Here is a 56,172-nt window from a genome sequence, read left to right as displayed (position 1 = left end):
CCTGAAGCCGATTCCGTCGGTGGAGCGCCATGACCTGATCTCCGCGTTCCATCGCCGGCTGACCAGCGAAGATGAAGCAACCCGGCTGGATGCGGCCAAGGCCTGGGCGGTGTGGGAAGGTGCGACCAGCTTCCTGCATGTGGACGACGACTTCATCAACAGCCACGAAGACCCGCACTTCGCGCTGGCCTTCGCGCGCATCGAGAACCATTACTTCGTCAACGGCGGCTTCTTCGAGGTGGAAGACCAGCTGCTGCGCGACGCACACCGCATCGCCGATATCCCGGGCGTGATCGTGCACGGCCGCTACGACGTGGTCTGCCCGCTGGCCAACGCCTGGGACCTGACCAAGGTGTGGCCGAAGGCCAAGCTGGAAATCACGCCGGCCTCGGGGCATTCGGCGTTCGAAGCCGAGAACGTGGACGCGCTGGTGCGCGCGACGGATAGCTTCGCCTGATCGTTGATTGCCCAGGGGTCGGATCCCTTTCCTGCGGAAAGGGCTCTGACCCCGAGCGGCAACCCCATCCACGCACGGCGTGGATCTACCGCAGCCCGGTAGTGCCGGCCGCTGGCCGGCAACCCGGAAACGATTGCATCCACGCAGGCGCCGGCCAGCGGCCGGCGCTACCAATCCCCGGCCAGCAACGCGTCGGCCAGCACCTGCAGCTTCGGCGAATGCTGGCGCGAAGGCGGATAGATCAACGACAGCGCGCGGCTGCGGCCTTCGAATGGCTGCAGCACGCGTTGCAGGCGGCCATCGGCCAGCGCGTCGGCCACCGCGAAATCCATCACCTGCACGATGCCGATGCCAGAAATTGCTGCCTCCACCAGCGGGTCCCCGCAGTCAAACACCATCCGCGCCGGTGGCGTGACCTCCCGCAGTTGCCCGTCCTGCAGGAACTGCCAGTCCACCAGCCGGCCACTGCGCAGGTTGCGCACCGCCAGGCAGGCATGATCCTGCAGCGCGGCCACATCGTCCGGTGTGCCACAGCGGTCCAGATATTCCGGGCTGGCCACCGTCACCCAGCGTAGTGGCTTCAACGGGCGCGCCACCATGCGCTGGTCAGCGATGGTGCCGGTGCGCAGCGCGGCATCGAAGCCTTCCTCGACCAGATCGACCAGGCGATCGCTGAGCACCGCTTCTACCTGCAGCTGTGGATGCTGCTGCAGCAACGGCCCAAGCAAAGGCACCAGCACCCTGCGCCCGAACATCGACGGCGCGCTGATCTTCAGCGTGCCTGAGGGCGTGCACGGACGGTCGGCTAACTGCCGCTCGGCATCGTCGAGGCCGGCCAGCAGCGGCGACACCTGTTCGACGAATTGGCGGCCGTCCGTCGTCAGCGCCACGTTGCGGGTGTTCCGCTGCAGCAGCTTTACACCGAGGGTGGCCTCCAGCCGTCCGATCGCGCGCGACAGGCCGGATTGGCTCAGGCCGAGCTGGCCGGCGGCCACGGTGAAGCTGCGGGCTTCGGCCACCTGCACCAGCATGCGCACTGCATTGAGGTCCATCGAGGCTGCATTCATGCCGAAAATCATGACAGATATGGTCGGGGAGGGGTTTATTGATTGGCTCGCATCAATGAGACTGCGCTCCCCCACCGCGCCAGACCGCCGATGCCTCCCCTCAAATACCCGCGCTGGGCGCTGACCCTGCTGGCCACCGCCCAGCTGATCATCGCCCTGGATGCCACCATCATCTTCGTTGCCCTGCATGACATGGGCCGCGCGCTGCAGATCAACGCGCAGCAGCTGCAATGGGTGGTCAGTGCCTACACCGTGGCCTTTGGCGGCAGCCTGCTGCTGGGTGGCCGTGCCGCCGACCTGATCGGCCGCCGCCGCTTCTACCGGCTGGGCATGCTGCTGTTCGCGCTGGCCTCGCTGCTCGGTGCGCTGGCGCCGAATGCCACGCTGTTGATCATCGCGCGTGCGGCACAGGGCATCGGCGCGGCGTTGCTGTTCCCGGCCACGCTGGCACTGATCAACACGCTGTATGCGGAAGGTCCGGTGCGAAACCGCGCGCTGGCAATCTGGAGCATGGCCAGCGCGGTCGGCCTGGCGTTGGGCACGCTGCTCGGCGGCGTGCTGACCCAGGCATTCGGCTGGCCGGCGGTGCTGGCGGTGATCGTGCCGCTGGCCACCGCCTGCGCGGTCGCGGCCGGTGTGTGGTTGCCGGCCGATGGTCCACGCGTGCAGGGCCGTTCATTCGATCTGGCCGGTTGTCTCACCGTCACCGCCGGCGGCAGCCTGCTGGTCACCACCCTGGTGCAAGGGCCGGAGTGGGGCTGGACGGCGCCGGCCACGCTCATCTGCCTGCTGCTTTCCGCCGTACTGTTGACGGTGTTCGTACAGATCGAAAAGCGCAGCCGCGACCCGCTGATGCAGTTTTCGCTGTTGCGCCTGCCCGGCCTGCGCGCCGCGCTGGGTTTGACCTTCGCTTTCATGAGCAGCTATGGCGTGCAGTACTACTTCCTGGCGCTCTACTTCCAGGATGGCTATGGCTGGAGCCCGCTGCAGGCGGGCATGGCCTTCCTGCTGCCGACATTGGTGTGTACCTTCGGCATCCGTATTGCCGAACGCATGCTGCGGCACCGTTCGCCACGGCAGGTACTGGCCTGGGGCTTCGCCGCCGGTGCCGTCGGCATTGCCGCGGTGGCGCTGGCGATGCCGCATGGCGCAGGTTACTGGCCGCTGCTGCCGGGCGTCGTGGTGCTCAGCCTCGGCCAGGGCATGAGCTGGACGGCGATGTGGATCGTGGCCGGGCAGGGCGTGCCGGGTCCGCAGCAAGGCGTCGCGTCCGGCATGGCGGCCACCGCCCAGCAGATCGGCGGCGCCTTGGGATTGGCGGTACTGGTGATGGTCGCCAACGCCGCGCGCGGCACGCAGGCGGCAACCAGCCCTGATGCGCTGCAGGGCATGGTCAATGCACAGTACGGCGCCGCGCTGTTCGCCGCGCTCGGCGTGGTGATCGCGCTGGGCCTGCGCCGGGCGCCGGTAGACTCGGCAGCGACTGCCTGCCTGAGCACCGACGCATGATCGAACTGCTGGACCTGCAACAGACCCTGCATGCCTTCGCCGCCTGCAACGATGAGGATGCGGTGTATGCCTCCTTCGGTTGGGTGCACGCCACCGATGGCGATCTGCTGCAGGCGGGTTTCTGGTTGCCGGCCGATGAAGAAGCAGCGTTCGACGACGACAGCGATGTTCCTGCCCGCGCGCGCGCGCTGGGCCTGTCCAGCTATCTTGAACCGGCGACCTTCGCCGACGTGCTCGACGTGCAGAAGCGGCAACGCCCACTGTCCACACTGGCCGATTATGCGCAGGCGCTGGCGTACTACGCCGAGTACGACGCGTTCCAGCAGGTCGATGGCATCGACGAGGCCCTGGGCGAAGCGGGTGCTGAGGAACAGGCGGCTGCGCGCGAGGCAGGGGTGGGCGAAGGCATCTTCGCTTCGTTCGACCTGTGCATGGTGGCGTGCCCGGTAGACCAGCTGAAGGCCGCTGCGCAGCGCGTGGCGCACGTGCTGGAAATCCCGGTAGGCGAAGCATTGGCGCGCTGCCGCTCGTTGCCGTTGGCGCTCGGTGAAGGACTGGATCGCAACCGTGCGCAGGCGATCAAGGATGACTTCGACGCCATCGGTGCGACCTTGCAGGTGCACGGGTTCAAGTCGTTCCCGTGGATGGATGCGCCCGTATTGCGGTAGTGCCGGCCGCTGGCCGGCAACCCCAAGGTCCGTTGGATCATTGCAGTTGCCGGCCAGCGGCCGGCACTACCAAGCCTGGGTAAATCACCCGGCGGCCAGCAACTGCGGCTGCAGCGCGCTGAAAATCCGCGCCAGCCGCTCCGCCCATGCCTGCTGCCCGGCGGCATCGGCGATCAGGTCCTGGCGGATTTCCAGTTCCACGTGCACCAGGCCGCGGCCTTCGCCGTGCACCGGCACCGCGTAGTCGCTGGTACTGCTGACCGAATACGGTTCGTTGTCGCCCACCACCAGGTCGCCTTCGTCGCGCAGTGCCTGCAGCAGTGCATGCGCAAAGCGCGTGTCCTGGTGGTACAGCACGCCGGCATGCCACGGCCGCTGCGCGCCGTTCATCGCCGGGGTGAAGCTGTGCATCATCACCAGCAGGGTGGGGCGACGGGCATCGCGGCGTGCGTCCAGTTCGGCGTCGATGCGTGCGTGGTACGGCGCATGGATCGCATCAATGCGCTGTTGCCGCTGCGCCGCCGACAGACCTGCATTGCCCGGCACCACGGTGTGGTCGCTCACTTCCGGAATCAGTGTGGGCGAGGCCAGCGGGCGGTTGCAGTCGATCAGCAGCCGCGAATAGGTCTGTTCGATTGCCCAGGCATCCAGCCGTTCGGCCAGTGCGCGGGTGGTGCCGGCAATGCCGATGTCCCAGCCGATGTGGCGGTCCAGTTCGGCCTGTGGCAAGCCCAGGCCGGCGAGGGCACGCGGCACGTGCTGGCCGGCGTGGTCGGCCAGCAGCAGGTACGGTGACGCGCCTTGAGCCCGGTGGATCGCGTAGATTGCCGGATCATCGGCGCAAAGCAGCGCCGGCAGTGCGTGCAGGTCGGCGTCAGCCACGCGGGCGCCCGTCCAGGTGATGCTCGATCATCCACAGTCCGGCCCACAGCTTGGCATCCAGCTCGTAGCCTTCGCCCATCTTCTGCACCAGCCACGCCGCCGCTTGTGCGCGCGGAATTTCGTGCACGGTGATGTCCTCGCTGTCGTCGCCGCCACCTTCGCCGATCCGGCGCAGGCCGGTGGCACGGACGAAGGCGATCTTCTCGGCGCTCGCGCCGGAGGAGGTCGGGCCGATCATCAGCACTTCGGCGTGATCGGCGGTCCAGCCGGTCTCTTCTTCCAGTTCGCGCACGGCCGAGACTTCGATCGACTCGCCGGCATCGATGTCGCCAACCAGGCCGGCCGGCATTTCGATGGTGGGGGCCTGCAGCGGCACGCGGAACTGTTCGACGAACAGCACCTTGTCCTCGGGGGTGACGGCGATGATGATCGCCGCCAGGCCGCCAGCATGGGTGCGTTCGCTGTATTCCCAGGTGCCGCGCACCAGCATGCGCTGGTACTTGCCTTCGTAGACGACACGCGGGGCTTCGGTGTTGCGCTGGCTCATGCGGGCTCGCCGGAATTGGAAAAAGATGGAGTGGGAACGGGGTCGGCCACGCCTGCGGCATCGAACAGCCGGCGGCGGGTCATCGGACCAAAGCGCAGGGTCTGGCACAGGCCAGCGAGCAGCTCCGGGTCGGCCGACTGGCGCAGCAGGCCGGGTTGGCTGCCCTCCAGCGGCGCGTCCAGCGCGATGGTGGTCAGCTGGCGCCAGAGCAGGGCGTGCTCGCGCTGCTCGCGCAGGCGCACCGCCATCTGTGCGGCGCCGCGCAGGCGCAGGAACGGCACTTCGTCCAGACGTTCGTAGAGCACGTCCATGCTGCCGAAATGGGCCAGCAGCACCGCAGCGGACTTGCTGCCGACGCCGCTGACGCCGGGAATGTTGTCCACCGCATCGCCGCACAGCGCCAGGTAGTCGGCGATCTGGTGCGCGTGCACGCCGTGCCGTGCCTTCACGCCGGCCACGTCCCAGCGCTGGTTGCGGGCGTAGTCCCACTGTTCGTCGTGGTCGACCAGCAGCTGCGACAGGTCCTTGTCGGCGGAGATGATCACCCCGCGATGGCTGCCGCGGTGCACGTGCAGGGCGCTGCCGATCAGGTCGTCGGCCTCGTATTCGTGGTGGGCCAGCACGGCCAGGCCCAACGCCGCGCACAGCGCCTTGCAATGCACGAACTGGCGCTTCAGCGCTTCAGGAGCCGGATCACGGTTGGCCTTGTAGGCCGGATACAGCCGATGGCGGAAGCCGCTGTCGAGCGCTTCGTCGAAGGCGATGGCGATGTGCCGCGGGCGCTCGCGCTCCAGCAGATCGAGCAGGAAGCGGGCGAAGCCGTGCACGGCATTGGTCGGCCAGCCCTGGCTGTCCTGGAACTCGTCCGGCAGCGAATGCCAGGCGCGGAACACATAGATGCTGGCATCGACCAGGTACAGCGACGGCGGCGGAGCCGGCAGGGTCATGCCGGCGGCGTCCAGTCGCGCAGCAGGGCCGCCGGGTCGGGGCGCTCGCGCTCGGGAACATCGGCCTTGGGCGTACCAATGTGGATGAAACCGGCGATGCCCTCGCCCTCGACCAGGCCCAGATGGGCCTGCACGACCGGATCGAAGGCCATCCAGGCGGTCAGCCACTGCGCGCCGAAGCCCAGCGCCTGCGCGGCCTGCAGCAGGGCGAAGCAGACGCAGCCGGCGGTCATCAGCTGTTCCTGTTCGGGCACCTTCGGGTCCGGGCGCGGGCTGGCCACCACCACGATCACCAGCGGGGCGTGGCTGAAACGCTGGCGGTCCTTCTCGAATACCGCCTCGCCGGCATGCGGGTCGCGCTGGCGGCTGCGCTCGGCCAGAAAGTCGCCCAGAGTGTGACGTGCATCGCCGGCGATCTTTAGGAAGCGGAACGGCACGCGCTTGCCGTGATCGGGCACGCGTACTGCTGAAGCCAGCATCCGCTGCAGGGTGGCCGGATCTGGTCCGGGCTCGCCCAGTTGCCGCGAAGGCACTGAGCGGCGGGCATCCAGGGCAAGCAGGGCAGCGGGGTCGGGCATGGAGTATTAACCGGTCGTCACGGGTGTTTGATTATAGTCGGGGCGGCCAATGGCACCGTCTGTGTCGCGTCCGGACCCTGAATATCAAACTGTGATGAACATCATGCCACTGGCGGGAAACGGACGACCGCTTCCCCTCGCCTCATGGGCCTTGCACCGCTTACGATATCTGTCTTGCCGGGCCGCCGGTCATGAGGTTTGAAGTGAGGACTGTTTCACTGTCCGTGACGGGCTGGCCGGCCTACCATCGACGTACCGGTACATGGGGTGTACCGGTCGTCGTGATGTCCATGTTGTCTGTCGTACCAGAGAAGGTGGGGAGCCTTCCCGAATGATGAGCGCGCCCACACCGATGGGATCGCCGGGCCGTGACCCGGCACAGCTCCAGCGTGCCCGGGAGGTGGTCCTGCCTGCCCTGTGCCAGGCCTTCGGGGCCGCACTGGCGCGTTTCGACGATGCCCTGTTCGACCGCGCCGGCAATGCTGGCTCGTCGCAGCTGCTGTTCCTGGATGCGATGCGCGAGCTGCGCCGCCGCCGTGAGGACATCGCCGCCGCCTTCGCCGGCCACCTGCAGCGGGCCTGGGATGCGCTGGCCAGCGGGGAGCCGTTGTCGGCCGAGGCGACCCTGTCGGGCCCGGCCGAGGATGGTCTCAGCCTGCTGGATGAGCATGTACTGGAGTCGCGGCTGGCGGTGCGCAATTTCGCGACCGTGCTGCTGCGCGACTTCAAGCCGGTGCTGGCGCGGCTGGACCGCCGCCTGGGCCGCTTGATCGGCGGCGCCGAGCTGGATGCCGACCACAACCCGGTCAGCCCCGAACACCTGGGCGTGGCCATCCATGAGGCCTTTGCCGGTTGCGAGCTGGCGCCGGAAGTGCACCTGGTGCTGATCAAGCTGTGCGAGCGCGACCTGCGCGCGCCGGTCGGCCGTATCTACGAGAAGCTGGACGAACAACTGGCTGCCGCCGGGGTGATGTCGCAGATGGGGGCGCCGCGACGTCCGCTGTCGGCTGCGCCCGAGCCGCGGATGCCTTCGGGCCTGGACGACCTGGTCGAGCAGCGTCAGGGCGGGGGTTTCGATACTGAATCCGGCGACGACGAACAGGCCGCACCGGCCTGGGCGCAGCGCTTTGCCGCACGCTGGTCCGAGCGCCGCGGCCACATGCAGCAGCACCTGGATGGCGAAGACGGCGGCACCGGCGAGGCCTACACGGGCCAGCAGGGCATGCTGCTGGAGGCGCTGCACGAACTGCTGCAGCAGACCCGCCACGTGCGCGAGGACGCGACGTCGGCTGCACAGGTCGCTGTTGGCCAGCATCGCCCCTTGAGCCAGCGCGAGATGATGTCGGTGCTGTCGCTGCTGCAGGCCACGCCCAGCGCAACCCTGCGCGCAGCCATTGGCGAGGACGGCGAATCGCTGGCGCAGCGGCTGAAGAGCGAAGTGCTGTCCAGCGCCACCCGGCTTGGCGTCGACCCCGGCCAGAGCCGGCTGGATCCGCAGGACGAAGATGCGATCGACCTGGTCGGCATGTTGTTCGACGTGATGCTGGACGAACGCGAACTGGAAGGCCGCTCGCGCGAACTGATCGGTCGCCTGGTAGTGCCCTTCGTCAAGGTCGCCATGCTCGATCGCCGCATGTTCGTGCAGAAGACCCACCCGGCGCGCAAGCTGCTCAACTCACTAGCCGAGGCCTGCGAAGGCAACACCGGCGAGAGCCAGGCCGAGCGCATGCTGATGGCCAAGGTCGAGGAGATCATCGAGCGCCTGGTGGCCGAGTTCAACGAGAACCTGGCGATCTTCCTGACCCTGGAAGAAGAATTCCGCGAATTCCTGGTGCAGCATCGTCGCCGTGTGGAAATTGCCGAGCGTCGCGCCGCCGAAACGCAGCGCGGCCAGGAAAAGCTGGAAATGGCCCGCAGCCGTGCCGGCGCCGAACTGGACCGCCGCATCGGCGATGCCACCCTGCCGTCGGCCATTGCCGAGTTCCTGCGCCAGCCATGGCAGCACCACCTGACCCTGGCGCTGCTGCGCGAGGGCGAGGACGGGGCATCGGTGGCCGAAGCGTTGAGCTTGGGCGATGGCCTGCTGGAAGAAGTAGCCGAAGCGCGCCGCCAGATCGTCGGCAAGCCGTGGCTGCAGGCCTGGCAGCCGGTACTGGCCAAAGTATTCGCCAGCGTCGGCGTGCATGGCGATGCGGCCACCGCCGCCATCGATGCGCTGCATGACACCCTGCAGGGCATTGCTGAATCGCGGCCGGAACTGCAGCGCGCGCTGCCGGAGCTGCCGCAGGTCGCGCTGCCGACGCCGCCGGTGGCCGAGTCGCCGGCGGTGGAGTTGAGTGGCCAGATCAATGCTGATGATTTCGACAACGTCGACGCCGATCGCTTCCGTCGCATGGAGATCGGCAACTGGCTGGACTTCGTCGACAAGGATGGCAAGGTCCAGGCCGGCAAGCTGTCCTGGATCAGCCCGATTTCCTCGCGCCTGCTGTTCGTCAACCGCCGTGGCGTGCGTTTCTGCGTGGCTTCGCCGGAGGAACTGGCGGTGATGGTGCGGTTGGGCCGCCTGCGCGCCCATGTTGACGATGGCGCCTTCGACAGCGCCATGCAGGGCGTGATCGATCGGCTGGACCCGGGCAGCGCCACCCTGCACTGAGCGGTGGCGGCCTGCTAGGATCGGGAAAACACACCGATCAGCGGGGACCTGCATGGCCGTGGCGTTGCTGGGGATCAAGGAGACCGCGCCGGGCGAGCGGCGCGTGGCACTGACGCCGGAAACCGCGCGCAAGCTCGGTGCGCTGGGCGTCAGCGTCTGGTACGAAGCCGGTGCCGGCCTTGCCGCAGGCTTCACCGATGCTGCCTATGACGATGCAGGCGCGCGGGTCTTCGACGCCAGCCGCTGGGGCGAGATCGACATCCTGCTGTGCGTGCAGGCGCCGCCGGCGGCGGTGCTGGAGCAGCTCAAGCCCGCTGCCAGCGTGGTCGGCCTGCTGGCCCCGGCCAGCGACCCGGCCCTGGCCGCGTTGGCCAGTGACGACCGTCTGTACCTGTTGCCCCTGCAGCAGCTGCCGCGCACCACCCGTGCACAGGCGATGGACGTGCTCAGCTCGCAGGCCGGCATGGCCGGTTACAAGGCCGCGCTGATCGCGGCCGAGCGCGCACCACGCTTCTTCCCGATGCTGACCACCGCCGCCGGTACCGTGCGTCCGGCCAAGGTGCTGGTGATCGGTGCCGGCGTGGCCGGCCTGCAGGCCATCGCCACCGCGCGCCGCCTTGGCGCGCAGGTGGAAGGTTTCGACGTGCGTCCGGAAACCCGCGAGCAGATCCAGTCGCTGGGCGCGCGCTTCCTCGACCTGGGCGTCAGCGCGGCCGGCGAAGGCGGCTATGCGCGTGCGTTGACCGATGAGGAACGCGCTGAGCAGCAGCGCCGGCTGGCCGACCACCTGCGCAGCGTGGACGTGGTGATCTGTACGGCGGCGGTACCGGGGCGCCCGGCACCGACGATCGTGACCGCGGCGATGGTGGAAGGCATGGCCACCGGCAGCGTGATCGTTGATCTGGCCGCCGAAAGTGGCGGCAACTGCGCGCTGACCCGGCCGGGCGAGTGCATCGAGCATCAGGGTGTGACCATCGATGGCCCGCTCGGCCTGGCCAGCCGCGGCGCGACCCAGGCCAGCGAGATGTATGCGCGCAACCTGCTCAACTTCGTCGCGCTGTTCGTGCGCGAGGGCCAGCTCGCCTTCGACTGGGACGACGAGCTGTTGGCGAAGACGCGCTGGCGGGCGTGAGCCGGTAGCGCCGGGCCATGCCCGGCGAGCGCAGCGGCAGGCATTGGATCCGCCGGGCATGGCCCGGCGCTACCGTGTTATCGCGGCTTTGCCGGCGGAGGGTTGTCGCGCACCCAGTCCTTGCGCTGTTCCGGCGTCATCTGTGACCAGCGCTCGCGCAGGGCGTCGCGCTGTGCGGGTGGCAAGTCACGCATCTGGCCGAACAGGGCACGCGCCTGCTCGCGCTGCTCCGGGCTCATGTGCTCGAAGCGGCGTAGCCCACGGCGGGCCTTGTCGCGTTCCTCCGGACTCATCGATTGCCAACGCTGGCCATGCGAGAGCATGCGTTGGCGCTGGCCGGCGTCGGCGCTGTTCCAGCGGTCGCGCAGCGGCGCCAGCAGGGATTCACGCTGGGCGTCGCTCAGTTGTTCCCATGCCGGCAGCGGTGCGGTCGGCATGGGACGCGTGGCAGGGGCGGGTGCGGCGCTCTGTGCCAGCGCTGGGATGGCTGGTAACAGCGACAGGGCCAGCAAGAGTGGCAGGGTATGCAGTCGGGACATGGGTTCACTCCATCGCCAGGTCGTTGTCGCCCAGCCACAGGTACAGATCGGGATTCTCGTCGTACAGCGCGCTGTTGTCTTCCACTGCCGCAAGCACCGGTGCCGGCGCAGGGCCCGTCAGCGTGCCATGGCCGGTGAACTGCAGGCCGATACCCAGTGCCACCACCAGCGAACAGGCGCTGGCCAGCCACCAGCGCCAGCGCCCGCGATGGGTCGCGCCGGCGCCATGGCGGGCCTGGCGCAGCCGTGACAGCGTCGTCGGCGACAACGCCTGCAGCGACTGCGCGTGCAGGCTGCGCAGGGTGTCATCGGAGGGCAGGGAGCGGTTCACGGGTGGGTCTCCAGGTAGTCCTGCAGCGCCTGCCGGGCGCGTGCCAGATGGGTTTTTACCGCGCCTTCGCTGCAGCCCATGGCGCGGGCGGTGGTGGCTCCGTCCAGGTCCTGCAGCACGCGCAGGGTGAACGCCTCGCGCTGGCGGGCGGGCAGGGAGCGCAGTGCCTGCACCAGCTGCTGGTACTGCTGGTGCTGCTCATGCGCCTGCGACGGGTCGGGGCCGGGGTCGGCCCAGTCGATCTCGCCGCCGTCGGCGTCCTGGTTGTCACGCCAGAACGGCAGGCGGAAGCGACGCCGGCGCTGCAGGTCGATCACCCGCCGGCGCAGGATGCTCCAGAACAGCGGTGCCCATTCGACGGCCGGCTTGTCGGCGTAGTCCAGCATGCGCAGCAGGGCATCCTGCACCGCGTCCAGCGCATCCTCGCGCTGGCGCAGGCCGGCCTCGGCGAAGCGGAACGCACGCGGGCCGACGCTGGCCAGGAACGCCTCCAGCGATGCCGGCAGGGCATCGGTCTCGGCGCTCGGGGGGAGGGGGCTGCTCACCAGCACAGGGTACGGTTCCTCGCTCGGGGTCACCATCGACAACGCGTGAGCGCGGCTTTGGTTGACGCCGGGCGCGCGCCGGGTTCAGCCCATGGTTATGATGGGGCGACGAAGACAGAGCGGGAGCGTTGCCAGTGAGTGACGGGTTCGTAGCGCTGTACATCTTCATGCTGGCGGCCATTGCCGGCCACGTGATCATTTCGCGGGTGCCGGTGATCCTGCATACCCCGCTGATGTCGGGTTCCAACTTCATCCACGGCATCGTGCTGATCGGCGCGATGGTGGTGCTGGGTCACGCGCAGACGCCGTTGGAAAAGGCGCTGGGCTTCCTCGCCGTGGTGCTCGGTGCCGGCAATGCCGCCGGTGGCTACGTGGTCACCGCGCGCATGCTGGAAATGTTCAAGCCGAGTGCGCCCAAGCGCGGCAAGGACGAACCGAAGGAGCCGCAGGCTTGAACATCAGCACCGTCGAACTGCTCGATTGGCTGGTCAAGGCCAGCTACCTGGTCGCCGCCACGCTGTTCCTGCTCGGCCTGCAACGCATGGCCTCGCCGCTGACCGCACGCAGCGGCATCCGCTGGGCCGGGCTGGGCATGCTGCTGGCCACGGCGGCCACCTTCTTCCTGCCCGAACTGCACAACGTGCCGTTGATCCTGGTGGCGCTGCTGCTGGGTGCGGGCCTGGCGTGGTGGTCGGCCGGCAAGGTCGCGGTCACCGACATGCCGCAGATGGTGGCGCTGTACAACGGCATGGGCGGCGGCTCGGCCGCAGCTATCGGTGCAGTGGAACTGCTGCGCTACGCCTTCCTGGCCAACCGCGATACCACACACTGGAGCGCGCAGGCGCTGGCCGACCTCGCTGCACGCCAACCCTCGGGCACGGTGCTGCTGCTGGCGGTGGTCGGTGCGGCCATTGGTGCGGTGTCGCTGTCCGGCTCGGTGATTGCCTGGGCCAAGCTCGATGGCCGCCTCGACAAGCGGGTGACCTGGCCGGGCCAGCAGGTGATGAACCTGCTGGTGGCACTGGCGGTGGTAGTGCTGGCGATCATCGCGGCCAGCACGCTCAACACCTGGGCGATCGTCGCCTTCTTCGTGCTGGCGCTGGCGCTGGGCGTGCTGATGACGCTGCCGATCGGTGGTGCCGACATGCCGGTGGTGATCTCGCTGTACAACGCGTTCACCGGCCTGGCGGTGTCCTTCGAGGGCTATGTGCTCGGCAACGAGGCACTCATCATCGCCGGCATGATGGTCGGCGCCGCGGGCATCCTGCTGACCCGGTTGATGGCCAAGGCGATGAACAGGCCGATCCGCAATGTGCTGTTCTCCAATTTCGGCGGCGCTGCGGCGGGCGAGGCGCAGGCGATTTCCGGTTCGCAGAAGCCGATCGAAGCAGCTGACGTGGCGGCGATGATGGCCTTCGCCGAACGCGTGGTGATCGTGCCCGGCTACGGCATGGCCGTGGCCCAGGCCCAGCACAAGATCTGGGAGCTGGCACAGCGGCTGATCGCACGCGGGGTGAAGGTGAAGTTCGCGATCCACCCGGTGGCCGGACGCATGCCGGGGCACATGAACGTGCTGCTGGCCGAGGCCGGCGTGCCCTACGACCTGATCGCCGACATGGATGACATCAACCCGGAATTCGCCAACACCGACGTGGTGCTGGTGATCGGCGCCAACGACGTGGTCAATCCGGTCGCGCGTACCGACCCGGCCAGCCCCATCTACGGCATGCCGGTGCTGGACGTGGTCAACGCCCGCAACGTGGTGGTGATCAAGCGTGGCAAGGGCACTGGCTTCGCCGGCATCGAAAATGCGCTGTTCTACGCTGACAACACCCGCATGCTGTACGGCGATGGTGCCGAAGCTGCGGCCTCGCTGGTCAGTGAGCTGAAGGGGCTCGACGGCGGGCATTGAGGGAACGGGGTCGGATCCCTTTCCGCAGGAAAGGGCTCTGACCCCACATCCAATATCCGCCATCCACGCATGGCGTGGATCTACGCGCTCAGCGCGCCAGCCAGGCGCCCACAGTCACACCCACGGCCAGCCACAGCCATTCCATCGCGCCATTGGCGAGGGTGATCAGCGTCCAGGCCAGGTGCGGACCCATCCGCGTGGTTGCATCCCACAGGTCCAGCCCGATCGAGCCGCCCATCCACGCGCTGGCGATGGTCCAGTTGGCCACCGCTGCCACCAGCAACGTGCCCAGCACCACCAGGGTGATGCGCAGCCGGCCCGGCCCCAGGGTGCCCATGCGCAGCATGAACACCAGTTCCAGTGCGGTCACCACGGCCATCCAGCCGACCTGCCGGCCGGTCATCAGGGCCAGCACCATCCAGGCGAGGGGAGCAACAAGCAGGCCCAGCAGCAGCATGAGGGGCCAGAGCCAGGTCACGGTCCTGGCACGCGCGGCATTGGAGGACATCGAAGCTCCCTGAAAGTCATCCACAGGATACTGTGGTTTGCGGCAGTGCACCGGCGAGGGTAGGGCGGCTGGGCTAGAATGCCCTCTTGCGTGGCCTTGGCCACGGCCCCATATCGGTCCCCATGTATTCCCGTAGCAGCGAACCTGTCCACTTCGAACGCGATTGCGAGGCCGTGATGGTCCCGCAGGGCGACACCGTGACCCTGCCCGCCGGCAGCTATGGGTACATCACCCAGGCGCTGGGCGGCAGCTATTCGATATTCGTGGAAGGCAACCTGTTCCGTATCGCCGGCAAGGACGGTGATGCCATCGGCAAGGAGGCCCCGGCACCGCTGGAGCTGCCGGCCGATGCGACCGACGAGCAGGTGGAGCAGTTGGTGTGGCAGCAGCTGCGCACCTGCTTCGATCCGGAAATTCCGGTGAACATCGTCGAACTGGGCCTGGTCTACGAGGTCGAGATCAAGCATCTGGACGAAGGACAGCGCGAGATCGACGTGAAGATGACGTTGACCGCGCCGGCCTGCGGCATGGGCGACATCCTGGTCGACGACGTACGCAGCAAGCTTGAAATGATCCCGACGGTGGCCGAGGCCGACGTCGAGCTGGTGTTCGACCCGCCGTGGAACCAGCACATGATGTCCGAGGCGGCCCGGCTCGAGACCGGCATGCTTTGACCCACGGCCCGCAGTGACGCGGGCCCGGTACTACCCGCAACCAGAACAGGAAATCTCCGGTGTCCCAGTCCATTCCCAGCTTCGCCGTCACCCGTTCGGACCACCCGCGCAGCGCTGAAGAGCGCGCCCAGATCCTGGAGAAGCCGGGCTTTGGCCTGCACTTCACCGACCACATGGTGGAAGTGCGTTGGGACAAGGACACTGGCTGGCACAACGCCAACGTGCGTGCCTACGGTCCGCTGCAGCTGGACCCGGCCGCCGCAGTGCTGCATTACGGACAGGAAATCTTCGAAGGCATCAAGGCCTACCGCCACGCCGACGGTTCGATCTGGACCTTCCGCCCGGACGCCAACGGCCGTCGCCTGCAGCGTTCGGCGCAGCGCCTGGCGCTGCCGGAGCTGCCGGTGGAGATTTTCGTTGAATCGCTGAAGCAGTTGATCGCCGTCGACAGCGCCTGGGTGCCGTCGGCCGATGAGTCGAGCCTGTACTTCCGTCCGTTCATGATCGGCGACGAAGCCTTCCTCGGCGTGCGCGGCGCGCACAAGGCCGGCTACTACGTCATCGCCAGCCCGGCCGGCCCGTACTTCGCCAAGGGTGTCGCCCCGGTGTCGATCTGGCTGTCCACCGAATACGCACGTGCAGCCAAGGGCGGCACCGGTGCCGCCAAGTGCGGTGGCAACTACGCGGCTTCGCTGCTGCCGCAGCAGAAGGCGCAGGCACAGGGCTGCTCGCAGGTGCTGTTCCTCGACCCGGTCGAAGGCAAGTACCTGGAAGAACTGGGCGGCATGAACGTGTTCCTGGTCTACAAGGACGGCACCCTGGTCACCCCGCAGCTCTCGGGCAGCATCCTCGAGGGCATCACCCGCGAGAGCATCCTGCAGCTGGCCCGCGACCGTGGCATGAAGGTCGAAGAGCGCAAGGTCACCATCGATGAGTGGAAGCAGGGTGTGACCTCCGGCGAGATCGCCGAAGTATTCGCCTGCGGCACCGCCGCTGTGGTCACCCCGATCGGCCAGCTGAAGGGCGAGGGCTTTTCGGTCGGCGACATCAACGCCCCGGCCGGCGAAGTGACCATGTCGCTGCGCAAGGAGCTGACCGACATCCAGTACGGCCGCCTGCCGGACCGCCACAACTGGCTGGTCAAGCTGGGCTGATCGCCCGCGTTGAACCGGTAGCGCCGGGCCATGCCCGGCGGCACTTCTTGAAAGCCCGTCCCAGTGACGGGCTTTCTGCGTTGTGGACCCGCCCGTCGATCGCAGCAGACGGCCGCTTGACGCAAATAGGTTTGCAATGCAAACTAAATTCAAGCGACCCCGATGGAGCGTGTCATGCAGCAGCCGTCCGTCATTGATCCTTCCTCGCGCCTGCAGGCGCTGACCCGTGAATACTCGCGGTACTCGCGAAGTGCCGGGGGCCTGTCGGCCATGGCAGGCGGCATTGCCTGCCTGGCCTCGTTCCTTGCCGGCGCCCTGTTGCCGACCACCTTGGCGCTGCGCATCGTGCTGATTGCCGTGCCGGTGCTGTGGATCGTCGGCAAGCAATGGCTGGCACGCCGCTACTACCAGCGGCTGGGCCAGGTCGAGGAGCAGGTCACGCCGGCAGAACGCAACTTCCAGCGCTTCTTCATCGCCTTCACCGCGCTGGTGAGCGTGCTGGTGATCGGCAGCGTGCTGACCCGGCTGGCGCCGATGGGCGAGCTGCCCTGGGACCTGCGCGCCATCGGTTACCTGGCCGTGGTGGCGCTGCTGCCCTGGGTGGTGTGGCGCTGGCTGCGTACGCCGCTGGAGTTCATCGTGGGCGTGTTCCTGCTGTGCCAGGCCGCGCTGGCCTTCACCGGGCAGGCGTATGGCTTCGGCCCGAGCACGGCGGTGTTCCCGCTGGCATCCATCGCACTGATCGTGGTCGGCTGGCGTGACCACCAGCGCTTCCAGCGGCTGCAGGTAGAGATGCGCGCGTTCATGGCGGCGCGGACGAACGTCGAATGACCCAGCTGCCTGACTCCAGAGCGCTGCTCCAGCTCGACCGCTTGATCCACGAGCCGGCACGCCTGCTGATCCTGTCGATCCTGGCAGGTGCCGAATCCGCCGAGTTCGGCTTTGTCGAACATCTCAGCGGGTTGAGCAAGGGCAACCTGTCCAGCCATCTGAGCAAGCTGGAGGCTGCTGGACTGGTCGCCATCGACAAGTCGTTCCGCGGCAAGCGCCCGCTGACCACCCTGCAGTTGACGCCGATGGGCCGCACTGCCCTGGCCGAGTACCGCACACAGCTGGCGGCGATCGTTGCCGGCATTCCCGATCCGGATCGAAAGGACGCCTGACATGACATTGCTCCCGCGCCTGTTTGCAGTTCTGGTTGTTTCCTTCTCTGCCCTCATCGGCGCGGCTGCGGCTGCAGATCCGCGCCAACAGGGAGCTGCGCTGACCACGCAGTTCTACGAAGGGCACATCGACGCTCTGTGGGAACGGATGACGCCGCAGATGCAGGCGGGGCTGCAGTCCCCGCAGAACCTGGTGGCGCTGCGCGAGCAGGTGCTGGCGGGCTGGGGCGCAGAAACCGAGCTGGTCAGTGAGAAGGTCGAGAAGGTTGATGGATTCGACACCTATCTGCGGCAGGCGCGTTTCGCCAGGAGCCCGGCCATCATCCAGGTGCTGTGGGCCATCGACGCCGACGGGCGGATCGGCGGTTTCTACATCCGCCCGCTCCAGACCACGCCACCGCAGGCCGCCAGGAGCGGGTTCCTCGACTACCAGACCCGCACACGGCTGCAACTGCCGTTCGACGATGAGTACTACGTGTTCTGGGGCGGGCGTAGCGTCGAACAGAACTACCATGCGGCCCATGCCGGCCAGCGCTTCGCGCTGGATCTGCTGGTGGTCCGCGATGGCCGCTCGCACCGTGGCGATGGCCTGCGCAACGATGATTACTACTGCTTCGGTCGCCCGATCCTCGCGCCCGCCGACGGCACGGTGGTGGAGGTGATCGAGGGTGTCGCCGACAACGTGCCGGGCCAGATGAATGCCGCCCAGCTCACCGGCAACCGCGTCATCCTCGACCACGGCAACGAGGAATACTCGGTGCTGGCGCACCTGCGCCAGGGCAGTGTGCGTGTGGCGCAGGGACAGGCTGTCCGCAGCGGCGCGCACCTCGGTGACTGTGGCAACAGCGGCAACTCCTCCGAGCCGCACCTGCACTACCAGCTGCAGGCCGGGCCCGTGTTCGGTGTCGGCGAAGCGTTGCCGGCACAGTTCTCCGATTACATCGCCGATGGCCAGCCGGTTGCACGCGGCGAGCCGGTCAAAGGGCAGCGGATCCGGCCGGCGCGCCTCCCTCAGGCAAAGTAGTCAGCGCGTCCGACGCGATGGGCAGGCACTCCGCGGGCACGCTGCGCCGTCGTTGGTGTCAGCAGTGGACGCCGATGTCGGCAAAGTCATCGCAGGACACGTGATGACCCAGTCAGGTGCGTGCAGGGCACGAGAAAGTTCCTTCACCTTCACAAACCCTCGACCCGAAAAGTCTCAGAACGAACATTTCATCTTGCTGAAAAGACGCTGAAAATCTTGTGGTGTCCGGTTTTGGTCATTAGCGTCATCTGCACGGCGGATCGTTAGGGGGATCCGCTGACTCGCCGGACTTCGAACCTCGCCAACGCAAGCCAGCCCATGGTTCGGGCCGGTGCTTCTGCCGATTCCGGCATTCACACCACAAGAAAGGGAAATACGATGTCCCAGGTAACGCAACCGCGTGTGCGTCGAGTGTGGGTGGTCCTTGGTGCGTCCGTTCTGTCATCGCTGCTGCTGGCCACGCCTGCGCTGGCCGGTGACGTCCAGCTCAGCGGCCTGCAGTCCGCGCAGACCCACCAGCGTTTCATCGTGAAGTACCGCGACGGCAGTGCCCCGGTGGCCAACACCACCGCACTGGCCTCTTCACTGAAGAGTGCCGCCGCCGGCCTGGCCAGCAGCCAGGGCCGCGCGCTGGGCCTGCAGCAGGTCCGCAAGCTGGCCGTCGGCCCGACCCTGGTCAGGACCGATCGTCCGCTCGACCAGGCCGAATCCGAGCAGCTGATGCGCAAGCTGGCCGCCGACCCGAACGTGGAATACGTCGAAGTCGACCAGATCATGCGTGCCACGCTGACCCCGAACGACACCCGCTTCAGCGAGCAATGGGGCTTCGGCACCTCCAATGCCGGCATCAACATCCGGCCGGCCTGGGACAAGGCCACCGGCACCGGCGTCGTGGTCGCGGTGATCGATACCGGCATCACCAACCATGCCGATCTCAACGCCAACATCCTGCCCGGCTATGACTTCATCAGCGACGCCGCGATGGCGCGCGATGGCAATAGCCGCGACAACAACCCGAACGATGAAGGTGACTGGTACGGCGACAATGAGTGCCAGGCCGGCTACCCGGGTTCCAACTCCAGCTGGCACGGTACCCACGTCGCCGGCACGGTGGCGGCGGTGACCAACAACAGCACCGGCGTGGCCGGTACCGCGTTCAACGCCAAGGTCGTGCCGGTGCGCGTGCTCGGCAAGTGCGGCGGCTACACCTCCGACATCGCCGACGCGATTGTGTGGGCTTCCGGCGGCAGCGTCAGCGGCGTGCCGGCCAATGCCAATCCCGCCGAAGTGATCAACCTCTCGCTCGGCGGTGGCGGCAGCTGCTCGACCACCTACCAGAACGCGATCAATGGCGCTGTCGGCCGTGGCACCACCGTGGTGGTCGCCGCCGGCAACAGCAATACCAACGTGTCCTCGTCGGTGCCGGCCAACTGCCCGAACGTGATCGCGGTGGCGGCCACCACCTCGGCCGGTGCGCGTGCCAGCTTCTCCAACTATGGCAACGGCATCGACATCTCGGCACCGGGCCAGGGCATCCTGTCCACCCTCAACAGCGGCACCACCACCCCGGGCAGCGCCAGCTACGCTTCGTACAACGGCACCTCGATGGCGGCACCGCACGTGGCCGGCGTGGTCGCACTCATGCAGTCCGTTGCCCCGAGCCCGCTGAGCCCGGCGCAGGTGGAGAGCATCATCAAGAGCACTGCACGTCCGCTGCCGGGCGCCTGCTCGGGTGGTTGCGGCGCCGGCATCATCGACGCCGACGCGGCTGTGGCTGCGGCGATCAACGGCGGTGGCCCGAACCCGGGCGGCAACGTGCTGCAGAACAACGTCCCGGTCACCGGCCTCGGCGCTGCCAGTGGCGCTTCATTGAGCTACACGGTCAACGTTCCGGCCGGCAGCACCCAGCTGCGCGTGGCGATCAGTGGCGGCAGCGGTGATGCTGACCTGTACGTGCGCCAGGGCAGTGCCCCGACCGATACCGCGTATACCTGCCGTCCGTACCTGAGTGGCAACAGCGAGACCTGCACCATCAACAGTCCGGCCGCCGGCACCTGGTATGTGCGGGTGAAGGCCTACAGCACCTTCTCGGGCCTGACCCTCAACGCCCAGTACTGAGCCCAAGCCCCTCTCCATGGGCACGCCCCGGCTCTGGCCGGGGCGTTTTTGTTTGGGTAGGTGCCGACCTTGGTCGGCACGCTGTTCCTCAGACCGATTCGAAGCGGTTCGCGGCCACGTTCTTGCGCACGTGCTGCGGGTCGAAAATCCGCCCGTTCATCGCGATGTACACGCCGGTCGGCAGCGACTGCACTGCACCGATCGCACAGCCGATGTTGAACTCGGCATCCGACCCGCGGAAACGTGCCGGGCTCAGCGCGCCGGTCATCACGATGGTCTTCTCCGGAATCGTCGCCAGCACCTGGCCGGTCTGCACCATCGAATCGGTGCCGTGGGTCACCAGCACGTGGCGGGTGGGCTGCGCGGCGATGGTGGCGCGGATCAGCTCGCGGTCCTCATCGTTGATGTGCAGCGAATCCTTGCGCAGGATCGGAATCACGTTGAAGCGGAACGTCACGCCCAGCTCGCGCAGGATCATGCCGATCTGGGGGTCGCCGATCTGGTAGTCCGACTTGTCGTCGAAGTAGATCTTGTCGATCGTGCCACCGGTGGTGACGACCAGGAGCTCTTCCATCATGTGCATGCGCGAAACCAGGACAGGTACAGCGGCGCGGGGCCAGGAACACAGATGATACGGCCCGGCGGCCGCAGCGTCAGCGTCGCTTGCCGAAGCGGGCGCGCAGCCCGGGCAGGCTGGCGCTGAAGATCACCAGCAGGGCCAGCGCGATCTCGATCAGCGCCAGCCAGCGCGTCTCCGGGTGGCTCCAGGCGCTCATCACGCCGTGGCTGAACCAGCCCAGGGCCAGCACCGAGGCCCAGAAACCCGCCTTGCGCCAGCCCAGGCGCAGTGCGATGGCCAGCGCCAGCGGTGGCGCGGTAAACACCAGCTGGGTGGCCAGCCAGTGCTTGTCATTGATGAACCAGCCGGCGAACAGCGCGGCCAGCCCCATCAGGGCCAGCAGCAGGACCGTACGCGGCGGGCGGTTCATCGGGCCAACCGCTGTGCGATGTCGGCCACGCGGCGGCCCAGCGCGCGGGCCAGCACGGCCTCGTCGTCGGTCGGCTGCGGGTCATCGGCGGCACCGGCCACGTGGCTGGCGCCATAGGGCGTGCCGCCGCTGGTGGTATGGCTCAGCGCCGGCTCGGTGAACGGGATGCCGACGATCACGCAGCCGTGGTGCAGCAGCGGCACCTGCATCGACAGCAGGGTCGATTCCTGGCCACCATGCATCGAGGCGGTGGAGGTGAACACGCCGGCCGGCTTGCCGGACAGGGTGCCATTGACCCATTCGGTGCCCAGCCCATCCAGGAAGTGCTTCACCGGCGCGGCCATGTTGCCGAAGCGGGTCGGGCTGCCCAGCAGCAGGCCCTGGCATTCGACCAGGTCCTGCACGCTCACGTAGGGGGCGCCATCGTCGGGTACTGGCGGTTGTGCGGTCTGGGTGACGGCGGCTACCGGCGGTACCGTACGCAGGCGCGCGGTCATGCCCGGCACTTCACCGATGCCCCGCGCGATCTGGCGCGCCAGCCGTGCCACTGAACCGCCCCGGCTGTAGTACAGCACCAGAATCTCGCCCATCGTGACCGCTTCTCCTCGTCGTGTGGCTACCAGTATGGCTATCCTGCGAACATTCCGCATCGGGTACCCTTTCGCCGATGGAACCTTTGGATACGCTCAACCTGTGGATGGAGCGCGCGCGGGATCGCGCACGCGCCATCAGCTTCGGCCGCTTCCTGTGGCATCGCTTCCTCGACGACCGCCTGTTCCAGGCAGCGGCGGCGCTGGCGTACACCACGGTGTTCGCGTTGGTGCCGCTGGCGATCGTGGTGTTCGGCGTGCTCTCGGCCTTCCCCGTCTTCGACCGCTGGAGCGACCAGCTCAGCGATTACGTCTTCTCCAACTTCGTGCCCAACGCCGCGCGCGCCGCCGAGGGCTACCTGCGGCAGTTCTCGGCCAGTGCCGGTCAGCTCACCGCCGCCGGCTTCATCGCACTGGTGGTCTCGTTGCTGATCACCCTCAACAGCGTCGAAGAGACCTTCAACCAGATCTGGCGGGTCGGCTCGACCCGGCCCAAGCTGACCCGCTTCCTGGTCTACTGGACCGTACTGACCCTGGGCGCGATGCTTGCCGCGGCCTCGCTGGCAGTGTCGGCGCGGGTCTTTGCGATGCCATTGTTCGGCACCCAGGAGGGCCGTTGGCTGGCCGACCTGGCGCTGCGGCTGGCGCCGATCCTGATCGAATTCGTCTGCATCACGCTGATGTTCCGGGTGGTGCCGCACCACACGGTGAAATGGCGGCATGCGGTGCCCGGTGCGATCCTCGCCGCAGTCATCCTCGAACTGGTGAAGTGGGGCATTGGTGCTTACCTGGGCAGCTTCCAGTCCTATCAGAAGCTCTATGGCACGGTGGCCTTCGTGCCGATCCTGCTGCTGTGGATCTATCTGTGCTGGGTGGCGGTGCTGCTGGGCGCGTCGTTGTCCTCGTCGATGGCAGCGTTCCGGTACCAGCCGGTCGAGCTGCGCCTGCCGCAGGGCTACGAGTTCTACGGCCTGCTGCGCCTGCTGGGACGCTTCCACCATGCACGCGCGAAGGGCAAAGGCCTGGCCGACGACGAGATCCTGCGGCTGGAGCCGATGCTGACCGATTCGCTGCTGCAGGACCTGGCCTGCAACCTGCAGGAAATCGGCCTGCTGCGCCGTGATGAGCGCGGTGAATGGCTGCTCGCGCGCGATCTGGAGCAGGTCAGCCTGTCTGATCTGTACGAATGCACCCAGCTGCGCATTCCAGTGGCCGAGCAGCACCTGCCGTACCGCGACGACACCCTGGGCCGCGCCGCACTGGCGGCCCTGGACGACCTGCGACTGCCCCTGCGCGAGCGCCTCAAGCGCAAGGTCAGCGACATCTACACCGATTCTGGAGACGCACCATGACCCGCAAGACCTCGCTGCCGCTGATGCTCCCGCTGACCCTGCTGCTGGCGCTGTCGGCCTGCAAGCCGGCGCAGGAGCCGACCCCGGCCAGCAGCCAGCCGCCGGCACAGGCACCGACGCCGACCGCACCGGCGCCAGTGGATGAGACGCCGGCCGAGCGCACCACCGCCGAGTTCCCGACGTTGAAGATGAAGGCGGTGGACGGCAGTGATTACGACCTGGCCGCGCATCGTGGCAAGTGGGTGGTGGTGAACTTCTGGGCGACCTGGTGCGCACCGTGCCGCAAGGAGATGCCGGAGCTGTCGGCGTTGCATGCGATGCGCAGCAACATCGAAGTGGTTGGCCTGGCCTACGAGGACATCGAGGTGCCGGAGATGCAGTCGTTCCTGACCAAGCATCCGGTGACCTATCCGATCGTGATCGTCGATCCGTTCGACCCGCCGGCCGACTTCGCTACGCCGCGTGGCCTGCCGTTGACGCATCTGCTGGACCCACAGGGCAAGCTGGCGCACAGCTTCCTCGGGCCGGTGACTGCCGCCGACATCGAAAAGCAGATCGCTGCTGCCAAGTAGTGGGTTGGTCGGCAGGGCCTGCGGCCCTGCACCTGCTGCGAGCTGGAGCAACAACAACAACAACAGCAACAGCAACAGCAGAAGCGGGTTTCCTGTGGGATGGCGGGGTGGGTCCGGTTGCGGGAGACGCCGTAAACCCGTCCATGGGGGCTTGGCCGCGGCATCCATGCCGCGGACACTCCCGCAACCGGACCCACCCCGCCTTCGACAGATTTCCGCGATCTGCCGGCATTTCTGTAGAGCCGAGCCATGCTCGGCTCAAATCATTCCGATATCGAAATATTCGATTCCGATGGGAATTCATCCACGCATGACGTGGATCCAACAGCCGCGGAGATCTGTCAGAGGTGGGGTGGTGTCGGAGTGCGGGGTGTCAGCCGCATGGATGCGGCTGCCAAGCCTACAGGGACGTACTTGCGGCGTCCCCGCACTCCGACACCGCCCCGCCATCCCACGAAATACCCGCTGTTGCCGTTGCTGCTGCTCTGGCTTCGGCAGGTGCAGGGCGCAGCCCTGCCGACCAACCCTATTCCTCGACCGGGAACTCCTCGATCGGCTTCAGCACATCGTAGTGCTCGCGATGCAGCTTGCCCTTCAGCTTCGGCAGCTCCGGCAACGGTGCATCCACCCGGGTGTCCGGCAACCGGTCGAGCAGGTTGCGTACCAGCGTCAGCCGCCCCAGCCGCTGGTCGTTGAAATCCACCAGCGTCCACGGCGCATCCGCGCGATGGGTCGCGCGCAGCATCGCCTCGCGCGCTTCGGTGTACGCGCTGTACTTGCTGCGTGATTTCAGATCCACCGGCGACAGCTTCCAGCCCTTCAGTGGATCGACATGGCGCTCGGCGAAGCGCTTCTCCTGCTGCTCCTGGTCCACGCACAGCCAGTACTTGAACAGCAGGATGCCGTCATCCACCAGCAACTGTTCGAACACCGGCGCCTGGCGCAGGAATTGCTGGTACTCGGCCTCGCTGCAATACCCCATCACCCGTTCGACGCCAGCGCGGTTGTACCAGCTGCGGTCCATCAGCACGATCTCGCCGGCCGCCGGAAGATGCGAGGCATAACGCTGGAAGTACCACTGCGTGGCTTCGCGGTCGGTGGGTTTGGGTAGTGCCACGACGCGGCACTGGCGCGGGTTCAGGTGCTGGCTGATGGCCTGGATCGCGCCGCCCTTGCCGGCGGTGTCGCGGCCTTCGAACAGCACCAGCAGGCGCTGTCCGCTGTGCTGCACCCAGCGCGCCATCGCCGTCAGCTCCAGCTGCAGTGGCTGCAGAAGTTCGTCGTATTCCTTGCGCTTGAGCTTGGCCATCGTCACACCCTGCGGGAGAGAAATCCCAGCCTAGCGCAGGCTCGCGTCATGGTGTGTAGAGGCCGGGCGAGCGCCGACTGGGTAACGTTGACTGCTCTCGGCAGGAAACTGAAAACCCCGCGCTGCGCGCGTTAGTCGACTAACAGTCGACTCTACCTCGTCGGCTCTGCTGTGCCCTGCCACCCATGCTCGCTCGCCAGCTGCTGCAGCAGCGCCGACAGATCAGTAGCAAACCCGGCCATGTCGAACAGGCCGCTGTGTTCGCGCGCCTGTGCCAGTTCGGCGCGCAACGCGGTCAGTGCCGCTGGATCGTTGCCCAGCACGCTGGCCGTGGCAATGAACGCTGCATCGTCGGTGGCGTTCATCCGCGCCAGCCCCAGGTGATGGTTGAGGCTGCCGGCCACGCGTGCGGCGAAGGTGGCGCCGGGGCAGGTCAGCACCGGGCAGCCGGCCCACAGTGCGTCCGATGCCGTGGTGTGGGCGTTGTACGGGTTGGTGTCCAGGAACAGGTCGGCCAGCTGATAACGTGCCAGGTACTGCGGATGCGGCAGCTTGGGCATGAACACCAGCCGCATCGGATCGAGGCCAGCAGACTGTGCGGCGGCACGCAGCCGCGCATCGGCCTGGCCGGGTCCGGACAGCAGCCACAGCACGCTGCCGGGTACCGCCTGCAGCACCGCGAAAGCGCGGCCCATGCTGCGCGGGTTGAGCTTGTAGCTGTTGTTGAAGCAGCAGAACACCACGCCGTGCTCGGGCAATCCACAGTCTGCACGCGTCGGCGCGGGCTCCAGCACGCGTGTGTTGTCCGAGGGCTGGAACGCACGCGGCAGGCGCAGCACGCGTTCGCTGTAATGCGGTTCCAGCGATGGCGGTAGCGCGAAGTCGTCGCCAATCACCGCATCCATCCACGGCGCACCGGATGTGCCGGGGTAGGCCAGCCAGTTCAGCTGCAGCGGAGCGGGGTGCATCGCCAGCACTTCGGGCGTGCCACCGCCGCCCCAGCCACGCAGGTCGAACAGCAGGTCGATGCCCTGCGCACGGATGCGGGTGGCGGTGTCGGCATGGCGCAGGCCGGCCACATCGTGCAGCTGGGTCGCCGCCTGCAGGCGTTGGCGGATGCGGCTGCCGTCGTCGCGGTTCAGTGCGAACAGATGCAGTTGCAGCGCCGGGTCAAGGCGCAACTGCTCGAACAGGGCTACGGTCAGCAGCCCGGTGGGATGCGCACCGAAGCCGTTGGAGAGGAAGCCAACCCGTAGTGGGCCACGCGTACGCAGCGCTGCCGAAGGCAACGGCCGCACCGAGGCGGTTACGGCAGATGCACGCGTGCGCGCGCAGGCCAGTTGTTCGGCGGCGTTGGCGTCTTCGCTGAGGAACGCGAACGGTTCGACCACGCCCTGCCCAGAGGCAAGTGCACCACGTACCTGTGCCGCCAGCGCGTCCACGTCCTGCCAGTCGCACAGGCGACGCTGCCAGGCCAGGCGCTGGGCGGCGATGTAGGGCTCGGCCGGCATCAGGGTGTGTGCGCGCCGATAGGCGGCCGACGCGCCCTCGGCATCATCGGCGTCTTCCAGCGCGTGGCCCAGCCACAACGCGATGCCCGGGTGCTGCGGTGCCAGCGCCGAGGCCTGGCCGAGCAGTTTTGCCGCATCACCATGCGCGCCGGCCATCCACGCCACGCGGCCCAATCGCGCCAGCGCTTCGGGATGGTTCGGGCGCAGCTGCAGCGCCCGACGTGCCGCCTGCTCGCCAGCAGCGATGTCGCCGGCTTCCAGTTCCAGGTCGGCCAGCATCACCCAGGCGACGAAGTCGCCGGGCTGGCGAGCGATCGCCTGTTGCAGTTGTTGCCGCTGCTGCCAGGCGGTCATCGTGCTCAGCCCGCCGACAGCTGGGCCAGGGCGTCGACCTGGTGTTCGTGACTGAGCCGCTGCAGCAGCGGATCGAGATCGCCGGCGAGGATGTTCGGCAGGTCATACAGGGTCAGGCCTTCCACGCGGTGGTCGGTGATCCGGCCCTGCGGGAAGTTGTAGGTGCGGATGCGCTGGCTGCGGTCGCCGCTGCCGACCTGCAGGCGACGCGACTCGGCCTGCGCGGCGTCCTGGCGCTGGCGCTCGGCGTCCAGCAGCTGCGCCTTCAGGCGCTTCATCGCCTTGTCGCGGTTGGCGTGTTGGCTGCGCTCGGTCTGGCATTCCACCACCACACCGGTTGGCACGTGGGTGATGCGGATGGCCGACTCGGTCTTGTTGACGTGCTGGCCACCGGCGCCGGACGAGCGGAACGTATCCACCCTCAGGTCGGCCGGATTGATGACGATGTCATCGACTTCATCGGCCTCGGGAATGATCGCCACGGTCGCCGCCGAGGTGTGGATGCGGCCCTGCGATTCGGTAGCCGGAACACGCTGTACGCGATGCGTGCCCGATTCGAATTTCAGGCGTGAGAACGCACCACGGCCGACCACGCGCGCCACCACTTCCTTGTAGCCGCCATGTTCGCCGGGGTTGTCCGATTCGATCTCGACCTTCCAGCCCTGGCGCTCGGCATAGCGGGCGTACATGCGGAACAGGTCGCCGGCGAAGATCGCTGCTTCGTCGCCACCGGTACCGGCACGCACTTCCAGGAACAGGTTGCCGTCGTCGCGTGGGTCGCGCGGCACCAGCAGCAATGCCAGTTCCTGCTCCAGCTCCTGCAGGCGCGCCTGCGCGGCCGCGATTTCCTCGTCGGCCAGTTCGCGCAGGTCGGGGTCGGCACGCATGCCTTCGGCCGCGGCCAGGTCGGCCTTGGCACGGGTTTCATCGGCCAGGGCGGTGGCGATCGGCTCAAGTTGGGCGAATTCGCGCGAAAGGTCGCGGAAACGGGTGTTGTCGGCGACCACATCGGGTTCGGCGAGCAGGCGTTCCAGTTCTTCGCGGCGCTCGGCCAGCGCTTCCAGCTTACGGCGCAGGGTCGGCGTCATCAGGTCTCACGGGTGGGTGGCGGTAACCCGGCGTGGCCGGGAACAGGCGCTCGGCGGCGCGGGTCAGGTCGGCGTCGCCGCTCAGCGCGGCCGCGCGCAGCGCAGCGGTCGGCGGATGCAGCAGGCGGTTGGTCAGGCCATGGGCAAGCAGTTCCAGTACTTCGTCAGCCGGCTTGCCGTTGGCCAGCTGCTGGCGTGCGCGCTCCAGCAGTTCGGTGCGGGTGGCTTCGCCAAACGCGCGCAGCTGCCGCAATGGCGCCTGGTGGGCGCTGGCCTGCTGCGTTTCGACGAAGCGCGACACCTGCAGGTCGATGATCGCCTCGGCCTCGGCGGCAGCCTCGCGGCGGCCACGGCGGTTGTCTTCCACCGCCCGCTCGAGATCGTCCACGGTGTACAGAAAGGCATCGTTGAGCGTGGCGACGTCGGCTTCGATGTCACGCGGCACGGCCAGGTCGAACAGCAGCATCGGCTTGTGCCGGCGCGTGCGCAGCGCCTTGGCCACCATCTCGCGATGGATCACCGGCTCGCGTGCGGCAGTGGCCGAGAACACCACGTCGGCCTCACCCAGGTGGCGGTCCAGTTCGGTCAGCGGCAGGGCCACGCCGCCGTGGCGGCTGGCCAGCTCCTGAGCATGGGCGAGGGTGCGGTTGGCGATCAGCAGCCGCCGCACCTTGCCCTCACTCAGGTGGCGTGCAGCCAGCTCGATGGTCTCGCCGGCGCCGACCAGCAGCACGGTGGAATCGTCCAGGCGCGCGAACGCGTTCTGTGCCAGCCGCACTGCGGCCGATGCCACCGACACCGGGTTGGCGCCGACCTGGGTATCGGTGCGTGCGCGCTTGGCCACCGAGAAGGTCTGCTGGAACAGCCGGTCCAGGCGCTGGCCAAGCAGGCCGTGGTCGCGCGCGGTCGACCAGGCATCCTTCACCTGGCCGAGGATCTGCGGTTCGCCCAGCACCATCGAGTCCAGCCCGGTGGCGACCCGGAACAGGTGGCGTACCGCTTCGGCATCGGCATGCTGGTACAGGTAGCCCTGCAGGTCGCCGGCCTGGGTATGCAGCCATTGGTCCAGCGCCTGTGCAGAGTCGGCCACCGCGTACAGCTCGGTGCGGTTGCAGGTGGACAGCAGCACCGCCTCGGCGATCTGCGGGGTATCGCGCAGCGAACCGAGCGCGCGCGGCAACGCCTCACCGGCGAAGGCTGCGCGTTCGCGCAGTTCCACCGGTGCGGTCTGGTGATTCAGTCCGAGCACCCACAGGGTCATTGTTCAGTTGCTTGCGATAAGCTGCTGGCCATTGGACGACATTTTAAGGCCCCGATGCCGACGATGCCCGCATTGATTCGCATCCCCAGTGTTCTGCTGCTGTCCCTGGCCTGCGGCCAGGCCCTGGCGGCGGTGCCGGCCAAGGCCCCCGTGCGGGCCCCGGCCACTGAGGAACTGGCGCTGGAACCGGTGATGGCCGGTGAATTCGCGCTGCAGGCCGGCAAGCTGGCCGAGGCCGCGCGCTGGTACCTGCAGGCCGCCCAGCAGACCGAGGGCGATGCCGGGCTGGCCGAGCGTGCGACCCGTATTTCCATGCTTGCCAACGATGATGCCAGCGCGGCCAAGGGCCTGGCCCTGTGGCAGCAGCGCGCCCCGCGCTCGCTGACCATGCGCAGCGCCGCCGGTGCGCTGGCCATGCGCCAGGGCGACGTGAAGGCGGCCCGCAGCGAACTGCAGGCGCTGCTGGCCGACCCTGACGAGCGTGGCTGGAAGTTTGCCCTGGCGGCCTTGATTGGTGGCGGCCGCGACCCGGCGGTGCCGGCGCAGGTGCTGGGCGAGCTGGTCGACGCCAACGCCATTCCGCCGAAGATCGAGGCCTGGCAGGAGTTCGGTCGCCTCGCCCTGCGCATGGACAAGCCCGAGCTGGCGCGGCGCATGATCGATGAAGTGGTCAAGCGCTTCCCCGAGGAACCGCGTGTGGCGCTGCTGCGTGCCAGCCAGCTGCAGCAGGCTGGCGAGACCGGCAAGGCGCTGTCGCTGCTGCACGATGTGGAGCCGAAGACCCGCCAGGACCCGGAACTGCGTAACGCGGTAGCCATCGCCTACGACAGCCTTGGCCAGCCGTCGGCCGCCGAGCGCGTGCTGGCGTTTGGACCGCAGGACGTGCAGACCTGGGGCATGCGCGCCTCGCTGCTGGCCAAGCAGGGCGACAAGGCCGCGCTTTCCAATCTCTACAACGAACTGTCGCGGCAGGCGGCCAAGCCGGACCCGGCGCAGCGCCTGCTGCTGGGCAAGATCGCCGAGTACCTGAAGCGTTATCCCGAGGCGGTTCAGTGGTACCACAGCGTGCCCGGCGGCGATGAGCTGAGCGAAGCGCGCCTGCGCGCAGCCAATGCCCAGGCCCTGGCCGGGCGCCTGCCGCTGGCGCTGGAAGAAGTGCATGCGATCCAGTCCGATGCGGTGGTCGACGACGACGTGCGCCGCGACGCCTACCTGCTGGAAGCCGAACTGCGCCAGCGCGCCGAGGACAGCGCCGGTGAACTGGATGCGCTGGCCCGCGGTCTGGCCGCTTACCCTGATGACAACGGCCTGCTGTACGCCCGTGCGCTCACCTGGGAACGCCGCGATGACATCCCGCGCGCCGAGGCGGATCTGCGCAAGATCCTGGTGACCGAGCCGGAGAACGTGCCGGCTTTGAACGCGCTGGGTTACACCCTGGCCGATCGCACCGGCCGCCTGCAGGAAGCACTGGAACTGATCGACCGCGCCCGCGTGGCCGAACCGGACAACGCCGCCATCGTCGACAGCTATGGTTGGGTGCTGTATCGCCTGGGCCGCAAGGAAGAGGCACTGGTGCAGCTGCGCCGGGCCTGGACCCTGGCCAAGGACCCGGAGATCGCTTCCCACGTTGGCGAAGTGCTGTGGGTGCTGGGCAAGCACGATGAGGCCCGTCATTTCTTCGAGGAAGCGGCCAAGCTCGACCCTGAAAACCGCGCGCTGCTGCGCGCCCGCGAGAAATTCAATCCATGAGTGTTTCCCTGATCCGGCCGCTGCTGTTGGCGGCCGCGACCCTGGCGGTCACCGCCTGCACCACCGTGGGCACCCAGAAGACCCCGGCGCCGGCCGTGGTCGAGATCGTGTCCGCCGAAGCCGCGCAGGCCGAGGCCGCGCGCGTGGCCGCGCTGCATGCGCAGCCGGACTGGGCCTTCCAGGGCCGGGTCGCGGTAAGCAAGGGCAAGGATGGCGGCAGTGGCCGCATCGACTGGAAGCAGGACGGCCGCCGCTACGTGGTCGAGTTGAGCGCACCGGTGACCCGGCAGAGCTGGAAGCTGACCGGCGATACCCATTCCGAGGCCGGCCGCCTGGAAGGGTTGGCCGGTGGCCCGCGTGACGGCGAGGACGCCCAGCAGCTGCTGCTGGAGGCTACCGGCTGGGATATCCCGGTCAACCAGCTGCCGGACTGGATCCGCGGCCTGGTAGCAGGCGACGCTGCCGGCCCCGAAAAGGTCGAGCGTGACGGCGAGGGCCGTCCGCGCCGCATGCTGCAGATGGGTTGGCAGGTGCAGTACCTGGACTGGTACCCGGCTGATGCCGGGCGCCCGGCCGTGCCGCGCCGGATCGAGGCCAGCAATGGCGACGCCAAGGTGCGCCTGCTGGTGGACCAGTGGGGGCAGGGCACGCCATGAGTGCCGGGCGCGACGACGCGGGCTGGTCCTGGTGGCCGGCCCCGGCCAAGCTGAACCTGTTCCTGCACATCACTGGCCGCCGTGCCGACGGTTACCACGAGCTGCAGACCGTGTTCCGCCTGCTGGACTGGGGCGACCGTATCGGCCTGCGCCTGCGTGAAGACGGTCAGGTGCGCCGTGAAGGCGAGGGCCTGGCCGGCGTGGCCGAGGCCGATGATCTGGCAGTGCGTGCCGCGCGCCTGCTAAAAGATGTGGCGAATGTCGCGCAAGGTGCGGACATCATCGTTGAAAAGCACGTTTCGGCGGGCGGTGGCTTTGGCGGCGGTTCGTCCGATGCCGCCACCGTGCTGGTGGTGCTGAACCGCCTGTGGCAGGCCGGTCTGGACGAGGACGCGCTTGCCGCGCTGGGCCTGCGCCTGGGTGCCGATGTGCCGGTGTTCGTGCGCGGGCGCAATGCCTGGGCCGAAGGGGTGGGCGAACGCCTGCAGCCGATCGAGCTGACGCCGGCCTGGTATGTCATCGCCGAACCCGGGGTTCATGTTCCCACCCCGGCCCTGTTTGCTGATCCGGATTTGACGCGCGACTGCCCACAGGCGAAAATAGACGACTTCGCTTCCGGCGCTCTGGTCGGGAACGTGTTCGAGCCGGTGCTGCGCCGCCGCGAGCCTGCCGTAGAGGCGGTGCTTGCCGCGTTGAGCGGTATTGGCCGGGCACGTTTGACCGGGTCCGGAAGTGGTTGTTTCGTCGAGTTCGATTCGCAGGCTGCCGCAGAGCAGGGGCGAGCGGAGTTGCCGAAGGAGTTGCGGGCAAGGGTGGCTGCGGGCGTTGCACGTTCGCCACTGCTGGATGCACTCGAGCAACACTGATTCATCAATGCAGGGGCGTCGCCAAGAGGCCCAAGGCACCAGGTTTTGATCCTGGCATTCGGAGGTTCGAATCCTCCCGCCCCTGCCAATGCGGCTGTGTCCGCGCCATCCAGCGCATCGACCGCGCGGGACGTGGAAACAACCGCGGTGTTGTCAGCAGCAGGGGCCGAAGCGGTCCTTGCCGCTACCGGATCCCCGCCACTCGTCCCCGCCCGAGACAATCATGATGCAAGAGTCCCCGAACCTGCTGGTCTTTTCCGGCAACGCCAACAAACGTCTGGCGCAGAACATCTGCAAGGAACTGGGAGTACGCCCGGGCAAGGCGCTGGTCTCGCACTTCTCCGATGGTGAAGTGCAGGTGGAAATCGAAGAGAACGTCCGCAAGCAGGACGTGTTCGTGATCCAGCCGACCTGTGCGCCGAGCGCGGAAAACCTGATGGAACTGCTGGTGCTGATCGACGCGCTGAAGCGCGCATCGGTGGCCAGCGTGACCGCCGTGGTGCCGTACTTCGGCTACTCGCGCCAGGATCGCCGCATGCGTTCCTCGCGCGTGCCGATCACCGCCAAGCTGGCGGCGAAGATGTTCAGCACCGCTGGCGCTGATCGCGTGCTGACCGTTGACCTGCACGCCGACCAGATCCAGGGCTTCTTCGATATCCCGGTGGACAACGTGTATGCGTCCCCGTTGCTGCTGGCCGACATCTGGCGCGCCTACGGCACCGAGAACCTGATCGTGGTGTCGCCGGACGTGGGCGGCGTGGTCCGTGCCCGTGCAGTGGCCAAGCGCCTCGACGATGCCGACCTGGCGATCATCGACAAGCGCCGCCCGCGCGCCAACGTCTCCACCGTGATGAACATCATCGGTGATGTCGAAGGCAAGACCTGCGTGATGGTCGATGACATCGTCGATACCGCCGGCACCCTGTGCGCCGCTGCCGCTGCCCTGAAGGCGCGCGGTGCGCTCAAGGTCGCTGCCTACTGCACCCACGCGGTGCTGTCGGGCCCGGCGGTGGACAACATCACCAATTCCCAGCTCGACGAGCTGGTGGTGACCGATACCATCCCGCTGAAGGACGCAGCGCGGGTGTGCAGCAAGATCCGCCAGCTGAGCGTGGCGGAAATGCTGGCCGAGACGATGCGCCGCATCGCCTTCGGTGAGTCGGTCAGCTCGCTGTACGTCGACTGATTTTTCGTCCCCGCCGGCAACGGCAGGGACACACCGGGCGCTTCTGGTCGCGGAAGTGCCTTCAACCGCCAAGTCGCAAGGCAAGGCAACAACTGAGTAGTCGAAAATGTCGAAGACCCATGAAATCAAGGTCACAAAGCGTGAACTGCAGCGTAAGGGTGCGAGCCGCCGCCTGCGTCACGCTGGTGTGATCCCGGCGATCGTGTACGGCGGCAACGCCGAGCCGGTCGCCATCAGCCTGGACCACAACGAAATCTGGCTGGCCCAGCAGAACGAGTGGTTCTATGCCTCGATCCTGGACCTGAACCTGGACGGCCAGGTGCAGAAGGTGCTGCTGCGTGACATGCAGCGCCATCCGTACAAGCAGCTGATCATGCACCTGGACTTCCTGCGCGTGAACGAGAACGAGAAGCTGACCGCTTCGGTTCCGCTGCACTTCATCAACGAAGACACCTCGCCGGCTGGCAAGGCTGCCGACGTCGTGGTCGCCCACGAACTGAAGGAAGTGTCCATCAGCTGCCTGCCGAAGGACCTGCCGGAGTCGATCGAAGTCGACCTGGGCGAGCTGAAGGCTGGCGACATCGTGTACCTGTCGGACATCAAGCTGCCGAAGGGCGTGGAAATCCCGGCGCTGGCGCTGGGCAAGGACCACGACGACGCCATCGTCACTGCCAAGCACGGCAAGGGCGAAGCTGCCGACGCTGAAGAAGCAGCGGCTGCCGAGTAATGCCTTCGCGGCGCCTGCCTTCGGGCAGGCGCCGTACTGGCATGTACCAGGAAGATCCAATGGCAGGATTGCGACTGATCGTCGGTCTGGGCAACCCCGGATCGGAGCACGCCCGGACCCGGCACAATGCCGGGTTTCATTTCGTTGAGGCCTTGGCTGAAAAAGCCGGCGCGCGCTGGAACGTGGACAGCAAGCTGTTCGGGGAGACTGCCAAGGTCGAGATCGCCGGGCAGACGGTGTGGCTGCTCAAGCCCGCCACCTTCATGAACCTCAGTGGCAAGTCGGTCACCGCCGCACAGCGGTTCTGGAAGATCGAGCCGGAAGAAACCCTGCTGGCCCATGACGAACTGGACCTGGCGCCCGGCGTGGCGCGGCTGAAGTTCGACGGTGGCCACGGTGGCCAGAATGGCCTGCGCGACACCATCCGCCTGCTCGGCCACGGCAAGTTCCACCGCCTGCGCGTGGGCATCGGCCATCCCGGCCACAAGGACCGCGTGGTGGGCTGGGTGCTCGGCCGTCCCTCCAAAGACGACGAAGTGCTGATTTCGCGCGCCATCGACGATGCGATCGACGTGCTGCCGCTGGCGGTGCAGGGCGATTTCAGCGAAGCGATGAAGCGGCTGCACACCCCGAAATAATTGGCCCGGTAGGTACCGACCGTTGGTCGGTACGGAGAATGATTGGAAAAGCAGCGCCCATGTTGCTGCTTCCCCAATCACTTTCACCCCAGAGAGCTGTCACCCATGGGTATCAAATGCGGCATCGTCGGCCTGCCCAACGTCGGCAAGTCGACCCTGTTCAACGCGCTGACCAAGGCGGGCATCGCCGCGGCCAACTTCCCGTTCTGCACCATCGAGCCGAACGTCGGCATCGTGCCGGTGCCGGATCCGCGCCTGAACGAGCTGGCAGCGATCATCAACCCGCAGAAGGTCATCCCGACTGCGGTCGAGTTCGTCGACATCGCCGGCCTGGTCGCCGGTGCCGCTAGCGGTGAAGGCTTGGGCAACAAGTTCCTGGCGCACATCCGCGAAGTCGATGCGATCACCCACGTGGTGCGCTGCTTCGAGAACGCCGACGTCATCCACGTCAACAACAAGGTCGACCCGATCTCGGATATCGAAACCATCGATACCGAACTGGCGCTGGCCGACCTGGACAGCGTCGAGAAGGCACTGAACCGTGCCGAGCGCGCCGCCAAGGGGGGTGACAAGGACGCGGCGGCGCGCAAGCCGGTGCTGGCCAAGCTGCAGGCGGCGCTGTCCGACGGCAAGTCCGGTCGTTCGGTCGGCCTGGACGAGGAAGAGAAGGCGCTGGTGCGCGATCTGTTCCTGCTGACCCTGAAGCCGGTGATGTACATCGCCAACGTGCTGGAAGACGGTTTCGAGAACAACCCGCACCTGGATGCCGTGCGCGCGCATGCCGCCGCTGAAGGCGCGCAGGTGGTGCCGGTGTCGGCCGCGATCGAAGAAGAGCTGTCCCAGCTCGACGACGAAGACCGCGATACCTTCCTGGCCGACCTGGGCCTGAGCGAGCCGGGCCTGAACCGCGTGATCAACGCGGCCTACAGCCTGCTCGGCCTGCAGACCTACTTCACCGCTGGCGTGAAGGAAGTGCGTGCTTGGACCGTGCGCAAGGGCGCCACCGCCCCGCAGGCTGCCGCTGTCATCCACACCGACTTCGAGAAGGGCTTCATCCGCGCTGAAACCATCGCGTATGACGACTTCATCAAGTACAAGGGCGAAGCCGGCGCCAAGGAAGCGGGTCGCCTGCGCCTGGAAGGCAAGGAATACCGCGTGCAGGAAGGCGACATCCTGCACTTCCGCTTCAACGTCTGATCCAGCGGTAACGGATCGATCCCGAACGCCCCGCCTTGTGCGGGGCGTTCGCGTTTCTGGAGATGGACAAAAAAACACCACGTTGCGAAACGCTTGCGGTGTGATGTTCGCCGGCACTTGTCCACAGCAAACTCCCATCGCTTTCCACGTCGGATGTGGAAAACCGCGCGGCGGCCTGTAGAGCCGAGCCCACGCTCGGCTCAGGTTGGCATCAGCCGAGCATGGGCTCGGCTCTACAAGGCTTGCCCGTGTGGCGTGGACAAATTTTCACCACGCTCCGAAACGCCTGCAGCGCAACACTCGCGCCCACTTGTCCACATCAAGTTCCCATGGCTTTACACGTGCTGTGTGGAAAACCGCGGCAATGCCTGGACAAAAAAGCACCATGCCTTGAAACGATTGCCGTGCATGGCTCGCGCCCGCTTATCCACACCAAACCCCCATCGCTTTCCACGCGCGATGTGGAAAACCTGCGGAGCTACGCCTGGCTCAACGCCGGGTGGCGGGCGGAACGGTCGGCTGCGCGCTTGCCACGGCGTCTGCATTGACGGTGATCTGTACCCGCTCGGCATAGCGCGCCGAGGGGTGCGCAATGGAACGGCCCGACAGCAGCGAGCATCCAACAACGGACAGGCAGGTGGCCAGCAGCAGTACAGCGGTGATGAGCTTCATTGGATTCTTCCGGTGTGGAGGTCGTTGTAGGTTGCGCCGAATGTCCAGCCTCCACCGCAAGGTGGCGCCGGAACCGGGCGCATTGGGCGCGCGAATGGTTGCTCGCATGCGGCACTGTCGTACGATGGATCAACATCGCCTCGCAATACTCACGCGGCAACCGCGCAAGGATACTCGGCAGAATCCCATGTTCAGTCACATCACCGTCGGTACCAACGATCTTGATACAGCGGCCATCTTCTACGATGCCCTGCTGACTCCGCTCGGCATGCGCCGCCGTCCGGTCACGCCTGATGGTGGCCCGGCCGCGGCATGCTGGGTGACGGCGCACGCTGCGCTGCCGCGCTTCTACGTCTACGCGCCTTATGACCGTGAACCGGCAAGCCATGGAAACGGCAGCATGGTGGCGTTCCTCGCGCCCTCCGCGGACGCGGTGGATGCCGCCCATGCGGCAGGCCTCGCTGCCGGCGGCACCGACGAGGGCGCGCCAGGATTGCGGCCGCACTACGGTGCTGGCTACTACGGTGCGTATCTGCGCGATCCAGATGGCAACAAATGCCACATCGTCCATCGTGGAGACCTGGCCTAGAGCGCGCGCAGCACGGGTGCTGCGATGGCGGCACCCGTCACTGCCGGATTCCCGGCCAGTTACTGGATATCCCCGTACGAACAACCGACCGCGACCCAGCCGGGAGAGTAGCTGAGGTCCACCAGCACGCGGACGTTGCGGTTGTTGCTCAACGCTTTGCGGTAGTCCATGCCTTTCCAGCCGTATGTGGCTTCCATCGCCGCCTGGTCGGGGCGCGCGGACATGCCGCCGATGCGATCGACGATCTTCCTGCCGTGCGCCAGTTCTTCGCCGAGTGGAACACGGAATGCCAGGTGCATCTCGGTCGTGCTGGACATGTTGACCAGATCCGAGGTTTCGCCCCAGGCCCTGACGGGCGTCTCGCTGTTCCACAGGATGAGTGCGGAATCTCCGCCGACCTCACTGTGCACGAAGTCCTGCACCTGTTCGGCGTTGATCCGTTCTACAAAGCTGCTCACTTCCTCAGCGGAGAGCTTGCACTCGATCAGGCGCGACAGCGTGGATGCCGTGCTTTCCTGAGCCTGGGTGAGGGCAGGCGCAGACAGGGCCAGCAGTGCAGCGGCGATGGTTCCAATCCTGATGTTCATGGCATTCCTGGAGGTGTGGGTTCAAGAATCGGACGCTGCGGTAGAGCGGCCGTGCATCTGGCAACGGCGATGCGTACAGACAGTCGCAAAGCGATCAGCGCCCGGCCTCTCATCGAGGTGCGTTGCCGTCGGCAGCGCCCTCTGCCGGCGCAGAGGCTGCGCTGGGGGCGGCGACCGTCGCGGTCGCAACCGAAGGCAGGTATCCCTCGCGGCAGACGGGATTCACCACGCGCTCCCAACCGCCAGAGCCCGAACAGCTGAAGCACCCTGAGACGAAGGCCGGAAGCATGAGGCAGGCCAGAAGCCTTGCAAAGCATCTGATGCGCGGTCCTTGCATGTGCTGCTCCTGCGGGCTGCCTTGCGGTAAATGGCCAAAGAGCGCTGCCATCTGCAGGATTGTATGGGGGCTCTTTGCTGTGCACCAATCCGGACCGCTGTCCGGGCATCCCTGCCCGGTGCTTCCCTGTACCGCGTCCCTTCAACACCAGAGGCTGTGGTGCAACCCGCTACCAGCGATAGGACACGCCGAGCTGCGCGCCGATATCGCGGAAGCCCATGCCACCGCTCTGCCGGCTGATCTCGCCCCAGCCCCGCCAGCCACCGGAAAGATTCAGCTGCACACCGGCCTTGGCTTCGTAGATGTCGCGCGGCAGCTGCCGCTGCAACCGCTCGCCGTCCATTGCCAGGCCCGCACCGTTGCCTCCGGACCACCAGTTCACCGCAACGAACGGCTGCACCTGTCCTTCACCCTGTGTCAGTGAACGCGTGTACAGGCGCATGCCGACGCGCGTGGTGGTGCTGTCCTTGTCGCGGCCTTCAACGACCGTACCATTGGCTTCGACCACGGCGTCCGCATCGTAGCGGCTGTGCAGCACCTGCAGCTGTGGTTCCAGGTAGATGCCACGCGCTGCGCTGCGCTGCAGCGGCAGCACATAGCCGGCCTCGGCCGAGGCTGTCCAGCTGTGCGATCGGTAGCGTTCCTTCTGCAGGCCTTCGCCCTGCACGCTGTTGCGGAAGCGGCCGTACTGCAGCCAGCCATCCACGTAGGCGCCGCCGTCCATGCGCGCATCCTGCAGCCACGTTGCATACAGGCCGATGCTGCTGCCAATGACCTCGCCCCGTGCTGTGTAGCCGGTCACCTGAGACCGGCTGTCATTGCGTGCCCGGCCCTGGCCCGCCATGACGCCCAGCTGCAGTTGGCCACCGGCATTGGCCTCGAAGCGGCGACCGACGCCCAGCAGGACGCTGCTCAGTCTGCTGTCCACATGCACCTGCTGGCCGCGGCCATGGCTGTCGGGTTGGCTGCTGCGCACCTGGGCCCATGCGATGGCGTTGCCGTCATCGTCGGCTGCAGTGGCGGGATCGCCGCTACGGTCATGCAGGCTGTGCCGGAACATGCCCAGCGCGGCGTTCTGGTTGGCCAGGTATGCAGCGGGTTCAGGGCGCTCCACGCGCGGTGGTTCAGGAGGCAGCGGCGGGTCGATCGGCGGCTGCACCGGCGGATCGATGGGGGGGCGCGGCGGATCCACTGGCGGATCGATTGGCGGGGTCGGCGGGTCGATCGGCGGATCGGGTGGCAGCGGCGGGTCGACCGGCGGCACATATTCCGAGCGCAGGTACCAGTTGCCATCATCGGGGGTGGAGATGCCGCCCTTGAACAGGAAGTAGTCGTAGGCCCCCGCGACTGCACGCCCGTGCAGAGTAAACTGCGCATCGGACTGGCCGCTGACGCTGATCAGGCGGATGCCTTCGCGGGTGAGCGCGCCTGCACCGCCCGCGTTGCGTACGCTCACGGTGGCTGTGCCACGGCTGTCGCCCTCGATCACCAGCTGGTCGCCCAGCGATGCATCGTCACCCAGTGCGCGGTTGAACAGCCACTGCCCACCGTTGCCGACGTAGTCGCCGGTTACGGTCACGGTCTTGAAGCCGTCGGCCCCGGGCGCAACGAAGGCGATGGTGCCAGCGTGGTCCAGGGTGGCGACGCTGGAGTCGGCGCGCACGTCCCACTGGCTGCTGCCATCGATCGCCAGCTGCGCGACCTGGTAGCCCGATGCATTGCGCAGCGCGCCGCTGAACCGGGTGCCGTTGCGCAGCGTCATCCGCACGTTGGCGGTCGCGCTATCGACGACCACATCGCCGGTCAGGCGACTGTTGTCAGCGGTGAACAGAATGTCCGCGGTGGCGACCGAGCTTCCGTCGGTGAACACCGTATCGCTGACCCGCAGCAGGCGGCCATCGTCGAGTTCGCCTTGCTGGCGGGCGACGACATCGGTGTTGTTGAGTGTCAGTTCGTGGTTGCTGCCCTGCAGCCACAGCGCGGGGCCGTCCTCGGTCTGCAGCTGGCTGTTGTTGAATACCAGGCGGTTCCAGTACGGCCCGAACGCAGTGAGGTAGGAGCGGTAGGCTCCAGAGTTCGCGCCCTGCGCATGGATGCGCAGGCCATCGGCAGTGAGCTTTGCGGTGTTCATCTGCACGATGCCGAACGAGGAGGTGCCGCGCGTGGTGATCGAACCTCCCTGCAGTTCTGCATCCGCCGTGCTGCCACCCAGGAACACGCCACCGCCGCCGTTGCCGTACGTGGTGATGTCCAGGTCTTTGGCCCGGATCCGCGAATACGGTGTTGGCGGATTGCTGCCTGAAGCGCGCAGGCCGTACACGCCCGCGCCATGGGTGTCGATGCTGCCCCCGGTGATCGTCGCGGTTCCACCCCAGACGTCCACGCCATGGCCGTAGCCATTGTCACCGAAGGTGCTGATCACCGTATCGGTCATGTCGGCCAGCGAGTCGGCGCCCGACAGCCACACGCCGGAGTTGCCATCGCGCACGGTGAAGTGGGCGCCGTGGGTGGTCAGCTTGCCCCAGCTGTTGACGTTGACACCGTAACCGCCAACGGTCTCGAAGCGGCCGCCAGTGATGTCACCGCTGGAGTACACCCGGTTCGCACTGTTTCCCAGCAGACGGATGCTGCCGCCATTGGCAGTGGCACGGCCACCTTCAATCTGCAGCGTGCCGCCGTTGTAGATGTCGAAGTAGCCATTGCTCGTGTCCACGTCGCGCAGTGACAGCACGCTGCCGCTGCCGCTGGCCGACAGGCGGCCACTGGAACCGTTGCTGGCTTCGGCGAAGGTCATGGACAGCGCGTCCAGCGACAGCAATGCGCCGCCCTCGGCGTAGACACCACGGTTGGCACCATTGCTGATCGTGGTGCCCGACACGTGCAGCTCACTGCCGCGGCCACTGGAGTAAAGGGCATGCCCCTCGCTGCTCACGCTGCCGCCATTCAACCAGAGCTTGCCGCCGTTGGTGGCATTGACCGTGCCGTAGCCGGAGCTGTTGCGATAGGCATCGATGACCAGGTTGTTGGCCCGGATGACACTGCCTGCCCCACTTGCATTGAGTGCATAGCCAGCGTTGTCGGTGACATTGCCGAGCTGGATGTGGCCGCCTTCAATCAGCACGGTACCGCCCGCCATGGCCTGGATGCCACTGCCCCCGTGGGTGATGTCGATGCGGCTGCCATCGATCGTGGCAGTGCTGCCGGCTCCATTGACATCCAGTGCGAAGCCGCCACCCGAGTGCAGCAGGCGGTCGTCCGCACCCAGCTGCAGCGATTCGCCATTGACGACCTTCAGCGGGCCTTGCAGCTCCGCTGCCTGCACGGGCAACGCCGCCCACAACGCAGTGGCAAGCAGGCTGGGAATCACGGGATGGCGCGCCACGCGCGCGCAGTCAGGCGCACGGCGCTGCCGTGTGGGGGAGGCATTCATGCTGATGGATTTCCTGTGGCAGGGCGCAGCGCGGCTGCGCGGACGGGCGCGGCGAAGCCGCGTCGCTGCGGAAGCCACACGTGACGGCGCCTGCAGGCGCCATCAGGCTTCCGCCCCCCACGGCGATGCAGCAACTGCCTGCGAGCGCACCGTGGCGGGATGTCTCCAGCCTAGAAATCGGCGCTGTCCGATGGAATCAGGCGTTTCCTAAAGCCATTGCAGGTCCCGGCCCAAGACCTGCAGGGTTCAGCCGGGAGCAGGCCTCAGGCGAACAGCGAGGCCTGCAGGCAGTACTCGATCAGCGCCTGGTCGCTGTCCACGCCGAGCTTGCGCATCGCGCTGATCTTCTGCGTGCTGACGGTCTTGGCGCTGCGCTGCAACTGCCGGGCGATGTCGCTGACGCTCATGCCGCCAGTGAACAGCCGGATTACTTCCAGTTCGCGCGGCGACAGCCGGGCCCGCAGGGTATCGGCATCGGCCGGATCGCCGGCCGCGATCGGCAGCAGGCCCGATGGCCGGTAGACGCGGTCGGCCAGTACCACCCGCAGTGCCCGCACCAGGCTGCCCAGGCCATGGCTCTTGAGCACCACGCCGCCGGCGCCAGCGGCATACATTGCCGCCACCAATGACGGGTTGGACACCATCGTCAGCACCAGCAGGCGGGTGTCCGGGAAGCTGCGCCGCAGGAACGAGATCAGCTTGATGCCGTCGCCGAAATGGTCAGCACCGGGCATGCTGTAGTCGGTGATCACCGCCTGCGGCCGGGTGCGTGTCATCAGGTCGATCAACGTGGCAGGGTCGGCGGCTTCGCCCACCACTTCCAGGTCCAGCTCGGCGGCAAGGACGTCGCGGATGCCGGCAAGCACGATCGGATGGTCGTCGGCGATGAGGATCCGTGTGGTCATGGCGAACTCGGGGTGTCAGGAGGGGAGGGAGAGGGGGTGCCCAGCAGGGGCTGCAGCAGCAGCTGCAGCCGCCGCTGGAACGCGGCCAGCGGTCCAGCCAGCTCTGCCAGGCCACTGCCCTGCGCGATGCGCTGTTCGATCAGCAGCCCGCTGTCCACCAGCGCAGGTGCGCCGACGATGACCAGCGCGCCACGGATGCGGTGCAGTACCTGCGCCACGCGTCCGGGATCGGCCTCGGTGATCGCCTGGCGCAGGCTGTCCAGATCGGCCTGCATGGTCTGCACGAACAGCACCTGCATCTTCGTGGGAACCTGCAGGGGAGGATCATCTTCGCCTGTCGTGGCCGGCGCAGGAGCGTCGATCGGCGATGGCTGCGTCTGTTCGGTCGTGATCCGGAGCAACAGGCGCTGCAGCGCTTCGAGGGTGATCGGTTTCACCAGTACGCCCTGCATGCCGGATTCCTGGCAGCGCTGGCGTTCGGCAGGGTCGGCATTGGCCGTGGCGCCGTAGATCGGCACATCGACATTACGGGTGCGAAGCGCGCGTGCCAGGCCATACCCATCCAGCCCGGGCATGTTCAGATCGGTCAGTACCAGCCCGAATGCCCCTTGCTGCCAGTAGCCCAGTGCTTCGTGGCCATCACTGGCGACCACGGCGCGGCAGCCGAGCCGTTCCAGCTGATCGCGCAGGATCGCCTGGTTGATGGGATTGTCCTCGGCCACCAGCACCTGCAGGTCGAAGCGCCGTGGTGCCGGCAGGCGGCCTTCGGCACTGGCCGCCAATGGCTGACCGCTGGCGGCCGCCAGTGCGATCACGATCGCATCGAACCGATGCAGGCCCACCTGCCATGCGCCGGCCAACAGCTGAGGTCGCACACTGCCTTCGCGGCAGGCGATCACATGTGGGCCACCGCCAGCGTCCGGCAAGGCTCCATCCAGTACCACATCGAGCAGGACGGAGGCCGATGCCTCACCAGCTGCACGCTCCTCCCGGTACACGTTCGCATGCGCGCCACGTTGCTGCAGGCGCTCGCACAGTGACTGCACCAGTTCGCGGACGCTGCCACGGACCTGCACCTGCAGGGTGGGGGGCAACTGGGGTGCGGGCGACTGCTGCGGATCCGGTGGCGCCGTCGGCAATGGCAGTTCCACACTGAAGCTGCTGCCCAGGCCGCTTTCGCTGACCACGCGCAGGTGACCATCCATCAGTTCGGCAAGATGGGCGCAGATGGCCAGGCCCAGGCCGGTCCCCCGCATGGCATCGGTGCCGGGATTGGCCTGGAAGAATGGCTCGAACAGATGCGACTGGTGTTCGCTGGCGATGCCGATACCGGTATCGGTCACCTGCCACTGCAGCCAGCAGCGCTGGTCCTGCCAACGCACCGATCCGCGTACAACGACGCGTCCACTGTCGGTGAACTTCAGTGCATTGCTGATCAGGTTGTTGAGTATCTGGCGGATCCGTGCGGCGTCCCCGCACAAGGACGCTGGCACGTCGGCATCGATGCAGGCATAGAACTGCAGTCCCTTGTTCGCTGCCGCAGCGGCATAGGAGTCCAGTGCGTCCTCTGTCAGCCGTACCGGATCGAACGGGCTTGGCTCCAGGCTGAGTTGCCCGGCCTCGGCCTTGCTGACGTCGAGGATGTCGCTGATCAGCTGCATCAGGGTCGAAGACGAGCGCTGGATGGTGGCCAGATAGTGCTGCTGCCGCGCGTCCAACGGTGTCAACCCGAGCAGTTCGAGGGTGCCCAGCACGCCATACAGCGGGGTGCGGATCTCATGGCTCATCGTCGCCAGGAACTGGCTCTTGGCGCGGTTGGCCTGGTCGGCGGCGCGCCGCGCCTGCTGCAGCACCTGCTCGGCTTCATGCTGGCTGCTGAGATCGATGAACAGGCAGAGCACCGCCGGCTCACCGCGATAGCGCGCTGGTGTCGCTTTCACCAGCAGGTGACGGCCGTCGGGCGTGTTGTAGGCCAGGCCATCACCAAGCGTGGTGCCGCCGGCAGCCATCACGCTGCGTCGCCAGGGGCCATGCCACCCGCCGCCGAGGTGATCTTCACCCAGCCAGCTGCGGGCCAGCGCGTTGTCCAGCAGCACGTTGCCGTCGGCGCGCCGCAGCAGGCACAGCCCGATCGGTGCATTGTCCAGGATGGTGCGGCTGAAGGCCTCGCTTTCCAGCAGGCGCGCGTGGTTGCTGCGCAATGGCTCGATGACCGATCGGCGATATGCACGCAGTACCAGCGTGCCGCCCAGCGCCAGCAGCAGGGCGACCAGCACAGCCCCCAGCAACGGGCCCTGCGGATGCTGGAAGATCTGGCGCCAGCTTACGTGGTAGACCGCCAGCCAGCCGCGTTCGCTGCGCATGAGAAAGCGCAACCCATCCAGGCCCGCCTGCCAGGAGGTGCCGGCGTCGCTGATGTCAGCACCGTCCCCCAGCAGCCGCCGGCCGCTGGCATCGAACAGCGACAGTCGCTGGAATACCGGGACGCCCAGCACCTGCCGATAGTCGTCAACGCGCCCGGGGTCGAGCAGGCAGGCCAGTGCGGCCAGTGAGCCTTCCTCCGTCTGTCCCCACAGGCGTGCGTCCTGCGGGGCATGGGCGATGGCCAGCAGCCGGGTCTGCCGATCTCGCCAAGGCACCGCAACCCAGGCGATGCTGCCGCGCTGCAGGCTCGGTTGGGCACCCAGTACACGGTGGATGTCGGCAATTGCCGGGCGCAGGTGATGCGGGCTGTTCTGGCTTGCGTCTGCGCCGGTCATCTGTACCGGCGCCAGCAGCCCACGCGTACCCTGTCCATCGACCAGCAGGCACTGTGGCGGAGGGTAGTGCGAGGCCGACCAGAAGGATCCGTAGAAGCGCAGGAAGCGGTCGCCCAGCTCGGTGGGTGCCGGGGAGCGGGTGCCTTCGTCGCCGATCAGGGCGAAATCGGCGAACAGGGGCCCGCGTTGCAGCTCCACGCTGGCATCGGGTATCGGTTGCCCGCGTGCACCGACATCATGCAGCCGCCACTGGCGCAGGAAGCGTTCCTGTTCAAGCAGCGTGCCGTCGAGACGGCGGAAGTGGTACTCGATCTTGCTGCGCTCTTCGCGCAGCAGCTGCGTGCCGGTGGACAGCAGCAACCCGGCCTGCAGGGTGGCCAGCACCACCACGCCGATCAGCAGGGCATGGACACGCAGGGAACGGCGAGCGAGTCGGCGTACGGGAGCGGCCTCGGCCGGCATGGCAGGTCTCGAAGCAGTGGGCGGTCAGCGGCAACGCGAGGCGACGGGCGAGTGCCTGACGCTACTGCACAGACAGGATCATCAATGCCGCTTGATGGAATTGTGAAGCCGTTGTGGAGCAGGCTTCAACGCAGGACGGCCCGTGGCGTTTCATCCGCGTGCGGCGCATCGTCGTCCAGCAGCCGGGTGAACTCGTCCGAAGGCAGCGCCTGCGAAATCAGGAAGCCCTGCACCTGGCTGCAGCCGAGCCGACGCAGCACGGCCAGGTCGGCATCGCTTTCCACCCCCTCGGCCACAATGGTCAATCCCAGCTGGTTGGCCAGCGCGATGATCGTTGACAGGGTCAGGTGCAGGGCCGGATCGCGGGCGCAGCCGCTGACCAGCGCGCGGTCGATCTTGACCTCGGTAAAAGGCGTGTTGACCAGGTTGTGGACCGAACTCAAGCCCTGCCCGAAATCATCCTGGGCCAGGCCGAAGCCCTTCATGCGCAGGCGGCAGGCACCGGCATAGAAGTCACTGACGTGTCGCGTGGTGCTGTTCTCCATCAATTCGAAGCACAGTTCGCCCGGCGTGCCACCCAGTGCCAGGGTCAGCGCCAGCAGCTCATCGGGCAGATCGGACTGCTCGAGCAGATGGGGCGGCAGGTTGATGGAAACCGGCACCCGGAAGCCCTGCCTGCGCCAGCGCGCCTGCGCTTTGATACTGGCCGTGAGCATCATCCGCAACAGCTCGCCTTCCAGCCCATGGCGGCACATCGCTGGCAGGAAGCTGCCCGCTGCCAGCGTTCCCAACACGGGATGGCGCCAGCGCACCAGCGCCTCGGCAGCGACCACCCGCCCGGACTGCAGCGACTTCTTCGGTTGGAACCAGGCCGTGAGACTGCCATCGGCCATCGCCTGGCGCAGTTCCCGTGCGTCGGGTTCGGGCCGCACGGTTGCCTGCATGGATGAGGCATCCAGCGACGGTCGCGCCTGTGCCAGCGCTTCGAACAGGGTATCCACGTCGGCGGCTGCGACAGGCTTGGGCAGCAGGCCGATCACATCCAACCCCAGCGATTCGGCCATCAACCGTGCCGAAGTCATCATCCGCCGTGGTGCGGCGCTGACCACCGCAAGGCGGGGTGGGCGCGGCTGGGCCGCCAGTGCCTGGATGAACTGAATGCCGTCCTGGCCGGGCATCAGCAGGTCGCTCACCACCAGATCGTAGGGCTGGCACGCACACAGCGCGATGGCGGCGTCCACGTCTTCGCAGGCGTCGACCTGCACTCCCGCGCGGTTGCCGAACAGATTGGCAAGGAAGCCGCGTTGGAACGGCTGGTCCTCCAGGATCAGGACACGCTGGGTCATGCGGGGTCTCCTTGGCGCAGTGCGGTGAGTGCCTTGCGCAGGCGGGCGATGTCGATGGGTTTGCTCAGGTAGCCCTGCATGCCGCTGGCCAGGCAGCGCTCGCGTTCCTCGGCGGTGGCATTGGCGGTGGCGCCGATCACCGGCACTGGATTGCCGTCCTCACGCAGCTGGCGTGCAAGCGCATGGCCATCCATGCGCGGCATGTTGATGTCGGTCACCACCAGGTCGAAGGCCTGCTCGCGGCACAGCGACAACGCTTCCACGCCGTCCTGGGACAGCGCCACCGTGCATCCCAGGGTGCGCAGCTGCTCGGCCAGGATCACCCGGTTGATCGGATTGTCCTCGACCACGAGTACGCGCAGGTCCAGCGGGATCGGTAGTGTCGCGCGCTCGGCTTGCGGCAAGGCCGCACGCTGTTGCTGCAAGCGGGCGAGGGCATTGCCGATCGCAGTCATGCCATGCAGGGTCACCACCAGGCTGCCGTCGGCCGCTTCGCTGGGCTGTTCACCACCCTCGATCGACGCCACCACGCGAGGGCCCGTCCAGGCCAGTGGCATTGCGGCTTCGCCATCCATCAGGATCGCGCCGTCATGGTCGAGCAGGGTGGGGTCGCCCTGCAATGGCTGCGCATTGGCACCCCAGCGGCGCAGCCAGCCGCACGCGCTGTCGACCAGTTCGCGGTCGCGGCCGCGTACCAGCACCGGAGGCTCGGGGTTGAGTACGGGCCCGTCCTCTGCAGCGGCCAACACCGGCAACGGCAGGCGCACGCTGAAGCTGCTGCCCAACCCCGGCTCGCTGACCACCTGCAGTTCGCCACTCATCAGGCGTACCAGGCGGTCACTGATGGACAGCCCAAGGCCAGTGCCCTGTGCACTGGCCGCACCCCGCACCTGGCGGAATGGTTCGAACAGGCGCGCCTGCTCTTCCGCAGCGATGCCCACGCCGGTATCGGTGACCTGCCAGACCAGTACGCTCGATTCAGCTTCGCGCTGCACCTGGCGCACGCGCAGTACCACCCGGCCGTGCTCGGTGAACTTGATGGCGTTGCTGAGCAGGTTGCCGAGCACCTGGCGGATCCGATCGGCATCGCCGAGCACGCGTGTCGGCAGGCGGGGGTCGGTGCACACCAGGATCTGCAGCCCCTTGCAGGTGGCCGAGGCCGCGAAGCTGCGCAGCACGCTTTCAGTCAGTTCGCGCGGTGAGAACGCCGCCGGTTCCAGGCTGAGCTGGCCGGACTCGATCTTCGAAACATCCAGCACATCGCTGATCAGCTGCAGCAGCACCGACGACGAGCTTTCGATGGTGCGCAGGTACTGTGACTGGCGCGGATCCAGCGTGGTATGGCCGAGCAGCTCAAGCGTGCCGAGGACGCCGTACAACGGAGTGCGGATCTCATGGCTCATGGTGGCCAGGAAAGCGCTCTTGGCCTGGTTGGCTGCATCAGCGGCCTGGCGTGCGGAGGAGAGTGCGGCCTGCGCCTGGCGATGGCGTGAGATGTCGTGGAAGACGCACAGCAGTACGTCGTCGCCCTGGTAACGGCAGGCGGCGTGCAGCACCTGCAGCTGGCGGCCATCGCGGGCAGTGAATTCCAGGCCATGACCACGCTCACCGGCATGCCCGCGCCACGGTGCCTGCCAGTCGCTGTCTGCGCCTTCCTCGCCCAGCCAGTCGCGCAGCACCTGGTTGCAGAGCAGCAGATGGCGGTCGCTGCGACGGAGGACGCAGATACCGGCCGGCGCCATGTCGATCACCGTTGAACTGAAGTCCAGGTTCTCCAGCAGGCGACGGTGCTGCTGCAGCGCCGGCTGGATGAGCTGACGGTCGACCCGATGCCGCAGCAGGCGCAGGGCGACACCCGCAAGCAGCAGCAACAACGTGCAGACCAGCAGCGGCACCGCCAGGTCACCCAGCAGCAGTGGCGGCGGCAGATGGTAGACCAGCCGCCAGCCATCATTGCCAACGCTCTTCACCAGGGCCACGCCGCGCGGCAGCCCACCGCTCCATAGCGTGCCGAAGCTGTCGTCCTGGCGTTGCCGCAGTGTGTCCCAGCCTGCACTGTCCAGACGGGGCGCCTGGCTGGACAAGGCCGGAGACCCTTCCCGGTCGAGCAGTGCATAGCCACCGATGCCCTGGCCATCGATCATGCCTGCGGCGGCGGCATCGTCGAGCAGGAGCAGCAACCACTGCATCGGGCGCGGGCCCGCCTGTACCGGCTGGGCCAGCGCCACGCCGGTTTCGCCCGGGCGCATCCAGTACACGGGGTCTGCGCCGTCGAGGCTGCCGCCGCGGGCCTGCAACGCGCGCAGTGACGGCAGCTGGGCGAGCTCTACATCGATCGCTGCACCGGCCAACCCGTGAGCGCCGTCTGCATCGATCAGCAACAGCCGTGTCTGCAGCGCCTGCAGCGTGTTCTCCGCGCGTGCTGAAAGCAGCATGCATTGGCCCGGCTGGCCTCCAGGCCCATCCAACGGAATCCGGCGCACGCCTTCGCCTTCGCCTGCTGCCGTCTGCGCGGCCGGGGCGCCCTTCACTACGGAATCGCCGAGGTAGCGCAGCAGGGCTTCGCGCTGGTCGAAATAGATCTGCGCCTTGTAGGCGGCAGCGTTCATTTCACGGCGATGAGTCGAGATGTCCTCGGTGAACGCTGTAAGCAGATAGAAGCCCGCTGCAGCCGCCAGGCAGATGAACACGCACACGGTCAGGCAGCGCAGCAGCACGGATGCGGTGGTTGGCGGCGCAACGGGCGGCAGCGAAGGGCGGGGAATCCGGAACATGGACCGATGCTAGAGATCGCTGCCGAAGTGACGGAATCAGCTGTTTCCTAAAATCCCCAGCGGGCCGGCCCTGGCCGCGCTCCCGCGCTGGCTCCATTCAGGCAGCGCAAAAAAGAAACCCCGCCGAAGCGGGGATCTTCCGGAACGGTACCTGCGGCAGCTTACAGCGCACTGCCGCCGAACTTGTGCGTGTACTGCAGGTTGATCGTGCGGCCGATGCTGTCGAACCAGGACACGTCGTAGTACGGATACGCGGTGTACGAGGCGTCCTTCGGCGGCATTTTGTTGAACACGTTGACCACCGACAGCGACAGGCGCGAGTGGTCGTCGAAGCGGTACTGCAGCGACGCGTTGTAGCGGTAGGTTGCCTTGATGTACGGGCTGTCACCGCTGTCCCACTTGAACACCTGGTCGTAGCTGTCCGAGGTCGGCAGCTTGCCCAGGCGCGAACCGTAGACCGTGGCCGACCATGCAGCCTTCTCCCAGGTCACGCTCAGGCTGGTCTTGGTGCGCGGGATGTCGAAGTTGCTGTTGACCGCGAACTGGTCCTGGATCGGATCACCGGGGTAGCGCTGGAAGTCGTGCTTCTTCACCCAGGTGTGGGTGCCGTTGAGGATGAAGTCACCGATGCCGGTCTGCAGGCGGTAGCGCAGGCCGATGTCGATGCCGGAGGTCGATTCGCGGGCGACGTTGATCGGGGCGACGCGCACGCCGTACAGGCGGCCATCACTGGTGCGGGTGATGCGGTCGAGCGCGTCCACGCAGGTCGGCGAGTTGATGTCGGCACTGCCGAGGCGGCAGTTCGCTTCGCTGGCCAGGATCGTGCGCACGTCCATGTCCTGCACCTGCTTGCGCATGTCGATGTCGAACCAGTCCACCGACAGGTCCAGGCCGATCGCCGGCGACCAGACGAAGCCGGCACTCCATGAGGTGCTGGTTTCCGGGTCGAGCTGGCGGTTGCCGGTGCGGCTGCGGATCAGGTTGCGCTCGTAGTCCGAACAGTCGGTGGCGCCGTCGGCGCGGCAGCTGTACAGGTCCTCGGCGCTGGTCTCGTCATTGCCTGGGCCGGCGAAAACATAGTGCAGGTCCGGCGCGCGGAAGGCGGTGCCGTACGAACCACGCACCAGCAGGGTGTCGATCGGGCGCCATTCCAGGCCGCCGCTCCAGGTCGCCTTGCCGATGGTGTTGCCGGAATAGCGGTACTGGTCGTAGCGGCCGGCCACGCTCAGGTTGACCGTTTCGTGCAGCGGCATGCGCAGCTCGGCGGCGGTGGCCCAGCGGTTGCGTGAGCCCTTGCCGTCCGAATCCTTCCAGCTGTAGTAGTAGTACTGGGTGGCCAGCGGATCGGGGTTCAGCGAATACGCCTGCTGGCCCACTTCCACCGTCGCTGCGAAACCGGCATCGCCGCCCGGCAGGCCGAACAGCGCCGAGTTGGTCACGGTGAAGGCAGCTGTTTCGGTGCGCGATTTCGGCGAATAGGAGGTGCGTGCAGCGATCGAATCGTACTCGGCGCGGGTCAGCGGCCGGTACAGGCGTGATGGGTCGGCGTTGTAGATCGGGAAGCCATCATCGTCCACGCCCAGCTGCGGGCCCAGGAACAGGTCATTGGCCTTGGCGGCGATGATCTGCGCCCAGCTGATCCGCGACTGGTACTGCGAGTGGCTCAGGGCCGCTTCGTAATCCCAGTTGCCGGCCAGATTGCCCTTGAAGCCGGTGGTCACGCTGAGGGTCTTCTGCGTGCTGCGCACCATCGCATTGCGCAGGCCGCCCATTTCTTCAGGCGAGAACTGGCGCTGCCAGAACTCGATCTCGCCGGTGGCCTGGTTGTTGAAGTAGCCCGACTCATCGCCATTGGCATCCATGCGGCCCCACTTGGTGACGTCGCGCATCAGCGACATCGTGTGGTAGCCCAGCTGCACATCGGCGAACCACTGCTGGCCGTTGTCGAAGTCGTAGCTCAGCGAGGCGTAGCCATTGGCGCCGCGGCGCTTGCTGAGGATGGTGCCGTAGCCGATCGAGCTGTCGCTGCCGCAGTAGTAACCGTACTTCGGCCGATAGGCACGGTAGGTGCTGCCCTGGTTCTGCCCGGCCAGCGCTCCGCAGGTGGCCGCGCCCGGATCCAAGTAGTCATCGTTGTAGTCGGTGCGCAGATACGCGCGGCGGGCGATGCGCGAGCCCTCGGTGGGGCCGTCCTGGGTCGAATCCTGGATGTCGCGCTCGTAGGCCCACAGCGGGGTCTGCGATTGCAGTTCAACGCTGTACACGGCATTGAAGTTGCCGTGGCTGAAGCCGCTGGCGATGCTCACGTCGAACGACTCGCCACCGCCTTCGCTGGTGGTGCCCATGCGCATGTCGACGGTGGTGCCGTCGGCCTTCTTCTTCAGGATGAAGTTGACCACGCCGGCGATCGCATCCGAGCCGTAGATGGCCGAGGCGCTGCCGGTCAGCACTTCGATGCGCTCGATCATGCCCAGCGGGATGTTGGAGACGTCGGTGAAGTTGCTCCGGCCCTTGAACGGCATCGGGAAATCGGCGATGCGGCGGCCGTTGACCAGCACCAGCGTGTGGTTCGGGCCCAGGCCGCGCAGGTCCACCTGCTGGGCGCCCGGCGAGAAGTCGGCGCCGCTGGACGACTGCTGGCTCTGCGTCTCGCCGCCGTTCTGGGTCATCGACCGCAGTACGTCGGGCACGGTGGTGAAGCCGCTGGAGCGGATCTGCTCGGCGCTGATCACCGTGATCGGGGCGGGGCCTTCAACCTGGGCGCGCGGAATGCGCGAACCGGTGACCTGCACCGCGTCCAGCTGTTGAACCGAAGAGGAAGCCGGAGCCTGGGCCGCCGCGGAAGCAGCCACGCCCATCAACGCCAGCTGGATCGACCACGCCATCGCCTTTCTACGCATGAGGAATTCTCAGAAATGAAGCCGGCCCGCAGAGGTGGGGCCCTATCCCCCATTCAGATTTCCGGAATGGGCGCGCGCATTTAACGCCTTTTTTATGTCCTTGACTACTGGGTTCCTATCTGGCAAAGAGTGAAAACGCTTGCAAGTCGATTTTGTTCAGGGAGATCAAGATGCGACGCCTCCACAGAACCCTGCACGGCCCCTTTGCCTGGCTGGCGCTGCTGGCCCTGGCCTGGCCGCTGGCGGCGCCTGCGCAGGACCTGCAGGGCCCCGGTTTCGCCTATTACGAAGTCGGTGATCTGGAAGCCCCCCGGCCTGGTCCGCGCGCGCCAGCGATGATGCTGATGGGGGGCGGCGAGTGGGTGCCCGAGGCCTTCCAGTGGTGGCTGAAGCAGGCCGGCAACGGCCGTGTGCTGATCCTGCGCGCGTCGGGCAGCGATGAGTTGCAGGACCGCCTGTACCGGGACATCGGCGGCACCACTGCCGTGCAGACCCTGGTCTTCGACAATCGCCGTGGCGCCGACGATCCGGCGGTACTGCGCGTGGTCGCGGCGGCCGACGCCATCTTCATCGCCGGCGGCGACCAGTCGCGCTACATCCGCTTCTGGAAAGGCACCGCGCTGAACCGTGCACTCAATGCCCACGTGCGTGCCGGCAAGCCGATTGCCGGCACCAGCGCCGGGCTGGCGATCCTGGGCGGCTATGCCTATGGCGCGTTGGACGGCGGCAGCATCAGCTCCGCCGGTGCGCTGGCCGACCCGATGGGCAGCGCGGTGACCATGGACAGCGGTTTCCTGCAGATGCCCTATCTGCAGCGCGTGGTCACCGACACCCACTTCGACAAGCGCGACCGCCTCGGCCGCCTGATCGTGTTCGTCGCCCGCGCCGTACAGGACAGTGGCGACCCGGACATCGTCGGCATCGGCGTCGACGAGGACACCGCCCTGTGCGTGGAGCCGGATGGCCAGGCGCAGGTCTACAGCGCTGACGGCGAAGGCAAGGTCTGGGTGGTCAGCCCCGGCCGTGACGCCGACCGCCTGGTCGAAGGCGAGCCGTTGCGCTTCCACGCCGTGCCGGTGACCGTGGTCGCCAGCGGCAGCCGCATGCGGCTGGACGATTTCCAGGCCGAGGCCGACTACCAGGCCGTGGCCGACGTCAGCGACGGCGAGATCGAAGTCGTGCGACGGTAGCGCCGGGCCATGCCCGGCGGCCTTGCCGCATCGCGGCCTTGCCGCATCGCTCTTTCCGCCGGGCATGGCCCGGCGCTACCGAACACTCCCTGGAGACGTACCCGATGAAACTGCGCCTGGCGCTGTCCACTCTGTTGTCCCTGCCCATGCTTGCCCAGGCCGCACCGGCAGCTTCACCGCTGTTGGTCATCCACGGCGGCGCCGGCGTCGAGCGCAAGGACCTGTCACCGGCTGAAGAGAAGGCCGCACGTGACGCATTGAGCGCCGCCCTGCGCAAGGGCCATGCGGAACTGGCCGCCGGTCGTCCGGCGCTGGCGGCGGTCACTGCGGCGATCACCGTGCTGGAGGACGATCCGACCTTCAACGCCGGCAAGGGCGCGGTGTTCACCCACGATGGCCGCAACGAGCTGGACGCGGCGGTGATGGATGGCGCGACCCAGGCCGCTGGTGCGGTGGCCGGCGTGCAGCGGGTGCGCAATCCGATCCTGCTGGCGCAGACGGTGATGCAGAAGTCCCGGCACGTGATGATGGTCGGGCAGGGCGCCGAGTCCTTCGCGGTGGAGCAGGGCATGACCCTGGTCGATCCCTCGTACTTCCGGACCGACAAGCGCTGGCAGCAGCTGCAGCGGGCACTGAAGGAAGAGGCCAGTGGCCAGGCGCATGCCGACCTGGAGACTGCCAAGCACTTTGGTACCGTCGGCGCGGTCGCGCTGGATGCTCAGGGCCATCTCGCCGCCGGCACCTCCACCGGTGGCATGACCAACAAGCGCTACGGCCGTGTCGGCGACTCGCCGATCATTGGTGCCGGTACCTGGGCCGATGCCCGCTGTGCGGTGTCCGGTACCGGTTGGGGCGAGTACTACATCCGTACCGCGGCCGCGCACGAGATCTGCGCGCGCATGCGCTACCAGGGGCAGACGCCGGAGCAGGCCGGCAAGGGCGTGATCAACGAGACGATCCCGCAGATGGGCGGTGACGGCGGTGCCATCGTGCTGGCCGCAGACGGGAAAATGGCCACGCCGTTCAACACCCAGGGCATGTACCGCGGCTGGATCGGGGCCGACGGAATTCCCCATGTGGCAATTTTCGCCAGCGAGCCCCTGCCGGTGCCCGGGCAATAGCCTTGCGTATCAATGGCTTTGCGACGCATGTGAAAAAAAGTGAAAAAAAGCGTTGACAGGTCCCCGCTTCATCTCCAGAATTGCGGGCTCACCACCACACACCGCAACGCTTCGGCGGCACGGAATGGGGTGGTAAGGAGGGATACCCAAGCGGCCAACGGGGGCAGACTGTAAATCTGCTGGCTTACGCCTTCGGTGGTTCGAATCCACCTCCCTCCACCAGTTTCACGTTGTGACATTCCCGGCGCGGGAGTAGTTCAATGGTAGAACCTCAGCCTTCCAAGCTGATGGTGCGGGTTCGATTCCCGTCTCCCGCTCCATTGAATGAACTTTGAATATTATCGAGTTCATGTCATAATGCAAAACTCGGCTCACGTAGCTCAGTCGGTAGAGCACTTCCTTGGTAAGGAAGAGGTCGAAGGTTCGATTCCTTTCGTGAGCACCATCTTAAGCATCACCTCTCAGACGAATTCGAGATAAGCAGCCATGGCCAAGGGTAAGTTCGAGCGCACCAAGCCGCACGTCAATGTCGGCACCATCGGTCACGTCGACCACGGCAAGACCACGCTGACCGCCGCACTGACCAAGATCGGTGCCGAGCGCTTCGGTGGCGAGTTCAAGGACTACTCCTCGATCGACGCCGCGCC

General features: G+C 67.0%; 50 protein-coding genes and 4 tRNA genes (1 of these 54 only partly in view). 30 read left to right on the top strand and 24 right to left on the bottom strand.

The features are described 5' to 3' along the window. Nucleotides 1-457, top strand: partial view of a prolyl aminopeptidase gene (pip, locus tag AC0Z6F_RS20000; RefSeq protein ID WP_065722819.1) — the 3' portion only. The gene continues 485 nt to the left of window position 1, outside the view; the window shows 457 of its 942 coding nt (coding positions 486-942); its start codon lies beyond the left edge, outside the window; it ends in the stop codon at nt 455-457. 167 nt (nt 458-624) lie between these two features. Here pip and AC0Z6F_RS19995 read toward each other — a convergent pair whose 3' ends face one another. Continuing rightward, nucleotides 625-1,509, bottom strand: a complete 885-nt coding sequence (locus tag AC0Z6F_RS19995) for a LysR family transcriptional regulator (RefSeq protein WP_032968778.1) — start codon at nt 1,507-1,509, stop codon at nt 625-627. Between the two features lie 105 nt (nt 1,510-1,614). On the opposite strand from AC0Z6F_RS19995, the gene AC0Z6F_RS19990 reads away from it, so the two are divergent. Both AC0Z6F_RS19990 and AC0Z6F_RS19985 read left to right on the top strand, forming a co-directional pair. Next, nucleotides 1,615-3,033, top strand: coding sequence for an MFS transporter (locus tag AC0Z6F_RS19990; protein WP_485618450.1), 1,419 nt, complete (start codon nt 1,615-1,617; stop codon nt 3,031-3,033). Continuing rightward, nucleotides 3,030-3,701, top strand: a complete 672-nt coding sequence (locus tag AC0Z6F_RS19985; RefSeq protein ID WP_485618448.1) for a DUF7716 domain-containing protein — start codon at nt 3,030-3,032, stop codon at nt 3,699-3,701. Before AC0Z6F_RS19990 ends, AC0Z6F_RS19985 begins: the two co-directional genes overlap by 4 nt. A gap of 84 nt (nt 3,702-3,785) precedes the next feature. On the opposite strand, the gene AC0Z6F_RS19980 is transcribed toward AC0Z6F_RS19985, so the two are convergent. Genes AC0Z6F_RS19980 through AC0Z6F_RS19965 form a run of 4 tightly spaced genes read right to left on the bottom strand, consistent with a single transcriptional unit; the run spans nt 3,786 to nt 6,655 of the window. Further along, nucleotides 3,786-4,583 carry an N-formylglutamate amidohydrolase gene (locus tag AC0Z6F_RS19980; RefSeq protein ID WP_012510122.1) on the bottom strand — a complete coding sequence of 266 codons (798 nt, stop codon included), beginning with the start codon at nt 4,581-4,583 and terminating at the stop codon, nt 3,786-3,788. Beyond that, entirely contained in the window at nt 4,576-5,130 is a 555-nt protein-coding gene (locus AC0Z6F_RS19975) for an NUDIX hydrolase (protein ID WP_004144854.1), read from the bottom strand. Before AC0Z6F_RS19975 ends, AC0Z6F_RS19980 begins: the two co-directional genes overlap by 8 nt. Beyond that, nucleotides 5,127-6,077 (bottom strand): 5'-3' exonuclease, encoded by a 951-nt coding sequence (locus AC0Z6F_RS19970; protein WP_032968783.1) that lies wholly within the window; start codon nt 6,075-6,077, stop codon nt 5,127-5,129. The genes AC0Z6F_RS19975 and AC0Z6F_RS19970 overlap by 4 nt, the downstream gene beginning before the upstream one ends. Further along, nucleotides 6,074-6,655, bottom strand: a complete 582-nt coding sequence (locus tag AC0Z6F_RS19965; protein WP_012510124.1) for a nitroreductase family protein — start codon at nt 6,653-6,655, stop codon at nt 6,074-6,076. Before AC0Z6F_RS19965 ends, AC0Z6F_RS19970 begins: the two co-directional genes overlap by 4 nt. Nucleotides 6,656-6,986: 331 nt before the next feature. Between AC0Z6F_RS19965 and AC0Z6F_RS19960 the strand changes: the two genes are divergently transcribed. Both AC0Z6F_RS19960 and AC0Z6F_RS19955 read left to right on the top strand, forming a co-directional pair. After that, nucleotides 6,987-9,308 (top strand): DUF1631 domain-containing protein, encoded by a 2,322-nt coding sequence (locus AC0Z6F_RS19960; protein WP_012510125.1) that lies wholly within the window; start codon nt 6,987-6,989, stop codon nt 9,306-9,308. Nucleotides 9,309-9,360: 52 nt separating this feature from the next. After that, complete coding sequence (locus AC0Z6F_RS19955; RefSeq protein ID WP_485618444.1) at nt 9,361-10,440, top strand: NAD(P) transhydrogenase subunit alpha; 1,080 nt, start codon at nt 9,361-9,363, stop codon at nt 10,438-10,440. Nucleotides 10,441-10,517: 77 nt separating this feature from the next. Here the strand turns inward: AC0Z6F_RS19955 and AC0Z6F_RS19950 are convergent, their stop codons facing one another. The 3 genes from AC0Z6F_RS19950 to AC0Z6F_RS19940 are packed head-to-tail and all read right to left on the bottom strand — an operon-like array spanning nt 10,518 to nt 11,891. After that, on the bottom strand, nt 10,518-10,979 hold the full coding sequence (locus AC0Z6F_RS19950) for a DUF3106 domain-containing protein (protein ID WP_100434082.1): 462 nt from the start codon (nt 10,977-10,979) through the stop codon (nt 10,518-10,520). A 4-nt stretch (nt 10,980-10,983) separates the two neighbouring features. Continuing rightward, nucleotides 10,984-11,310 carry a hypothetical protein gene (locus AC0Z6F_RS19945; RefSeq protein WP_100434083.1) on the bottom strand — a complete coding sequence of 109 codons (327 nt, stop codon included), beginning with the start codon at nt 11,308-11,310 and terminating at the stop codon, nt 10,984-10,986. Further along, entirely contained in the window at nt 11,307-11,891 is a 585-nt protein-coding gene (locus AC0Z6F_RS19940) for an RNA polymerase sigma factor (RefSeq protein ID WP_100434084.1), read from the bottom strand. Before AC0Z6F_RS19940 ends, AC0Z6F_RS19945 begins: the two co-directional genes overlap by 4 nt. A gap of 98 nt (nt 11,892-11,989) precedes the next feature. Between AC0Z6F_RS19940 and AC0Z6F_RS19935 the strand changes: the two genes are divergently transcribed. Together AC0Z6F_RS19935 and AC0Z6F_RS19930 are read left to right on the top strand one after the other, a co-directional pair. After that, complete coding sequence (locus AC0Z6F_RS19935) at nt 11,990-12,310, top strand: NAD(P) transhydrogenase subunit alpha part 2 (RefSeq protein ID WP_004144903.1); 321 nt, start codon at nt 11,990-11,992, stop codon at nt 12,308-12,310. Further along, entirely contained in the window at nt 12,307-13,767 is a 1,461-nt protein-coding gene (locus tag AC0Z6F_RS19930) for an NAD(P)(+) transhydrogenase (Re/Si-specific) subunit beta (protein WP_004144904.1), read from the top strand. Before AC0Z6F_RS19935 ends, AC0Z6F_RS19930 begins: the two co-directional genes overlap by 4 nt. Before the next feature lie 88 nt (nt 13,768-13,855). Here the strand turns inward: AC0Z6F_RS19930 and AC0Z6F_RS19925 are convergent, their stop codons facing one another. Continuing rightward, nucleotides 13,856-14,275: a hypothetical protein gene (locus tag AC0Z6F_RS19925; protein WP_004144909.1), complete on the bottom strand. Its 420-nt coding sequence runs from the start codon at nt 14,273-14,275 to the stop codon at nt 13,856-13,858. Nucleotides 14,276-14,397: 122 nt separating this feature from the next. On the opposite strand from AC0Z6F_RS19925, the gene sufT reads away from it, so the two are divergent. From sufT to AC0Z6F_RS19895, 6 genes are all read left to right on the top strand, one after another. Next, on the top strand, nt 14,398-14,949 hold the full coding sequence (gene sufT / locus AC0Z6F_RS19920; protein WP_448122595.1) for a putative Fe-S cluster assembly protein SufT: 552 nt from the start codon (nt 14,398-14,400) through the stop codon (nt 14,947-14,949). Nucleotides 14,950-15,008: 59 nt separating this feature from the next. After that, entirely contained in the window at nt 15,009-16,103 is a 1,095-nt protein-coding gene (locus AC0Z6F_RS19915; RefSeq protein ID WP_004144913.1) for a branched-chain amino acid aminotransferase, read from the top strand. Between the two features lie 174 nt (nt 16,104-16,277). Continuing rightward, on the top strand, nt 16,278-16,934 hold the full coding sequence (locus tag AC0Z6F_RS19910) for a hypothetical protein (RefSeq protein WP_004144915.1): 657 nt from the start codon (nt 16,278-16,280) through the stop codon (nt 16,932-16,934). Next, entirely contained in the window at nt 16,931-17,266 is a 336-nt protein-coding gene (locus tag AC0Z6F_RS19905) for a transcriptional regulator (protein ID WP_012510131.1), read from the top strand. The genes AC0Z6F_RS19910 and AC0Z6F_RS19905 overlap by 4 nt, the downstream gene beginning before the upstream one ends. A 1-nt stretch (nt 17,267) precedes the next feature. Further along, the gene (locus AC0Z6F_RS19900; protein WP_100434085.1) at nt 17,268-18,290 is read left to right on the top strand and encodes a M23 family metallopeptidase; all 1,023 of its coding nucleotides are present in this window, start codon (nt 17,268-17,270) and stop codon (nt 18,288-18,290) included. 378 nt (nt 18,291-18,668) lie between these two features. Then, nucleotides 18,669-20,408, top strand: a complete 1,740-nt coding sequence (locus AC0Z6F_RS19895; RefSeq protein ID WP_485618438.1) for a S8 family peptidase — start codon at nt 18,669-18,671, stop codon at nt 20,406-20,408. A gap of 88 nt (nt 20,409-20,496) precedes the next feature. Here the strand turns inward: AC0Z6F_RS19895 and AC0Z6F_RS19890 are convergent, their stop codons facing one another. The 3 genes from AC0Z6F_RS19890 to wrbA all read right to left on the bottom strand — a co-directional run bounded on the left by AC0Z6F_RS19890 (nt 20,497) and on the right by wrbA (nt 21,987). Continuing rightward, nucleotides 20,497-20,982: an asparaginase domain-containing protein gene (locus AC0Z6F_RS19890; RefSeq protein WP_046985220.1), complete on the bottom strand. Its 486-nt coding sequence runs from the start codon at nt 20,980-20,982 to the stop codon at nt 20,497-20,499. A 79-nt stretch (nt 20,983-21,061) separates the two neighbouring features. After that, entirely contained in the window at nt 21,062-21,397 is a 336-nt protein-coding gene (locus tag AC0Z6F_RS19885) for a DUF2069 domain-containing protein (protein WP_099552725.1), read from the bottom strand. Beyond that, nucleotides 21,394-21,987, bottom strand: coding sequence for an NAD(P)H:quinone oxidoreductase (wrbA, locus tag AC0Z6F_RS19880; RefSeq protein ID WP_100434087.1), 594 nt, complete (start codon nt 21,985-21,987; stop codon nt 21,394-21,396). Before wrbA ends, AC0Z6F_RS19885 begins: the two co-directional genes overlap by 4 nt. Nucleotides 21,988-22,064: 77 nt before the next feature. Here wrbA and AC0Z6F_RS19875 point away from each other — a divergent pair, with 77 nt between their 5' ends. After that, on the top strand, nt 22,065-23,339 hold the full coding sequence (locus AC0Z6F_RS19875) for a YihY family inner membrane protein (protein WP_046985223.1): 1,275 nt from the start codon (nt 22,065-22,067) through the stop codon (nt 23,337-23,339). Beyond that, entirely contained in the window at nt 23,336-23,911 is a 576-nt protein-coding gene (locus tag AC0Z6F_RS19870; RefSeq protein WP_100434088.1) for a TlpA family protein disulfide reductase, read from the top strand. The genes AC0Z6F_RS19875 and AC0Z6F_RS19870 overlap by 4 nt, the downstream gene beginning before the upstream one ends. A 526-nt stretch (nt 23,912-24,437) precedes the next feature. Here AC0Z6F_RS19870 and ppk2 read toward each other — a convergent pair. The 4 genes from ppk2 to hemA form a co-directional block, all read right to left on the bottom strand. Beyond that, a complete protein-coding gene (gene ppk2, locus AC0Z6F_RS19865; protein WP_004144943.1) occupies nt 24,438-25,220 on the bottom strand; it encodes a polyphosphate kinase 2 in 783 nt (260 codons plus the stop codon). A 152-nt stretch (nt 25,221-25,372) separates the two neighbouring features. Further along, nucleotides 25,373-27,085, bottom strand: coding sequence for an O-linked N-acetylglucosamine transferase, SPINDLY family protein (locus AC0Z6F_RS19860; RefSeq protein ID WP_448122596.1), 1,713 nt, complete (start codon nt 27,083-27,085; stop codon nt 25,373-25,375). A gap of 5 nt (nt 27,086-27,090) precedes the next feature. After that, on the bottom strand, nt 27,091-28,173 hold the full coding sequence (gene prfA, locus AC0Z6F_RS19855) for a peptide chain release factor 1 (RefSeq protein WP_012510139.1): 1,083 nt from the start codon (nt 28,171-28,173) through the stop codon (nt 27,091-27,093). Further along, complete coding sequence (gene hemA, locus AC0Z6F_RS19850) at nt 28,151-29,434, bottom strand: glutamyl-tRNA reductase (protein ID WP_012510140.1); 1,284 nt, start codon at nt 29,432-29,434, stop codon at nt 28,151-28,153. The genes prfA and hemA overlap by 23 nt, the downstream gene beginning before the upstream one ends. A 63-nt stretch (nt 29,435-29,497) precedes the next feature. On the opposite strand from hemA, the gene AC0Z6F_RS19845 reads away from it, so the two are divergent. The 8 genes from AC0Z6F_RS19845 (at nt 29,498) to ychF (ending at nt 36,453) form a co-directional block, all read left to right on the top strand. Further along, nucleotides 29,498-31,183 (top strand): tetratricopeptide repeat protein, encoded by a 1,686-nt coding sequence (locus AC0Z6F_RS19845; RefSeq protein ID WP_448122598.1) that lies wholly within the window; start codon nt 29,498-29,500, stop codon nt 31,181-31,183. Next, nucleotides 31,180-31,839, top strand: a complete 660-nt coding sequence (gene lolB / locus AC0Z6F_RS19840) for a lipoprotein insertase outer membrane protein LolB (protein ID WP_100434091.1) — start codon at nt 31,180-31,182, stop codon at nt 31,837-31,839. The genes AC0Z6F_RS19845 and lolB overlap by 4 nt, the downstream gene beginning before the upstream one ends. Next, nucleotides 31,836-32,705 (top strand): 4-(cytidine 5'-diphospho)-2-C-methyl-D-erythritol kinase, encoded by an 870-nt coding sequence (gene ispE / locus AC0Z6F_RS19835; protein ID WP_004144966.1) that lies wholly within the window; start codon nt 31,836-31,838, stop codon nt 32,703-32,705. The genes lolB and ispE overlap by 4 nt, the downstream gene beginning before the upstream one ends. A gap of 11 nt (nt 32,706-32,716) precedes the next feature. Continuing rightward, nucleotides 32,717-32,793: transfer RNA gene (locus tag AC0Z6F_RS19830), tRNA-Gln, on the top strand. A gap of 138 nt (nt 32,794-32,931) precedes the next feature. Next, a complete protein-coding gene (locus AC0Z6F_RS19825) occupies nt 32,932-33,891 on the top strand; it encodes a ribose-phosphate diphosphokinase (protein WP_005415400.1) in 960 nt (319 codons plus the stop codon). 106 nt (nt 33,892-33,997) lie between these two features. After that, nucleotides 33,998-34,618, top strand: a complete 621-nt coding sequence (locus tag AC0Z6F_RS19820; RefSeq protein WP_065722838.1) for a 50S ribosomal protein L25/general stress protein Ctc — start codon at nt 33,998-34,000, stop codon at nt 34,616-34,618. A 59-nt stretch (nt 34,619-34,677) separates the two neighbouring features. Beyond that, nucleotides 34,678-35,256, top strand: coding sequence for an aminoacyl-tRNA hydrolase (pth, locus tag AC0Z6F_RS19815; RefSeq protein WP_004144977.1), 579 nt, complete (start codon nt 34,678-34,680; stop codon nt 35,254-35,256). Between the two features lie 105 nt (nt 35,257-35,361). Beyond that, nucleotides 35,362-36,453 carry a redox-regulated ATPase YchF gene (ychF, locus tag AC0Z6F_RS19810; protein ID WP_004144978.1) on the top strand — a complete coding sequence of 364 codons (1,092 nt, stop codon included), beginning with the start codon at nt 35,362-35,364 and terminating at the stop codon, nt 36,451-36,453. Between the two features lie 489 nt (nt 36,454-36,942). Here the strand turns inward: ychF and AC0Z6F_RS19805 are convergent, their stop codons facing one another. Continuing rightward, a complete protein-coding gene (locus AC0Z6F_RS19805) occupies nt 36,943-37,125 on the bottom strand; it encodes a hypothetical protein (RefSeq protein WP_012510144.1) in 183 nt (60 codons plus the stop codon). Between the two features lie 187 nt (nt 37,126-37,312). Between AC0Z6F_RS19805 and AC0Z6F_RS19800 the strand changes: the two genes are divergently transcribed. Next, complete coding sequence (locus AC0Z6F_RS19800; RefSeq protein WP_012510145.1) at nt 37,313-37,714, top strand: VOC family protein; 402 nt, start codon at nt 37,313-37,315, stop codon at nt 37,712-37,714. A 59-nt stretch (nt 37,715-37,773) separates the two neighbouring features. Here AC0Z6F_RS19800 and AC0Z6F_RS19795 read toward each other — a convergent pair whose 3' ends face one another. From AC0Z6F_RS19795 to AC0Z6F_RS19765, 7 genes are all read right to left on the bottom strand, one after another. Further along, nucleotides 37,774-38,301 (bottom strand): hypothetical protein, encoded by a 528-nt coding sequence (locus tag AC0Z6F_RS19795; RefSeq protein WP_004145014.1) that lies wholly within the window; start codon nt 38,299-38,301, stop codon nt 37,774-37,776. Nucleotides 38,302-38,807: 506 nt separating this feature from the next. After that, complete coding sequence (locus tag AC0Z6F_RS19790) at nt 38,808-42,068, bottom strand: autotransporter family protein (RefSeq protein WP_448672828.1); 3,261 nt, start codon at nt 42,066-42,068, stop codon at nt 38,808-38,810. Between the two features lie 263 nt (nt 42,069-42,331). Beyond that, nucleotides 42,332-42,973, bottom strand: a complete 642-nt coding sequence (locus AC0Z6F_RS19785) for a response regulator (RefSeq protein ID WP_004145080.1) — start codon at nt 42,971-42,973, stop codon at nt 42,332-42,334. Then, nucleotides 42,970-46,194, bottom strand: coding sequence for a hybrid sensor histidine kinase/response regulator (locus tag AC0Z6F_RS19780; RefSeq protein ID WP_100434100.1), 3,225 nt, complete (start codon nt 46,192-46,194; stop codon nt 42,970-42,972). Before AC0Z6F_RS19780 ends, AC0Z6F_RS19785 begins: the two co-directional genes overlap by 4 nt. Nucleotides 46,195-46,319: 125 nt before the next feature. Continuing rightward, a complete protein-coding gene (locus tag AC0Z6F_RS19775) occupies nt 46,320-47,540 on the bottom strand; it encodes an EAL domain-containing response regulator (protein ID WP_012510149.1) in 1,221 nt (406 codons plus the stop codon). Next, nucleotides 47,537-50,314: a response regulator gene (locus tag AC0Z6F_RS19770; protein WP_012510150.1), complete on the bottom strand. Its 2,778-nt coding sequence runs from the start codon at nt 50,312-50,314 to the stop codon at nt 47,537-47,539. The genes AC0Z6F_RS19775 and AC0Z6F_RS19770 overlap by 4 nt, the downstream gene beginning before the upstream one ends. Nucleotides 50,315-50,475: 161 nt before the next feature. After that, on the bottom strand, nt 50,476-53,214 hold the full coding sequence (locus AC0Z6F_RS19765; RefSeq protein WP_100434102.1) for a TonB-dependent receptor plug domain-containing protein: 2,739 nt from the start codon (nt 53,212-53,214) through the stop codon (nt 50,476-50,478). A 170-nt stretch (nt 53,215-53,384) separates the two neighbouring features. Between AC0Z6F_RS19765 and AC0Z6F_RS19760 the strand changes: the two genes are divergently transcribed. The 6 genes from AC0Z6F_RS19760 to AC0Z6F_RS19735 all read left to right on the top strand — a co-directional run. Then, nucleotides 53,385-54,404: a cyanophycinase gene (locus AC0Z6F_RS19760; protein WP_448122601.1), complete on the top strand. Its 1,020-nt coding sequence runs from the start codon at nt 53,385-53,387 to the stop codon at nt 54,402-54,404. Nucleotides 54,405-54,508: 104 nt separating this feature from the next. Continuing rightward, complete coding sequence (locus AC0Z6F_RS19755) at nt 54,509-55,525, top strand: isoaspartyl peptidase/L-asparaginase family protein (protein ID WP_012510153.1); 1,017 nt, start codon at nt 54,509-54,511, stop codon at nt 55,523-55,525. Between the two features lie 136 nt (nt 55,526-55,661). Next, nucleotides 55,662-55,747: transfer RNA gene (locus tag AC0Z6F_RS19750), tRNA-Tyr, on the top strand. A gap of 24 nt (nt 55,748-55,771) precedes the next feature. Continuing rightward, nucleotides 55,772-55,845, top strand: a tRNA-Gly gene (locus AC0Z6F_RS19745). A 49-nt stretch (nt 55,846-55,894) separates the two neighbouring features. After that, nucleotides 55,895-55,970: transfer RNA gene (locus tag AC0Z6F_RS19740), tRNA-Thr, on the top strand. A 41-nt stretch (nt 55,971-56,011) separates the two neighbouring features. Next, the coding region (locus AC0Z6F_RS19735) for a GTP-binding protein (RefSeq protein WP_353761873.1) at nt 56,012-56,172 on the top strand (161 nt) is incomplete at its 3' end.

This window comes from Stenotrophomonas sp. 1L-E-5-B-C3 (assembly GCF_057292075.1).
This window is presented reverse-complemented; position numbering and strand designations above follow the sequence as displayed.

Excerpts from the sequence above, each read along its gene's own strand:
- AC0Z6F_RS19995 (WP_032968778.1), bottom strand. The coding sequence starts at position 1,509 with ATGGACCTCAATGCAGTGCGCATGCTGGTGCAGGTGGCCGAAGCCCGC.
- AC0Z6F_RS19990 (WP_485618450.1), top strand. The coding sequence starts at position 1,615 with ATGCCTCCCCTCAAATACCCGCGCTGGGCGCTGACCCTGCTGGCCACC.
- AC0Z6F_RS19985 (WP_485618448.1), top strand. The coding sequence starts at position 3,030 with ATGATCGAACTGCTGGACCTGCAACAGACCCTGCATGCCTTCGCCGCC.
- AC0Z6F_RS19975 (WP_004144854.1), bottom strand. The coding sequence starts at position 5,130 with ATGAGCCAGCGCAACACCGAAGCCCCGCGTGTCGTCTACGAAGGCAAG.
- AC0Z6F_RS19970 (WP_032968783.1), bottom strand. The coding sequence starts at position 6,077 with ATGACCCTGCCGGCTCCGCCGCCGTCGCTGTACCTGGTCGATGCCAGC.
- AC0Z6F_RS19965 (WP_012510124.1), bottom strand. The coding sequence starts at position 6,655 with ATGCCCGACCCCGCTGCCCTGCTTGCCCTGGATGCCCGCCGCTCAGTG.
- AC0Z6F_RS19960 (WP_012510125.1), top strand. The coding sequence starts at position 6,987 with ATGATGAGCGCGCCCACACCGATGGGATCGCCGGGCCGTGACCCGGCA.
- AC0Z6F_RS19955 (WP_485618444.1), top strand. The coding sequence starts at position 9,361 with ATGGCCGTGGCGTTGCTGGGGATCAAGGAGACCGCGCCGGGCGAGCGG.
- AC0Z6F_RS19950 (WP_100434082.1), bottom strand. The coding sequence starts at position 10,979 with ATGTCCCGACTGCATACCCTGCCACTCTTGCTGGCCCTGTCGCTGTTA.
- AC0Z6F_RS19940 (WP_100434084.1), bottom strand. The coding sequence starts at position 11,891 with ATGGTGACCCCGAGCGAGGAACCGTACCCTGTGCTGGTGAGCAGCCCC.
- AC0Z6F_RS19925 (WP_004144909.1), bottom strand. The coding sequence starts at position 14,275 with ATGTCCTCCAATGCCGCGCGTGCCAGGACCGTGACCTGGCTCTGGCCC.
- sufT (WP_448122595.1), top strand. The coding sequence starts at position 14,398 with ATGTATTCCCGTAGCAGCGAACCTGTCCACTTCGAACGCGATTGCGAG.
- AC0Z6F_RS19910 (WP_004144915.1), top strand. The coding sequence starts at position 16,278 with ATGCAGCAGCCGTCCGTCATTGATCCTTCCTCGCGCCTGCAGGCGCTG.
- AC0Z6F_RS19905 (WP_012510131.1), top strand. The coding sequence starts at position 16,931 with ATGACCCAGCTGCCTGACTCCAGAGCGCTGCTCCAGCTCGACCGCTTG.
- AC0Z6F_RS19900 (WP_100434085.1), top strand. The coding sequence starts at position 17,268 with ATGACATTGCTCCCGCGCCTGTTTGCAGTTCTGGTTGTTTCCTTCTCT.
- AC0Z6F_RS19895 (WP_485618438.1), top strand. The coding sequence starts at position 18,669 with ATGTCCCAGGTAACGCAACCGCGTGTGCGTCGAGTGTGGGTGGTCCTT.
- AC0Z6F_RS19890 (WP_046985220.1), bottom strand. The coding sequence starts at position 20,982 with ATGGAAGAGCTCCTGGTCGTCACCACCGGTGGCACGATCGACAAGATC.
- AC0Z6F_RS19885 (WP_099552725.1), bottom strand. The coding sequence starts at position 21,397 with ATGAACCGCCCGCCGCGTACGGTCCTGCTGCTGGCCCTGATGGGGCTG.
- wrbA (WP_100434087.1), bottom strand. The coding sequence starts at position 21,987 with ATGGGCGAGATTCTGGTGCTGTACTACAGCCGGGGCGGTTCAGTGGCA.
- AC0Z6F_RS19875 (WP_046985223.1), top strand. The coding sequence starts at position 22,065 with ATGGAACCTTTGGATACGCTCAACCTGTGGATGGAGCGCGCGCGGGAT.
- AC0Z6F_RS19870 (WP_100434088.1), top strand. The coding sequence starts at position 23,336 with ATGACCCGCAAGACCTCGCTGCCGCTGATGCTCCCGCTGACCCTGCTG.
- ppk2 (WP_004144943.1), bottom strand. The coding sequence starts at position 25,220 with ATGGCCAAGCTCAAGCGCAAGGAATACGACGAACTTCTGCAGCCACTG.
- AC0Z6F_RS19860 (WP_448122596.1), bottom strand. The coding sequence starts at position 27,085 with ATGACCGCCTGGCAGCAGCGGCAACAACTGCAACAGGCGATCGCTCGC.
- prfA (WP_012510139.1), bottom strand. The coding sequence starts at position 28,173 with ATGACGCCGACCCTGCGCCGTAAGCTGGAAGCGCTGGCCGAGCGCCGC.
- hemA (WP_012510140.1), bottom strand. The coding sequence starts at position 29,434 with ATGACCCTGTGGGTGCTCGGACTGAATCACCAGACCGCACCGGTGGAA.
- AC0Z6F_RS19845 (WP_448122598.1), top strand. The coding sequence starts at position 29,498 with ATGCCCGCATTGATTCGCATCCCCAGTGTTCTGCTGCTGTCCCTGGCC.
- lolB (WP_100434091.1), top strand. The coding sequence starts at position 31,180 with ATGAGTGTTTCCCTGATCCGGCCGCTGCTGTTGGCGGCCGCGACCCTG.
- ispE (WP_004144966.1), top strand. The coding sequence starts at position 31,836 with ATGAGTGCCGGGCGCGACGACGCGGGCTGGTCCTGGTGGCCGGCCCCG.
- AC0Z6F_RS19825 (WP_005415400.1), top strand. The coding sequence starts at position 32,932 with ATGCAAGAGTCCCCGAACCTGCTGGTCTTTTCCGGCAACGCCAACAAA.
- AC0Z6F_RS19820 (WP_065722838.1), top strand. The coding sequence starts at position 33,998 with ATGTCGAAGACCCATGAAATCAAGGTCACAAAGCGTGAACTGCAGCGT.
- pth (WP_004144977.1), top strand. The coding sequence starts at position 34,678 with ATGGCAGGATTGCGACTGATCGTCGGTCTGGGCAACCCCGGATCGGAG.
- ychF (WP_004144978.1), top strand. The coding sequence starts at position 35,362 with ATGGGTATCAAATGCGGCATCGTCGGCCTGCCCAACGTCGGCAAGTCG.
- AC0Z6F_RS19805 (WP_012510144.1), bottom strand. The coding sequence starts at position 37,125 with ATGAAGCTCATCACCGCTGTACTGCTGCTGGCCACCTGCCTGTCCGTT.
- AC0Z6F_RS19800 (WP_012510145.1), top strand. The coding sequence starts at position 37,313 with ATGTTCAGTCACATCACCGTCGGTACCAACGATCTTGATACAGCGGCC.
- AC0Z6F_RS19795 (WP_004145014.1), bottom strand. The coding sequence starts at position 38,301 with ATGAACATCAGGATTGGAACCATCGCCGCTGCACTGCTGGCCCTGTCT.
- AC0Z6F_RS19790 (WP_448672828.1), bottom strand. The coding sequence starts at position 42,068 with ATGAATGCCTCCCCCACACGGCAGCGCCGTGCGCCTGACTGCGCGCGC.
- AC0Z6F_RS19785 (WP_004145080.1), bottom strand. The coding sequence starts at position 42,973 with ATGACCACACGGATCCTCATCGCCGACGACCATCCGATCGTGCTTGCC.
- AC0Z6F_RS19780 (WP_100434100.1), bottom strand. The coding sequence starts at position 46,194 with ATGCCGGCCGAGGCCGCTCCCGTACGCCGACTCGCTCGCCGTTCCCTG.
- AC0Z6F_RS19775 (WP_012510149.1), bottom strand. The coding sequence starts at position 47,540 with ATGACCCAGCGTGTCCTGATCCTGGAGGACCAGCCGTTCCAACGCGGC.
- AC0Z6F_RS19770 (WP_012510150.1), bottom strand. The coding sequence starts at position 50,314 with ATGTTCCGGATTCCCCGCCCTTCGCTGCCGCCCGTTGCGCCGCCAACC.
- AC0Z6F_RS19765 (WP_100434102.1), bottom strand. The coding sequence starts at position 53,214 with ATGCGTAGAAAGGCGATGGCGTGGTCGATCCAGCTGGCGTTGATGGGC.
- AC0Z6F_RS19760 (WP_448122601.1), top strand. The coding sequence starts at position 53,385 with ATGCGACGCCTCCACAGAACCCTGCACGGCCCCTTTGCCTGGCTGGCG.
- AC0Z6F_RS19755 (WP_012510153.1), top strand. The coding sequence starts at position 54,509 with ATGAAACTGCGCCTGGCGCTGTCCACTCTGTTGTCCCTGCCCATGCTT.